Genomic DNA, 55083 nt, shown 5'->3' on the forward strand with positions numbered 1-55083 from the left:
AGCATCTTCAAAAATACCTCGATGAATTCTGCTACCGATTCAACCGCCGTTTCTGGCCTGGGCAGGGCTTCGACCGCCTCTTGAGGGCCTGCTCCAGTGCCACCCCTGTCACCTATGCGGAGTTAAGGGGATAGCCACGAGGAAAAATGAATAAAAACCAGAAAACATTTTGAAAAATCAGGGGAGGTATTTCTCTAGTCTCATCAGCCCCTTCTCAATGTTCTCCACTGAATTGGCGTAGCTGAACCGCAGATACCCCTCCGCACCCGGCCCGAAATCGATGCCCGGAGTCACGCCCACAAGGGCCTTTTCCAGGATGTTCCTGGCCAGGGCCAGGCTGTCCTTGCCAAGATGCTTGGCATCCACCAGGGCATAGAAGGCCCCGGTGGGCTCCACGGGAGCCTTGAGTCCCAGTTTAGAAAGCCCGTCCAGGAGGACCAACCGGCGTTTGGCGTACTCAGCCACCATGGCCGCCACATCCTGGTCGCACTCGGTAAGCGCGGCGATGCCAGCCCATTGGGCGACGCTGCCCGCGCTTATGAAGAAGTTCTGCTGCAGGCGCTGCATGGCAGGAACGTATCTTTCGGGCGCGATCACCCAGCCGAGGCGCCATCCGGTCATGGCCCAAAGTTTGGAAAAGCCGTTCAGCACGAAGCAGTCTTCCGTGAATTCCAGGGCGCAGCGTGCACGGCCAGTATAGGTCAGGCCATGGTAGATCTCATCGGACACGATGGTGGTCCCCATGCGGCAGATGGCCTCGAAGTCCTTGTCCGGCATGAGGGTTCCGGCGGGATTGGCCGGGGAATTGACCACCACCGCACGCGGGGAACCCGTCAAGTGCGGAGCCAGGGTCTCGGGAGTGAACTGGAATCCGTCCTGAGCTCTTGTCCTGGCCCGGCGCACCCGCCCTCCGGCGTAGGTGATGAAGTTGGGGTAGCAGGCGTAGTGCGGATCGGTGAGCACCACCTCGTCACCGGGGTGGATGAGCGCCGAAAAGGTGAGGAGCATGGCGGGCGAGGTGCCGGATGTGATGATCACCCGGTCCGGATGGACACTTACCCCGTAGGTGCGGTGGTAGTAGGCGCTGATGGCCTCGCGCAGGGCGGGGAGGCCCAGCGAATGAGTGTAGTGGGTGTGCCCGTCCTTGATGGCCTTGATGGCGGCCTGTTTCACGGGTTCCGGCGTGTCGAAGTCGGGCTCGCCGATCTGCAGATGGACGACGTTTTTGCCTTGGCGTTCCAGAGCACAGGCGCGCTCCAGGATGTCCATGACCAGAAAGGAGGATATCTCTTGGCAAAGGGGGTTTGGCATGGTTTTAAGCTTGCTGAGGTTGAGAAGAAGTGCGGAGATAGGCCTTTAAGCCCAAGTGGGTCAAGTTTCGCAGGATGACGAGCTTGCCCTGTTGAAGCCAGATGGCTAGATTAAATGAGAGGTCAGTGAGGTCAGCATGCATGAAGAATCTTTAGGCAGCGTCATCCGCGACTATCTTACGGGCGAAGAGCTTGAAGAAACCTCCTACGAGGAATTCCGCCAGGCCCTGGCCCGCATGCTCGTGGAGGAGAAGGGGTATCCGAAAGAGAGTCTCGTTCCCAAAACAGGAGTCTGTTTTCCTGTTGATGGCCAGGACTACACCCGGATGATCGATCTGACCGCTCTTGGCCCTGATTGCATGCCGTTTCTCTTGATAATCTTCTGTTCCGGCGAGCCTGGCACCTATGTTCGCGAGGCCCTGGCCGCGGCCAGGCTGTACCAGCCGCCAGTGCCTTTGGTGCTCACCACTGACACAAAATCCGCCGAACTCGTGGCAGCGGGCAGCGGTAAAACCCTCGCATCCGGAATGCGGGCGATTCCTTTTTACCAGGACCTTGCCGAATTGGTCCAAGCCAACCCCATAACTGCTCCATCACCCGATCAGGTGGAACGGGAGCGACGCATCCTCTACGCCTATTCGGAAATGCTCTCCGGGGGCTGCTGCCAGGGGGCTTGCAGGCCCAAAGCCAGGGGATAGTGCCATCTAGGAAGCAAGCTGTAGGAGGTTGCCACCTTCTCGTTCGGGGCACAACATCGAGCCTGCCAACAAAAAAGGGCGCCGTACGAGCGGCGCCCTTCATGTTTTACGGAGCTGAATCTGCTAGATCGCGTCATCCCCGGTCTCACCGGTGCGGATGCGCAGCACTTCCGTCACGGGCAGGACGAAAATCTTTCCGTCCCCAACCTGTCCCGTCTGGGCCGCTGCACGGATGGTGTCCACCACGATGGCTGCCCGGTCGTCGTCAACAACAATCTCGATTTTGACCTTGGGAAGAAAATCAACCCTATACTCGGCCCCGCGGTAGACCTCTGTATGCCCGCGCTGGCGGCCGAATCCCTTCACATCAGAGACGGTCATGCCCATCACACCGATGGCGGTCAGGGCCTGCTTCACATCCTCAAGCATGTGGGGGCGGGTTATGACTTCAATTTTTTTCATGCCCGTCTCCTTGGGTTACTCGCTGTATGCGGCTTCGTTGTGTTCGGCTACGTCCATGCCGACCCCCTCGCTTTCAGGGTCGAGGCGAAGGCCCATGAAGATGTTGACGGCCTTCAGGATGACATAGCTCACGACAAAAGCATACGCGCCCACGATCGCGATGCCAAGAGCCTGGATGCCTAGCTGGGCGGCATTGCCGTAGAAAAGACCGTCGGCGCCGTTGGGGTTGATCTGCTTGGTGGCCAGAAGACCGGCCATAAGGGTGCCAATCAGTCCGCCCAGGCCATGAATGCCGACAACGTCCAGGCTGTCGTCGAAGCGCATTTTTGATTTGAACACCACCGCCCAGTAGCAGCAGAACCCGGCCGTCAGGCCGATGAGCACAGCGGAGTTGGGGGTGACGTATCCGGCTGCCGGGGTGATGGTGGCCAAACCGGCAACGGCTCCGGAGGCCGCGCCCAAGGTGGTGGGTTTGCCCTGGTAGAACCACTCCACAATAGTCCACATGGCCATGCCGGCCATGCCGCCCAAGTGGGTGGCTACAAAGGTGGAACCGGCCAACCCGTCGGCAGCCAGGGCACTGCCGGCGTTGAATCCGAACCAGCCGAACCAGAGGAGACCGGTGCCCAGAAGCGTCATGGGCAGGTTGTGGGGAAAGAACTGGCGCTTTCCGTGGTCCTTGCGCGGACCGATGATCATCACTGAAGCCAGGGCAGCCGCACCGCAGGTCAGATGGACGACGAGGCCTCCTGCAAAGTCGAGCACTCCCATATTCTTCAAGAATCCGCCGTTACCCCAGACCCAGTGGCAGACCGGGTTGTAGACCAGCACGGCCCAGGCCACGCTGAAGATCGCGAACGCGCTGAATTTGACACGTTCGGCAAAAGCGCCGGTGATAAGCGCCGGCGTGATGACCGCGAACATGCATTGGTAGATCATGAAAACAGTGTGCGGGATGGTGGGCGCGTAGTCGGCATTGGGTGTTGCTCCCACTCCGGTCAGGCCGGCCCAGGAAAGGTTGCCGATGAGGCCCGAAACATCCGGCCCGAAACTCATGGAGTAGCCGAGGTAGACCCACTCGATGCTCACCAGGGAGATCATGACGAAGCTCTGCATGATGGTTCCGAGCACGTTTTTGCGCCGGACCATGCCACCGTAAAAGAGGGCCAGCCCGGGGGTCATGAGCAGCACCAGAGCGGAACTGATCAGAATGAATGCGGTGTCGCCCGCCTGAATCATGAGGGACCCTCCTGCTGGTCGGTGGTTTGGAATCACTTGGAGATGGGCGCAAAAAATGCGCCTCTCTCATCCAAACGCAACCATCCTTCCCATGTCTGAGGGTGGGATGCCGCGCCTGGAAAAATGCCAACCCAATTTACGTTTTGTTTCGGTGGGATACTTTGCGACAATTATGTCGATCACGTTTTCGTTGTGCTGGTTCTTAACAAAATTGTATTAAATTCACAAGTCGTGCGGGGAGTAAAAGTTTTCAAAAATGGATATTTCTGCCAGATCTGGGCACAATTCTGGAGATAGTCAGTGGCTTAAGCACGTTAGATTCATTGAGTCAGGCTGGAGGATATCTCCTCCAAATGTCCATGGGCGCTCTGTCCGGAGCTTAAACCTGCGGGTGAATTTGAACGATGTGAGTATGGTTTTTGGAACTTAAGCCCAGGCTGGCCCGGGTCAGGCTTGCTGGGTGTGAATGACTGTGCGGAGATGGATTCATCAAGGGCTCCGCACAGTTCTCGTGTGTTTCGAAACGTCGCATTCCCTGAATGGAGTTGCCCGCGAGCGGCGAGGAAGGCGGCAGGGAGAAGATCGGGACAAGAGGCGAAGCGTTCCTTGTGTTATTCGTCCGTGGTGATGCAGTCGTTGGGGCAATACGCCATTGCTTGGCGGACCATGTCCTCTGGTCCTTCCGGCATTTTCAGAAAGGGGCGTTCGACGTTCTGGTCCATCCCGAAGAGTTCGGGCGCGACTTCAGCGCAGGCTCCGCACCCGTGGCAGGGGACCAAATCCAGGTAGACGGGGATAACAGTGTTGCTGGGTGTCATGGAGTCTCGCTTTCTGGTTGCCCGCTGAGCGCGGTGGCTGTAGGTAGCAGCATCTGCCCGGAGCAATGTTATGGTCCGGGCGTAATTTGTCAACGCGGCACAAAATGATTTGCAACAAATGCGGCCAGGAAAATCCCGACGAAGCAATGAACTGCTTGGTGTGCGGGCATAAGCTTCAGTCAGGCTGGAAACAGTTGAGGAATGGAAACGGGGCGAACGGCTATGCCCCCATCGCAATGCTCAGGGAACCGGGGCCTGCGTCCCGGAAGAAAATTCGTAAACACGTCGAAGCCTGGACCGTGGCGGTGATTGTTCTGGCTGCGGCAAGCGGATTTGCTTATCTGGAGCTCTACTGGCCGCTGTTTCCACTGATCGGTGCGGCAGTGATCTACGCGTTCAGCCGAGGCATCAACTGGAAGGATGAGTGAAGGGGAATCTAGTCCGCGCCGCAGCATTGTACGGTTTTCGGCATCCGGCATTCCGACCAGGGTGAATTCACAGACGCGGAAATACAACCGGGTTGGGACTCATACCGTATTCTGGCTGATCCCATGTTCCCCTGCCACGCCTTGCTGGTGATTACCACGTCCTTGTCGAATACTTGACAGTAGAACTCGGTGAATTTCGCGGCGTAGTAGGAGTTAAAAACATACACTTCGTCTCGTTTTCCCACGAAACGGAATTCGTCTATGGTTTTGCACGTCAGGGTCGCGAGAACCTCACGAAGCAGACAGCGCATCACTGCTTCGTTGTCGATGGCATGGGCTGGGCCGACGGCCAGGAGAAGTGCCAGCAGCAGGGCGGATATGACGGATTTGATCATATTGCCAGATCTATGCACGTTTCGTGCCCGCTAATCCAGCTCGTATTCACTCATCCAGTCGCCGTCATCGGGCAGGGCAGGTTGCTCTGCTTTGGCGAACAGACAGTCCCCCATGACCAGATAGTCCATCTCAGTGCGCATGAAGCAGCGGTAGGCATCGGCAGGGGAACACACGATGGGCTCGCCGCGCACGTTGAAGCTGGTGTTGACGATGACAGCGCACCCCTGGGTCTGGCGGAAGGTGTCGATGAGCTGCCAGTAGCGGGGGTTGACGTCCTTTCCAACGCTCTGGATGCGGGCCGAATAGTCCACGTGAGTGATGGCCGGAATGTCTGAGCGCTGAACGTACAGGCGGTCCCACATACCCAGGGAGTTGTAGCCCTCGGGCAGGGGCATTTGATGGGATTCCCGCACGGGGGCAACCAGCAGCATGTACGGGGAAGGGCGGTCGATATCGAAGTATTCGCTTATGGCTTCTTCCATGACCGAAGGGGCGAAGGGACGGAAGCCTTCCCGGTATTTGATCTTTAAGTTGAGCTTCTTCTGCATCTCCGGGTTTCGTGGATCACCCAGGATGGTGCGGTTGCCGAGAGCACGCGGGCCGTACTCCATGCGCCCCTGGAACCAGCCCACCACGTTGCCCTGGGCCAGAAGATCGCAAACAGTTTTACTGAGGTCGTCGAACTCTTCGAAATGTTTGAAGGGAGCGTGGTGCCTGGCAGCCACGCGCTTGATGTCGGTATAAGAGAACTCGGGGCCTAGGTAGGCGCCCTGCATGGAATCCTTGGGGCCGGGGCTGCGCTCCGCGCCTTTCCAGATGTGCCAGGCAGCCAGGGCCGCGCCCAGCGCACCGCCCGCATCGCCGGCCGCGGGCTGAATCCAGATGTCTTTGAAGAGGCCGCGCCGCAGAAGCTTGCCGTTGGCCACGCAGTTGAGCGACACGCCGCCGGCCATGGTGAGGTACTCGGCGCCAGTGAGTTCTTTGGCCGTCTCGGCTAAGCGCATGACCACGTCCTCCGTGACCTGCTGGATGGCCAGGGCCATGTCCATGTATTCCTGGGAAAGGTCGGACTCAGCCGGGCGCTTGGGAAGATCGAAAAGATGCTCCCAGGCTGCTTCGTTGCACATCCGAAGCCCGGTGGCGTAAGTGAAGTAGCGCATGTTGAGGAGCAGCGACCCGTCCGGGCGCAGGTCCACCAACTCGTCAAGTATCTTTCGCTTATAATCCTCTACTCGCGGAGAATCGGGATTGCCGTAGGGAGCAAGGCCCATGAGCTTGTATTCTCCGGAATTCACCTTGAAGCCGCAATAATAGGTGAATGCGGAATAGAGGAGGCCCAGGGAGTGGGGGAAATCCAGCTCGCGCAGGAAGGTGATGTCCTTTCCCTTGCCGTGCCCGATGGTGGTGGTTGCCCATTCGCCCACGCCGTCGATGGTCAGGATGGCCGCTTCCTCGAAGGGCGAGGGGTAGAAGGCACTGGCAGCGTGGGAGAGGTGGTGTTCGGGGAAGAGCACCTTTGGTTTGCCCGGCCCCAGTTTAACGAACTCGTCGGCCAGCATCTTGCCCATGAAGAGCTTTTCCTTGATCCAAACCGGCATGGCGGAAAGGAAGCTCTTAAGGCCCGAGGGGGCGAAACCGTGGTATGTTTCGAGTAGACGTTCGAACTTCAGAAACGGCTTGTCGTAAAAAGCCACCCCGGCCAAGTCCCGCAGGGAAAGGCCCGCTTCGGCCAAACAGTAGGACGCCGCGTTGGTCGGAAAGGACGGGTCGTGCTTCTTGCGGGTGAAGCGTTCTTCGTGGGCTGCGGCCACGATGCGGCCGTCCATGATCAGGGCGGCCGCTGAATCGTGGTAGTAGGCGGAGATGCCAAGAATGGCCTCGGGCATGTTCCAGTCCTAAAAGAGCGTGTAGATGAAGGGTGCGATGGCCGAACCGCTGGTCAGCACGATGAGCACGCCGAAGAGCAGAAGCACCAGAATGATGGGAAGCAGCCAGAATTTCTTGCGGACTTTGAGAAAGCCCCACAGATCGCCGAGGAAGCTCATAATGGTGTCACCTAATAAGGGGTTTCGATGTCTTTGCTGGAAAACAGATGGTCACGCACTCGGAACACGCTAGCGGCGTTCTTTTTGAATCCCTGCGTCTGCATGGGGTCTTTGCCCAGGAGGCGCCGAAAGAGTCCAACAGGCGTCAGCACGGTAAAAAAGACGACTGAGAGAAGAATCTTGGACATCACCGTGCCGAGGATATGGGAAAAAGCGAACCACAGCTTGGCGGCAGGCTTGAACGCCGAGGACCAGGTCATGTCCAGTACGAGCAGAGCTATGCCGTATCCCAGGGCGTCCTTGCGTCCGGTAAACCAGGCCACCAGGAGGCAGATGAGCACCAGAGCGAGCCCGGTGTCGCGGGCCTGGGCCTTGGTGGCGGAAAGCCAAAAGGAGTTTTTTTTTGTTGGAGAAGGCATGGTGCATCCTTGTCGGATCATAAGACGCGCGCACCATGCCAGAATGAAGCCCGCCTCGCAATGCCCGGTTTTTAGGACGATGTGCGTGCCCTGTGTCGTTGTGGATAAGGACATAAATAGGGGATAATTTTCCGTAAGTTCACAACATAGTGAAGTCTAAAAAAAGAGATGATGGGTATTGTTGATGCGCATCTTCCTGTGTTTACTGATTTTTAGATGTTTGCGGGTACCCCAGCTGCCATTCCTTACCTGTTAATCCGTTCTTCCTGTAGGTGCCATAGGGAACATCGATAGCAGCATCCGCTCGCAATCGTGACAAGCGATTGGATAGAGAGGGCACTCCCGTTGTATAAACAAAAAAATCTCCGGGAGCGATATGGGCAACCTTTTCTACCATCTGGCTCGAACAGGCTTGGCCGTAGCCTTTCTGGTCGCGGGCGCTATCAAGCTCGCCCGGCCTGAGGTATTCGCCGTGACCATCAAGGCATTCGGTGTCCTGCCGGCCTCTGTTGTCGAGCCGCTTTCCCTGGTCCTTCCCTGCTTGGAGATACTTGCCGCGTTATTACTGTTTTTCGAGGTTCGCGGAGGGCTGACTCTCACGGCCGGCCTTCTGGTCATCTTTATATCAGTTCTCGTTTACGCCCTGGGCATGGGGTTGGATATCGACTGCGGTTGTTACGGCCCCTCTGACCCAGAACGCGAGGCGTTCGGTTCCATCCGCCAGGCCTTGTGGCGCGATTCGGCCATGTGCGCGGCGGTTGCTTATTTGTACTGGTGGAACGTGAAGAGCGGGAGGCGCGGACGGTTTGTCGCGAGCGCTAAACTGAGGTCCCATATCTAGGAGGTTTTCAATGGTGTTCCGGTTTTATCTGGCCCTTCTTGTGGGCGTGTCTCTCCTGGCCTCAACCGCCGCGGGAGCTTTTGCCAAGGACATGTTCGAGGAAGAGGTGGACAAGGAAGCCCTCTCGGTGAAGCTCGCCCGGGAAACCACGGCTGGCGGCTACCCACTGGCCACGGTCGAGGAACTTAAGAAAATGCTTGATGAGAAGAAACCTCTGCTGGTGGTGGACACCATGCCTTTTGAGGCCAGTTTCAAGAAAGAGCATGTCCCTGGGGCGGTGTCTTTTGAATTTCCCATCGAACCTATGGAACAGTGGGACACCGCAAAAACGGGTGGCAAAAGCCCTCAGGATTTCGAAATACTCCTCGGACCAGACAAGAATAAGCTCATCGTGTTCTATTGTGGTTTCGTCAAATGCACTCGCAGCCACAACGGGGCTCTCTGGGCCAAAAAACTGGGTTACACCAATGTGGTACGCTTTCCCGGCGGCATCTACGCCTGGAAGGGAGCCAAATATCCGGTTGAAGATGTGAAATAATTCTCGGCACCACCCTAAAGATTACCCGGTTTGCGCCGATAAAAGATTCGACACGGCGCAAACCGTCTTCAGGGGAGGTGGCTATGGCTATCGACAACAGCGGGATGTCGGGTATATCCGGCATATCCGGTATGAGCAGCCTGCAATCAAGCATGGATAAGAAGGCTGCCAAACAGGAATTCGGAGCGGCGGTGGTGAAGACCACCCTTGATTACATGAATTCCGACCCTTTTGGGTCATCGGGCAAGAACTCGGATTACGATTTCCAGACCAAGGTCCTCGAAGGTGGCATGATCGCCAAGGGGATGATGGTCAAAGGAAAGGTTTAACGAGCGGGTGCGCCGTCAAACATGTGAGCCGACCTGGACAGTCTTCAGGCCGGCTCACTGATTTTTAGGAGAGATGGCTCAAAATTCTCCAGCAGGAGATGACAACCGCCTGACTGCCTGGAACGCTCATTCTCCGCGTGACCCTCAGGCCGTTTCCGTCAGGAAATCCGCATTGACCACATTCTGAAACTGGCCTTTCAAAAATCCCCGGATGTTAGCGGCTGACATGCTCATGAGGCGTTTTCTGGCAGTAAGCGATGCCCAGGCCATATGTGGTGTGATGAGGCAGTTCTTGGCCGTAAGCAGCGGATTTGTGCTGTCTGGGGGCTCCACGGCAAGAACGTCCAGGGCGGCTCCGGCCAAATGACCGGAGTTCAGGGCGCCGGCGAGGTCAGCTTCGTTGATAAGCCTGCCACGTGCGGTGTTGATGAGGTAGCTGCCGGGTTTCATGAGCCCAAGAAGACTGGCGTTCACGAATCCGTCGTTGCTTGCTGTCAGGGGGCAATGGAGAGTGACCACGTCGGCTCGCCTGAAAAGCTCTTCGCTGCTCGTAAAGGCGAAGTCAGGGGATGCCAGCGGCTCCTTGGGTCTTGGCGCGAAGGCGACCACCCTCATGCCGAAGGCCAGGGCCAGTTCAGCCACACGCTTTCCTATGCCCCCAAAGCCCACCACGCCCAAGGTCTTGCCGGCCAGTTCCACCTGCGGGGTGTCCCAAAAAGTGAACTCACCGCGTTTGTTCCACTCGCCCGCGCGCACAAGCCTGTCGTGCAGCTCAACACGCCGGACCAGGGCAAGGAGCTGGGCAATGACGAACTGGGCCACGGACTCGTACCCATAGCCCGGCACGTTGGAAACCGGAATGCCGCGTTTGCCAGCAAAGGCCACGTCGACAACGTCGTAGCCGGTGGCCAGAACGGTAATGAATTCACACGATTCAAGCTGGCCAAGAACCTCAGCCGTGAGGCGGGTCTTGTTGGTGACGACGATCCGCGCCCCCTTGGCCCTTTCCACGGTGAGTTCCGCCGGGGTGCGGTCGTACAGGGTGAACCGGCCCAGGGCGGCCACCTCGTCCCAGGGGTTGTCGCCGGGGTTGAGGGTTGCGCCGTCGAGGACAACAATGGAAGTTTTTTCGCTCATGATTATTACGAATTGGGTTTGTAGATTTCAAACGTTTGGGAGAGAATTTCCCCCTTCTGCGTTTCCACCTTGAGTTCCCAGTGGCCAGCAACCATCTCCCACGGTTCGGAGAAGGTGAAGATGACGTCGTATGTCTGGCCGTGCTGAATGGTAACCTCGGTGACGTAGTCCATTTGGGTTTTCGGCTTGGAGGGGTCGAGCAGGCCAGGAGTGGCGGTGACGATCCTGGCTTTCATGGGGCCGGCCTTGGCATCTTTCACCTTGAAGCGGAAGCCGAAGGAAACGCCCATTTCCCTGGGGATTCCGTTGGTCTGCTTTACCAGAGTGCTGTTTTTGAAGATGCCGTACTCAACGATTTCAAGCTGGTTGGGGGTGTCGCCGAAACCCATCATGGAGCATGCCGTCAAGAAAAGCGGGAAAAGAATGACGAGAACCTTGCTCATCGCTACCTCTGCTTAGGGTTTGCCGAAGGCCAAGGCCTGGAGCGGGGTCTTGCCTTCGAAAAGGAAATCCGTCGCGGCCCTGTCGGTTTCTAGGATTTTGAGGCCGGAGACGGGTTGCGGGCTGTCCGTGCCCCCATGCAGCGACAGTGCTCTGTCAATGAAAGAGGCCAGAATGAAGCTGGCGCCCACGCTCACAACTTCATCAGTTCCATCTTCGAAGACATGCAAGGGAAGAGTATACACGGCGTGTGTGGCATCCGAGAGCATGTTGCCTGTCTTCACCAGGGTGGCTACCACATTCTCCGGGAACATGCCCGCCCAACGGCTCAAGTACTTGATGAATCCCGGCTGGATGGCCAAGTAGTAGAAAGGGTCCACCTTGCAGGCCAGCGAGGTGCCAGGGGTGCCGAGTATGAACCCGGACTGCCGGTACTGCTCGCCGAGCGCCTTTTCCAGACGCTCCAGAGACTCGGAGTAGTCGATCATGGGCCGCCTCCGTGGTGCGGTTCGTCCGATACACTCCACAGGTCAACGCTTCGGGATTTCTTACAGGTTTGCGGACGGGACGCAACCCCGGGAAACTTCGCGCCTTAAGCCTCACTGACGGTTGCAGGCTGGTGGCGTTCTCGTTACAAAGGCAGGCATGTGAGTGGAATTATCCGCCCTGAAGGCGGTGGCGTACGGCAGTCCTAGGCTATCGAGGCTCAACCTCTAAAGGATACCACGGGAGACTGGCATGCTTGACGTTCTGAAAAATCAGCGGACCTACGCTCTCATCGGCCACGGCGGTTGCGGCAAAACCACCGTGGCCGAAATGCTTCTTCTAGTTGCCGGGGCCACCCAGCGGCTGGGGAAGATCGAGGACGGCACCACCGCCCTGGATTACGAGCCTGAAGAGATCAAACGCCGTGGCTCAGTGCAGCCCGGCTTCGCCACCTTCCAGTGGAACAAGAATCGCCACTTCCTCATCGACACGCCGGGTGATTTGTCCTTCAACGGAGACCTTGGCTACATCCTGGCTAGCGTGGACGCCGTGATTTTCGTGGTGGACGCGGTGGACGGAGTAAAGCCCCTGACCAGGAAGCTTTGGCAGGAGGTCTCCAAATTCCGCCTGCCCACGATATTTCTCATCACCAAGATGGACCGCGACCGGGCCGACTACGAGACGGCCTTAAATGGCATCAAGAACCAGCTCGGCGTGAAGCCCTTCCTTCAGAATATTCCCATCGGCAAGGCCGAAGACTTCAAGGGCGTGGTGAATATCGTCGAGAACAAGGCCTACGCCTTTGACGCCTCTGGCAAGGTGAGCGAGATCGCCATACCGGCTGACATGAAGGACGAGGTCGAGGGGCTGCGCGAATCCATGATGGAAGAGATCGCAGTGTGTGACGAAACCCTCATGGAGCGCTACCTGGAAGATCCCGCCAGCGTGACCCTGGACGACTTGGTATCTGCCACCAGAAAGGCCGTGGTCTGCGCCGAGTTGTATCCCGTGATGGTGGCTTCGGGGCTCAAATGCATGGGCGGCCAGCGCATTCTGGACGCCGCGCAGCTCTTCTTCCCCTCGCCCCTGGACACCCCGGTGGGCGAAAAGAGCGTGGAAGGCGCTGACGGCTCCCTTCTCAAGGTCTCCCCGGATGGCCCCCCAGCTTGCTTTGTGTTCAAGACTCTTTTCGACCAGTTCGCGGGCCAGCTTTCAATTATGCGCGTGCTCTCCGGCACCGTGACCCCGGACGCCGCGCTCTTAAACCCCCGGTCCGACGCCAAGGAACGTTTCGGTGGCATCCTCTTCATGACGGGCAAGGAGACCCATCCCTGCAAGGAACCCGTGGGCCCAGGAGCCATCATCGCCGTGGCCAAGCTGAAGGAAACGAAAACCGGGGACACCTTGTGCGACGAAAAGAAACCCTTCGTCATGCTCAAACCCAAACTGCCCGAACCCATGATTTCCTACGCCCTGGCTCCGGCCGAGAAGGGCGACGAGGACAAGGTCTTCCAGGGCATGTCCAAGCTGTTGGACGAAGACATCACCTTGCGCCTCACCCGCAACGAGGAAACCGGCGACATGCTGCTCTCCGGCATGGGGCAGTCCCACATTGAGTGCGCGGTGGAAAGGGCCAAGCGCCGTTTCAAGGTCAGCCCGGTTCTCAAGGCTCCAACCATTCCTTATCGTGAAACCGTGCGGGGCAAGGCCGAGGTCCAGGGACGCCACAAGAAGCAGACCGGCGGCCGTGGCCAGTTCGGCGACTGCTGGATCAGGATGGAAGGCAAGGGGCGAGGCGAAGGCTACGAGTTCAAGGACGCAATCGTGGGTGGCTCCATCCCCCGGCAGTACATTCCCGCTGTGGACAAGGGTGTGCAGGAGGCGGCAGCGCGCGGCGTAGTGGCCGGCTACCCCATGGTGGACTTCAAGGTGGAACTGTACGACGGCTCCTTCCACACGGTGGATTCCTCGGAAATGGCCTTCAAGATAGCCGGGTCCCTGGCATTCAAGGCGGCTTGCGAGAAGCTCAAGGTGGTGCTTTTGGAGCCCATCGCCCTGGTGAGCGTCTCCATTCCGGACAATTTCATGGGCGACGTGATCGGCGATCTCTCCAGCCGCCGGGGCAAGGTGCTCGGGTCGGATTCCACTGGAGGCGTCACGGAAGTGCAGGCCCACGTGCCCATGAGCGAAATGCAGGAATACGCAAAGACGCTTGGCTCCATGACCGGCGGCCAGGGGGCATTCACCATGGCCTTCGACCACTATGAGGACGCTCCGCCTCCGGTGGCCGAGAAGGTGATCGCGGAACACAAGAAGGCGAAGGAAGAATAAGTCAAGGCGCAAGCCCAAGGGACACAGTTGCAACAGAAAAACCCCGGGATTTCCCGGGGTTTTTCTATGGTGATATGTCAGGTAGATTGGTGCAGTTCCCTCTCTACTCCCAGCTACTTCTTGACCAACTCTCCCAACTGCCGGCCGAACTTCTCAGCTTTGGCCACAGCATCAGCATCTTTCACCACATCCCCTGGAGGATAGTGGCACAGCGGAAATAAGCAGGACAAAAACGGCGTTCCGATGCGTTTGGCCGGGATGGACCACTGGGTCTCAAGGACTTCCAGGTTCTCCTCCACCGTGCCGCCCCCGGTGGCCAAAAGCGCCAGGGGCTTGCCCTTGAGCGGCGAAAGAATCTCGTGGTTTTCCCCGAACTTTATCATGCTGAACATGCGGTCGATGAACATCTTGGCCTGGGCCGGGTAGCTGAACCAGTAAACCGGCGTGGCCAGCACGATGGCGTCATACTCAGGCAGTGTGGCCATGGCCCGGGCCAGGCCGTCGTCCACGTGGCAGCCGAACCCTTCGCTCGCCTGGCATTTGTAGCAGGCGATGCATCCGGGGTGCTTGAATTCAAGCCTGGCCACGTCAATCTCGCCGGACTCCACTCCCATCTCGGCCAGAACCCCCATGGCCACCCGGGCCAGGGCGCGGGTGTTGCCTTTCTTTCGCGGGCTGCCGTGTATGAAGACGATCCGTTTGGCCATGTATTCTCCGTAAAGTGTCTTTGGGTTAGATGCTTGCGGGTGAGGCCGTGGTGACCTCGAAGTCGCTGAGCAGCCATTTCGTACCCTGGCGAGAAAAAACAAGCCGGAGAACGGAATTGCCGCGCATGGGGGTGGTGACCACGTACCGGTCGAACCCGATCAGTTCGGTCTTGGCCTGCCCGAAAAGCCGCTCGGCCGGTGTACGGGGAGACTTGCCTGGCAGCTCCGGAGCAGTGGCAGCCGCGCCGCGCAACATGGCCAGAATGGTCTCGGGCGTGGCCATACCTTGCGCCAGGGCGCCGACAACCGAGTCGGCCAGTGCCTGGCCGATAAGCCCCAGCAATCCCGGCACACCCTCTTTGGGTATTCCTCCGGACAGCTTTGCCGCCTCGCGGTTCTTGATGTTGGAGCGAAGCGCCGCCAAGTCCAGGCACGGGGCGAGCATGGCCGCATCGTCGCGGTCCATTGCCATCTGCACGGTGTTGAAGGCTTTGCCGGGTTGGGCGTGCAGCCAGGCAGCGAAAACTCCAAGCGCGGCCATGGTCACGCAGAGTATGATGGTGTTGCGCATGGTCGGCATATAGCACGAAGGGCCACGGGGCGCCACCCGAGCTGGTTTGACTTGGTTTCACCAGGGGACTAGGAAGGCCAATGGACGCGGATTCTCCCGTGCTTATAGGGATTGTGGTCGCGATATTGTTCGTGGCCCTGGCGCTTATGGGGAAAAAACCTCCCGGTGGCGGACCGAAGCCTTGACGCAGCGGGCCAAGCGCCGTATCGCCACCAGCTTCGGTAAAGAGGTTCATAACAATGCGATTCGTGGACGAAGCAATAATAACGGTCGAGTCCGGAAAGGGCGGCCGGGGATGCGTGGCCTTTAGGCGCGAGAAGTTCATCCCCTTCGGCGGTCCCAACGGCGGGGACGGCGGCAAGGGAGGCGACGTGATCTTTCGCGTTTCCCCAAGCCTGCTCACCCTGTACGACCTGCGCCTCAAGCGCCGCTATGCGGCCAAGAACGGCCAAATGGGCCTGGGCAGCCAGTGCAACGGCAAGAACGCCGATGATCTGGTGGTGGAAGTGCCCAGGGGAACCCTGGTCTACGAGTTGAGCGAGGACGGTGAGCGTCTGGCCGCGGACCTGACCGACATCGGCCAGGAATGGGTGGCGGCCGAGGGCGGCAGGGGGGGCAAGGGCAACATGCACTTCAAGACCTCCACCAACCGGGCTCCGCGCTTCGCGCAGCCAGGCGAGCCGGGCGAGGAAAAGCGCCTGCGCCTGGAACTTCGCCTGCTGGCCGAGATCGGCATCATCGGGTTGCCCAACGCTGGCAAGTCCACGCTCATATCAGCCGTGTCCGCGGCAAAGCCGAAAATCGCTCCCTATCCCTTCACCACCCTGACCCCGAACCTGGGCGTCATCATGGGCGAGGACGGCCTGCAGCTGGTTGCCGCCGACATCCCGGGCCTGATCGAGGGAGCGCACGAGGGCCAGGGCCTGGGGCACGACTTCTTGAAACACGTCTCCCGCACCCGGGCGCTCGTGCATCTGCTGGCAGCCGAGGAAACAAGCGGGGATGACCCCTTCGCTGGGTTTAGCCTGGTGGACGACGAACTCGTCCTCTACGATCCCGAGTTGGCCAAACGGCCGCAATTGCGCGCCGTGAACAAGATAGACACCCTCTCCCCGGAGCGGCTTGAGGAACTCAAATCCGCGGCCAGGGAGCGGGGCCTGGACATCCGGTTCATTTCCGCCAAACACGGCAATGGGCTGGAGGAATTGGTGGAAGCCATGTGGGCTCTTACCGCCAAGATGAAGGAGGAAGAGTGATGAAGCGTTTTCTTGCCACCTTCGCGGTGCTTGTTTCGTTTGCTATTCTTGCAGGCTGTTCCGCTGTGCCTCCGCAGAGCGTGAGCCTGGTTCCCCAAGTGAAGGCCCCCACAGGCAACGTGGGCAAGGGAAAAACAGTGGCCCTGAAGGTGGTCGACGCCCGCGGCGACAAGATCATAGGCTACCGCAACACGGACGGTTCCAGAACCGCGCCCATCACCGTGGAAGGAGACCTGACCAAGAGCCTGGGACAGGCCACCGAACGCACCCTCTCGGAACTGGGCTTCAAGCCCGCCCCCTACAAGGACGGCGCTCCGCTTTCCCTGGTGATCACCCTGCGTGAATTGCAGTACTCGGCCCAGAGTCTGACGGTCACCCGCAAGATTTCCGCCAAGTGCGTCCTGTCCGCGCGCGTGGTCAACGGGCCTGGCACCTGGGAAGGCTCGTTCCCGGTGAGCCAGGAGAAGGAGCTGGTCACCGCCCCGGACGAGAACGCCAACGCCAAGTTCATAAACGACGTGTTGTCCGAGTCCTTGAGCATGCTGCTTTCAGACCCCGAGATGGTGCAGTATCTTGGCAAGGACTACCTGCAGGGCAAGCCGATCAAGGGGGAGTAGGCCGTCTGGAGGGCACTGCTCAGGCGTCTATTCTTACATGGCGGGCAGGATCAGGGTAACAGTCGTCCCTTGGGCCGGCACGCTCTGGACTTCCATTGTCCCGCCATGTTCCTGCACGGCCCGGTGGGCTTTGGTTAGTCCCATGCCCACACCCACAGCCTTGGTGGTGAAAAAAGGGTCCAGCACGTACTGAAGTTCAGCTTCGGGGATACCATGGCCGTCATCGGTCACGGCGATCTCACAGCCGGTATCGCTTTTCTTGGCTTCAAGGCGCACGGTGCCTCCTGTGTCCGGCAAGGCTTCCACCGCGTTGACCACGACTTCCCGAAGGGCCATGGCTAATAGGCTCTTGTCCGCGAAAACGGGAAGGTCCCCGCCTTCGACCTCCCAGGTCACCTTCCTGCCGAGGCTGCGGGCCGCTTCTTCACCGGCCATGTGCGCTTCGGACAGAATCTCTCCGGCCGACGTTTCCGCCAGGTGGGCCAGATGGATTGCGCTGTATTCCTTCACTGCTGCGGTGATGCGCTCGATACGCATGGCGGCGGCTATGATGCCGTCCAGATACTCCAGGTATTGCTGCTTGAGGCTGGGCTTTTTCATGAGAAGCCCGGCCAGTCCGCCGATGATGGTGGTTGGGTTGCGGAGCTGGTGTGCCACAGCGGAGGAGATTTTCTGCAAACTCTCGATGCGCAGCGCCACCTGGGCGACCACTTCGCGGCCGGCTCGCTGGGCTTCTAGAAGCGCTTGCTGGGCCAGTGCGGCCTTTTCCTCCGCTTCCTCCCGGCGAGCCTGGATCTCCTTGATGTTCTGGCGAAGGACATCGGACATGCTGATGAGCGCGGCCTGAAGGCGGCTGGCCTCGTCACTCCCGGTAGCGCTCAGACGGATGTCGAAATCCCCCGCGGCGATGCGTTCAGCAGCATTGGTGGCTTCAAGAAGTGGCCGGGCCACACTGTGCGCGATGGCGAGGCAGAGAGCGCACAGGAGCACCACCATAATAATGAAGAGCACGGCCGACACGGTTGCGGCCTTGCTGAAGAGCCCCCCAATCTCGGACGCAATCTTCGCTTCTTCCCGGGCAACGTTGTCGATGTACACGCCCGTTCCCACCCAGAGGTCCGTTCCGGGGATCATCTCGGAATACGAAAGCTTGCGCTCTTCCGGGCCTGATGGTTTCGGGAATACGTAGTGAACGTATCCGCCGCCGGCTCCTGCCTGACGTGCCAGCTCCCGTACGTAGTATACGCCGTTGGCGTCCACGAAGTCACTGAGATCCTTGCCTTCGAGCTCGGAGCGCGGAGGCAGGGCCACGTTGGTGGTTCCCTGGTAGACGAAAAAATAGCCCGACGAGTCGTCCTCGAAGCGGACCGGGTTGAGGATCTCCCTTACCAGCGCCTTTTTCTCGTAGTCGCTCCGGGCGAATTTCAGGGCTTCCCCGAGGGTCAGAGCCATGGAATGCGCGGCGGCCTTGAGTTTGCTTTTTTCCCCTTGGAGCATGGTGTCCTGGGTGTGGTGCACCACGACCTTCTCCAACCTGACGGAGATGAAAGTGGCGCAGACAAGCGCCGCCACGGCAAAGAAAATCACGAGACCCACCAGTCCGAAGAGCCGGGCGGCGATGGATACTCGCCTGAGCATGCGGTTGCCTCCGTAGAGTGGAAACGGTTCAGGACATTCTATCAGATGCGGACGGAGAAATCACCGCCAGCCGCTCGTGTTTCTTTGAAAAGTAATGGATCAGCTGGAGAGGGCGGCGTTCAGGTCCGCGTTCGCATGAAGGTCCCCCCCTTGGCTGTCGTAGAGCACGACAAGCGGGAAGTCCTCCACCACAAGCATATGAACCGCTTCAGGACCGAGATCAAGGTAGGCGATGGGGGTGGCTTGCCTGATACGCAGTGAGAGCAAGGCTCCTGCGCCACCGGTGGCACCCAGGTAGATGGCCTTATGGTCTATGAGGGCCTGACGCACAGCTGGGGAGCGCCGCCCTTTGCCGATGGTGCCCAGGACCCCGAGGGAATGGAGCCGCTCAGCGAAAGGGTCCATCCGGCTGGCGGAACTGGGTCCTGCGGCCCCAATGGGGCGGTCGGGAGTCATGGGGCTTGGCCCCACGTAGTAGATGACGGCCCCTTGCAGATCAAAAGGCGGAGGCAGGCCTTTATCCAGATCATCCAGCAGCCGCATGTGGGCCTGTTCGCGAGCGGCGTACACCGTTCCGGTCAAGTAGACCACGTCTCCGGCGCGCAAGTTCCGCACATCTGTTCTGGCAAGGGGGGTGATGAGCCGGTGCGGCCGTATCACAGAGTGATTTCCCTGCGTCTGGCGCAATGACACTGGACGTAGACCGCCAAGGGGGTGGAGGCTGGGTGGCAGGGCGCGGTCAGGACCTTGACGCCCAGGCACGTTGTCCGGCCGCCAAGCCCAAGAGGGCCGGTGCCGAGCTTGTTGAGGGCTTCCATGAGCATTTCCTCCATGAGCGCCACATTCGGGACAGGGTGGACGTCGTCGAGTGAGCGGAGCAACGCCTTCTTGGCGTTTAGTGCGGCTAACTCGAAACTGCCGCCAACTCCGATTCCAACCAGCACCGGGGCGCAAACATCGTGGCAGGCCCTGGACACGCACCCGACCACGAAGTCACGGATGTGTTCCCAGCTCATATCCGGGGGCATCATGGCCACCTGCGAGGCATTGTCAGCACTGGCTCCCTCGGCGTTCATCACGATCCGTAAACCGTTACCCGCAACCACGTCGAAATGGATGACCGCAGGAGTGTTGTCGCCCCGGTTCACCCTGCTGAAAGGGTCACAGGTGGATTTGCGCAAAAATCCATCGCGGTATCCGCGGACCATCCCCTCATTTATGGCCTGACGGAGGGACATGCCCGTTACGCTCACATCCTCGCCCTTTTCCACGAAAAAAACAGCCAGGCCGCAATCCTGGCACAGAGGCAGTCCCAGATTGCCCGAGAGCTCGGCATTGTCGATGAGCTGGCGCAGCGCCTCCTTGCCCAAGGGGGTTTCCGTGGCCAGATGACGCAGGAAGGCCCGGTGAATGTCCGGTGGAAGGCAGCGGTTGGCCGCGATGCACATGGCCGCCACCTCCTCGACTATGGTCCGCGCTGGGATGGTCCTCATCAATGCTCCTTGAGGATTGGGCCGGAGACGGCCAGGAGAAGAACCCGGTTTCGGCCTGACCCTGACCCGGTTCGCTCAAACCGGGCCAGGGCGGCGCAAAGAGGATGGGCTTACGCCGTTTACACCCTGGCGAGATTCCAGGGGAAGCCGACCAAGAGGAACACTCCCAGATAGACCATGCCGAACACCAAGCCCAGAACCCAGAACTCCTTGCCCTTGATGTAGCCCGATCCATAATAGATGGGGGAGGGGCCGGTTCCATAAGGGGTGATGATGCCCATGATGCCAAGCGTAGAGCACAGCAGCATTGAAACCAGCGGGATGTTGAGCCCGGGAACGGCCATGGCCGCGGCGAGCATGACCGGCAGCATGGCCGCAACGTGTGCGGTGACACTGGCGAACATGTAGTGGCTGAGGAAGAACAGCACCACCAGGCCGAGCATTGTTGCGGTGGGGGAAAGACCCTGCATGGAGCCGGAAACCGACTTGGCGAACCAATCCAGGAAACCTGTTTTGGAAAGGCCTTCGGCCAGGGTGACAAGTGTGGCGAACCAGGCCAGCACGTTCCAGGCCTGTTTGTTGGCCAAGACGTCATCCCAGCTGACCACATTGCACAGGCACATGACGCAGATGGCGGCCAGGGCCACGGTGGTTCCGTTCACCTGCTTGTCCAGGAATATCCAGGAAAGCAGGGCGCCCACGGCGAGACAAGCCATGAGGATCTCCTTTAGGGAGATAGAACCAAGCTTTGCCAGCTCGGCTCCTGCCCAGATGGGAGCGTCGTCAGAGGATTTCTTGGTAGGCGGGTAGAGTACATAAGCCAGCAGAGGGGTTATCGCGAACAGAATAATACCAACTGGCAAAAAGCTCATGAACCAGTCGTTCCAGGACAGGGCCACCTTGGCGGTTTTTTCCACTAGGGACTGGGCCAGCAGGTTGGGCGCCAGAGCGGTGAGGAACATGGAGGACGTGACGCAGGTGGTGGCCAGGGCGGTCCACATGAGATAGGCGCCTAAACCGCGGGGGTTATTGTCCGGTGTGGAGCCGTAGAGCGGCGGGATGTTTTTGATGATCGGGTAGAGAGTGCCACCGCTACGCGCCGTATTGGAAGGCATGAACGGGGCCAGAATGAGGTCCGCCAGGGCCACGGCATAGCCCAAGCCCAAAGCGCGCTTGCCCATGACCTTGATCAGCGAGAGGGCGATGCGTTTGCCGAGTCCTGTCTTTTCATAGCCCAAAGCGAACATGAACGCGCCGAAGATGAGCCACACTGTGCTGTTGGAAAAACCGGCCAGGGCCCAGTTGATGGCGCTAGCAGCAGTGCCTTCTTTGCCGGGGGCGGCTGGAACAAGTTTGAATACTGCCGCTATGACCACGCCCACCATGCCCGCCAGGGCCGGGGGAATTGGTTCGAGAACCAAGGCGGCGACAACTCCCACGAACACGGCGAAATACGCCCATGCGCCTGAAGACAATCCTGCCGGCGCCGGGATGGCCCACACCACCAACCCGACTATCACCGGTATCAGAGCCTTGATGGTAAGCTTCATTTCTCCTCCTCGTTGCATGTTGACCCGGACCACGCCGCCCCCTTCCTCCCCTGACAGGGGAAGGGGATGCCCACCGAGACGCTCGGGTTTCTCCCGGCAGTGGTTTCGCCCGCATCTGCGAAGCAGGGAGGATGCCAAAAGCGCGATTTCTTTATAATTATATGGAATTATACGGATTGATACGTCTTGGGGAGGGAGAGCGATCTCGAACGGTCATGGCAAATGTTATGGCCGTTCGAACTTGTCGAAGGGGAAGTGTTTTATTTCAATGGATTGCCAGGTATTCCCCGCAGAATGGGTATGCAAGACGTTATTGGGGTTCAGGCAGCCTGAGAGTGATATACTGCATGGATTTTTTTGATCAGAAATATCTGTCCGGGTGTTTGCGGCTCACGAACCCACCGGCACCGCCCGAACCAATCCGCTATCGCGGCAGGTCGTCTAGCATGACGGGCGCGCAGCTTTTGTCGGCGTTGCGCGGGCAATTCTCCATGGCTTTGCTAAGGGCCTCATCCCTGGTGCGTCTGCCTGAGGCCCATCCGAAGCGGCCGTCGGTTCCCATGACGAAGGCTTTGTGGGGTGGGGCGTCCAGATAGTTCATGAAGGCCTCCCGGCCATTTTGGGCGAGCTTCGCGGGGGGCTGGGCCTTGGCCCGTTCAATCGGCATCGGAGAGGGCATGAGCCTCAACCCGTGGGCGGCAAGAAACGCATCAACATAGGGGGTCCACTGCGGAATCCCCTTTCGCGAAAACAGCGTGTGGCCGTCTTCGCCGAAGGGCGGAGCCATGATGAAGTCGGCCTTGCCACCTGCTTTGGTGAAGGCGTCGTATAGTTCGCGCGAAAGCCTGGGGCCGAAGAAGTGGTCGTTTTCGGAGTAAACGAAGAGCATTGGGATGCGCGCGGTCCTGCCGTATTGGGCAAAGGCGCTGACGAGGTTCTCCTCTTTGAGCACCACGTCGGGGGCCGTGGACCCCTTGCCGCCCGCGAAGCTGATGGCGGCCACCACCCCTGTCGGCGGGTCGGCGGCCAGGGCTACGGTCGCGAGGCCTCCGGCGGATTGGCCCACGCAGACGATACGGGCGGAATCCACGTACGGCATGGTCTTCATGAACCGGATAGCCTCGCGTATGTCTTCGGCGGCCTTGCGCCCGGAGGCGGCATAGTCGGGGTTGTTGCCCGAGCCGACACCTTCCACGAAACCTCCCGCCGAGGAGCCGAAGCCGCGGCGTAAAAAGAGCAGAACCACGAATCCCCTGCGGGCGAATTCTTCGGCCTCGCGCAGCTTGGAGATGGCTGTCATGCCTGGCCGGTCGTCCTTGTTTCGGGGAGAGCCGTGGCTGATAACGACCAGCGGGTGGCGTCCGGAAGCGCCGGGCCTGACCACGACGGCCTCAAGCGGTGTGGTCTCTCCACTCGGGCCGAATTGAGCCGGGAGGGACATCTCCTCCACGATAAGTGCAGCACGGGCTGCAGGCGCTGCCCAAAGAAAGAGGCAGGCCAGAATGGCGGCCAGCACCGGGACGGTGCAACACCGCAGTGGCGCGGGGGATTCTGAAGGGGCGGTCATGACGTCCTTTTTTTACGTTGCGTGTGCGGTCTTGATGACCACAGCGGCCAAGCTGGTTTTCAGGCGGTTCCGGGCTGGCGCATGAGCTTTAGGCGCTTGCTCAGCGCGGGCTGCGATATGCCCAGAAGCCTTGCTGCCAATGTCTGGTTGCCACCAGAACGTTTGAGCGCCTCGTCCACCAGAAACTGGGCAGCTTCCGCGAAACTGGGAAGCCGCTCGAAGCTGGAAAAGGGATTCACAGGAAGCGGGACTGCCTCGGATTCGGCTTGTCCGATGGCCTTGTTGAAGGTGTCCATGGAGAGCATGCGATCGCGGTGTACGCTCACGGCGTCGAAAACCATGGCCCGGAGTTCCCGGACGTTGCCCGGAAAGCTGTAGGCGTTCAGTCGTTGAACCAGTTCCCTCGGCGGGGAGGGCTTTCGCTTGCCAAGGGCCTGTGCAGCCTCCTCCAGAAAATGGTTCAGCAGAGGTTCGATGTCCTCCTTGCGTTCGCGAAGAGGGGGCACGTGAACATGGTGGGTGCGCAAACGGTAGTAGAGGTCTCGGCGGAATGATCCGGAGGCCTCTTTGGCGGCCAGATTCTGGTGCGTTGCCACGATGACCCGGGCCGTAAGCCTCTTGGGCTGGTCGGAGCCCAGCGGGAAGAATTCGCCTTCTTGGATGAGGCGTAAAAGCTTAACCTGGGACGGGATGCTTAAATCGCCGATCTCATCCAGCAGGAGCGTTCCACCGTGCGCTTCTTCCACCATACCCTTGCGTGGAGTGTCCGCTCCTGTGAACGCTCCCCGCACATGGCCGAACAGCGTGTCCGCGAACACGGCGTCGTCCAGCCCGGCCACGTTCACCGAAATCAGAGGGCCTTTTCGGGCGCTCAAGCCGTGGGCGGCTCGGACAAGATTCTCCTTGCCCGTGCCGGATTCTCCTGTAATGAGAAGGGGTTGAGGGCTTTGAGCCACGGCCTCTATATAGGCGAAAATGGCCTGCATGGAGCGGCTGCGGGTGATGATGCCCGAAAAAGCCTCGGGGTTCAGCGGACCGCCGGAAGCCAGGCGACTGAGCGCCTGCCGGTTCTCGTCGCGCAATTCCAGCATTCGTACAGCTCGCTGAACGCCGCTTACAATCCTGTCTTCCTCGTCGGTTTTGACGAAATAGTCGTAGGCCCCGAGCTTCATGCACCGGACCGCGCTCTCCAGTTGATTGAGTCCGCTGACGATGATGCAGGCGATATCCGGGTGGTGTTCTCCAATGAGGGAAAGAAGCTCCTCGCCGGAGAGCTTGGGCATGGTCAAATCCAGCAGCACCAGGCCCACTTTGCGTTCCTCCAGCAGGGGCAACACCTCCGAACTGTTCTGGCAGGTGATGATGTTGGTGAGCCCGGCCGAGGATTCCAGGGTGAGGGTTAGCGAACGAAGCCAAGCGGGTTCGTCATCCACCAAAAGAATCGTGAAGGATGGATAGGAGTCGCCGTTCATGCTGGTTCATCCTCCTTAACCGCGGGAAGGCGAAGGGTAACCGTGGCACCATGCCCTGGGGAGCTTGAGAACTCGAGAGTCCCCCCCAAATCCTTGACGATTCCAGCGGAGACGGAAAGGCCAAGACCCGTGCCGCCGATTTCGCGTTTGGTGGTGAAAAACGGGTCCGTCAGGTGGGGAAGGTGTTCGGGTGTGATGCCGACGCCCTGGTCGCGCACGACCAGAAGAACGGACCCGGATGCGGGTTCGTGCCGGGTGGAGACCTCAATGGCCTTGTCCCGGTCGGGCAGGGCTTGGCAGGCGTTGAGAACCAGATTGATGACCACCTGCTCGATGCGCTGGGAGTTGCCCCACACCTTGGGCAATTCCTGGGCGTAACTGGCGCTGAAGCGATCCGTGGCCTTGCGGATAACCGCATCCACAAGGCGAAGGGCCTTCCGGGCCGCTTCGTTCACATCCACGGGCTCACGGGCAGCGCCCTCTTCGAGCCTTGCGAAATCCTTCAGGTCGTTGACGATACGCTTGATGCGCTGCGCTCCTTCCAGCATCTCGTCGAGCATGACGGGCAACTCGGTGCGCATGCGGTCGTAGGGGATGCCGCCCAGGGTGAATCGGCCATTGGCGTCATGATGTTCGTCGAGGATTCTGGCCGTGTCCGCCTGGACTTTCTTGAGCATGGGCAGGTTGAGAAGAATGAGCCCGTTTGGGTTGTTGATCTCATGGGCCACGCCGGACACCAGAATGCCCAGCGCGGCCATCTTGTCCGCCTGAACCAGCTGTTGCTGGTTCCGGTTGAGCTGTTCCAGGGCGTCGCTCAGAGATTTGGTTCTCTCGGCGACTTTTTTACGCAGGGTATGGGACCAGAAGACCGTGCCTCCAAGCAGGGCAAGCAGTGGCAAAAGAACGGTGGAGATGGACTTGAGTGCCTGGTCCCACTTGAGTGGGCGGTTTTCGAGCACGCCCAGCCACTTGCGCCGAATATCTTCGTATTTTCCAGTTTGGTCCAGAATGGCCAGGCCTTCGCTGAAGCGGCCCAAAAGGACGTCATTGCCTTTTTTGACCGCAAAGCCGTAGCGAACCGTGGCCACGGTTCCGGAAACCACCTCGAGGTTGTCGAGTTTGTTCTCCCGGAGGATGTACATGCCTGGGAGCATGGCTGTTACGGCGTAGTCGCATTTGCCTGAGGCCAGCAGGCGCAGGGCGTCCGCCGGGGTGTCGCTGAAGATCAGGTCTTTCTCGAAGCCCATCAGGCGGATCGTGTCGTGCATGATGCCGCCCTTGTGCAGCGCGATGGAGTACCCTCTGATATCCTCCAAAGAAGTCACTTGGGCAGAGCCGCGCCGGGAGAAGATGGCGTGGTTGACGATGGTGTGGGGTGGGGTGAAATCCACTTCCTGAAGGCGTTCCTCAGAGTAGGACATGCCCTGGAGGATGTCCACGCGGCCCTCGGACAGGGCGGTACGCACTTCGGCCCAGGCGCCGAGCCGGAATTCCACCTGCATCCCCATGACCTCGGCGATGGCCCGGGTGAGGTCCACGTTGTACCCGGCCGGCTGGCCGTTCTTGTCCAGAAACTCGTATGGCGGGTAGTCCCGGTCGCCACCCACGATAATGGGACGGCTCACGCCGGGAACGTCCTGGGCGAGGCTGGTCCCTGCCCCCAAGACAAGGGCCAAAAGGATGGCGAAGAGGGTGAAGAGGTTTTTGCTCATGGTTTTCCGGATGCGACAAGACACGAGCACTATAGCCAAGGCGGGCTGGCAAGCCAAGCAGCGCATGGAGCAGGCGACGCTGGACTCCCGGCCCAAGGCGCGGTAAAGCCCAGCGGCCTTCCGTGGGACGCATGCGTTCGCGGTGCGGCCAGAAATCCCAAACCTTCCCGGAGTGAGCCGGTGGCATGGCGCAAGGCCAGCCGCCAAAGTCCGTGAAGGCGTGCAACCAAGGTGCCCCATGCCTCTTTCCATCGGAATCGTCGGCCTACCGAACGTCGGCAAGTCCACGCTGTTCAATGCCCTCACCCGTGCCCAGAACGCCCAGGCCGCCAACTATCCCTTCTGCACCATCGAGCCCAACAAGGCCATCGTGGCGGTGCCAGACGAACGCCTGGAGAAGCTGACCAACATGGCCAAGCCCCAGAAGACGATTCCGGCCACGGTGGAATTCACCGACATCGCCGGGCTGGTCCGAGGAGCGAGCAAGGGAGAAGGGCTTGGCAACAAGTTTCTGGCCAACATCCGCGAGACCCAGGCCATCCTGCATGTGGTCCGCTGCTTCGACGACGACGACGTGGTGCACGTGCACGGCAAGGTGGACCCGGTGACGGATATCGAGGTCATCGAAACCGAGCTCATTCTGGCGGACGCCCAGGTCCTGGAGAACCGGATGGACCGCCTGCGCAAACAGGCCAGGGCGAGCAAGGAGCATCAGGCCAAACTGGCTGTGGCGGAAAAACTCCTGGCTCATCTCATGGAGGGCAAGCCGGCCGCCACCATGGAAGGGGCAGGCGAAGGCGCCATGGCCGAGCTTTTTGCCGAACTGGGCCCAATAACGGCCAAGCCTGTTATCTATTGCGCCAACGTGGATGAAGCAGGACTCAGCGAGGACGGTTCCCAGGTGCAGGCTGTGCGCGCGTACGCAGCCAAAACGGATGCCCCGGTGGTGAAGGTCTCGGCCAAGATGGAGGAGGAGATGGCCTCTCTCTCCGACGAGGAGCGCCTGGAGTTCCTGGAATCCTACGGGGTTGAGAGCTCGGGCCTGGATCAGGTCATCCGCACCGGATATTCGGTCTTGGGCCTCATAAGCTATTTTACGGTCGGCCCCAAGGAAGTCCGCGCCTGGACCATTGAGCAGGGCTGGAAGGCGCCCAAGGCGGCGTCCGTGATCCACACGGATTTCGAACGCGGCTTCATCAGGGCCGAGGTGATCTCCTACCAGGACTATGTGTCCCACGCCAACGAAGCGGCCTGCCGGGCCGCTGGCGTGCTCAGGCAGGAAGGCAAGGAATACGTGTTCAAGGACGGGGACGTGGTGCACTTCCTCTTCAACGTCTAGGGAAACGCTGGATCAAGCCTCTCGCAAGCCTTATTTCAGCAGGATGCCACTGAGTTTGATCCTTGCGGCTCAGTACGCAGTGGCGTGCAGGGCCATCTCGGCCAGGGCGTTCACGCAGGCCGCGGCCAGGGCCGAGCCGCCCTTGCGGCCCACGATGCTTATGTAGGCGGTGTCGTCTCGCTCCATGAGCAGGTCTTTCGATTCAGCCGCGTTGACGAACCCCACGGGCATGCCGACCACCAGCTCCGGTTTTACCTTGCCTTGGTCCATGAGTTCCAGGAGCCTTAAGAGCGCTGTGGGTGCGTTGCCGATGGCGAAAACCAGAGGCCCCGGCAGGAGCACGGCCTCGTCCATGGCCAACCTGGCCCGGGTGACTCCCAGTTCCTTGGCCTTTGCGGCCAAGCCCGGATCGTCCATCCAGCACATGGTGCGGCTGCCCAGGGCGTCCAGCCGTCGGGACGGAATGCCGACCTGGCACATGCGCGTGTCAGTGACGATGACCGCGCCGGACCGCAGGGCCGACACTCCGGCATGGACGGCATCGGGCGAAAAACGCAGAAGTTTCAGGAGTTCAAAGTCCGCGGAGGTGTGGATGAGCCTCCGGGCCACCTCCCACTCTCCATCCTGGAAAGGGCGGGGCTCAGGCACTTCGGAATCGATTATCGCGAAACTCTTTCTTTCTATCCCAGCGGGATCGAGAGGGCTTTGCATGTCTTTGTCGTTCATGAGAATATCCTAGCGCGTATCGTGCTTCTCGCCAAGTGCGGCTGCTTGACAAAAGGGCCGGGAATGGTCTTGAACGGCTGGCGAGAGTGATGGAATCTGAACCGGCGCCTGGGCGCAAGATGTTTCGGAGTGGTGCATGCGGGTATGCGATCTCAGGCCCGGCTTACTGCTGGCCAGCCCCGTTCGGGACGTGAACGGGCGTTTGCTCATGAGCGTCGGGACCTGCCTGAACGACCGCTACATCGGCGTGCTCAAAGCCTGGGGTATCGGTGATGTGGAAATCCAGGGTGAAGGAGAGAGCGGGGTTGACGTGCCGGGCGAAGACTTGTCCGAGGAACTGGTGGCCAAGGCCAGGGGCATTGTAACCGCCAGGCTCGCCCGGAACGATCTTAACAATCACTTCATCCATGAGGTGTTTCAGCTCGCAGTGGCGAGAACCGCCTCCCTGCTTGACAGCGGAGTGCCGATTCAGCTCCCTCCATCCGGAGCGCCTGGTCCAGCCCGGTCCGAAGAATCCCTCCCCCCCATCGACTTGACAGCCTTGACTGCTTCCAATCCCGCCCTGGGCGCCATGCCCGAGGTGCTGGGCCGCTTGGCCCAGGCCATGGACAACCCCAGTGCCTCTCCCCTGGAGGTGGCGGATATCATCCAGAACGACCCGGGACTTGCGGCCAAGCTGCTCAAGGTGGTCAACAGCGCCCTCTACGGTTTCCCCCAGCGGATCGAAACCATTTCCCGGGCCGTGACAGTCATCGGCGTGCAGCAACTCTCCGCCCTTGCCCTGGGCCTTACGGTCATGGGTCTTTTCAAGAGCATTCCCAAGGACCTCCTGGATATCAAGGATTTTTGGCGTCACTGCCTGGCCTGCGCCTGCGGAGCCCGCGCCCTGGCCTCGGCTCTTGGGCTGCCCAACACGGAACGCTACTTCGTGGCCGGACTGCTGCACGATGTCGGCCTCCTGCTCTTTATTCTCCATGCTCCCGAGCATGTCCGGCAGGTTCTGTCCGCGGTACGCGTGGACGGGGATTACCTCACCTCGGCCGAACGCCGCATCCTGGGTGTGGATCACGGCGCGGCCGGGGCGGCCTTGCTTGCCAGCTGGAAGCTCCCCGCAAGCCTTGTGCAGGCGGCCGGGCATCACCACGAGCCGCTCACCGCCCAGGAACCCAAGGACGTGACCATCGTGCATGCAGCGGATTTCATGGCCGAAACGCTTCTTTTCGGCTCCGGAGGCCAGTCAATCATCATGCCCCTTGATCAGACCGCGTTCAGCATGCTCCTTGCTCCTCACGGTGTTGCTGACACGGTGTACGAACGCGTCGAGGAACAGTTTTCACATCTTGAGTCCATCTTTGTAAGCAATGTCCCGAACTGACATCTTAAAACCCTCCGCGCCCATGGAAGGGGCACGTGCCAGTCGCAAGCATCTGGAAGAGACGACACTGCTTGCCTTGGGTGCCCTAGATCAGGCCGCCGCACTCTCCGATTTCTCAATGAGTTTCGCCAGGCTCGAAGGGCCGCAGCCTATTCTCGATCTCTGCCTGGAGCGGGTGGGTGGGCTACTCCCCTTCGCTTCCATGGGGATCATGCTTGTGGATGAGAGCGACTCTTCTTTCCAGATGACACATTGCGTGCCTTCTTCAGCCGCGGCCAAGCTCGATGAATTCGCGAAGGAGTGCATAGAAAACGGCGCCTTCGCCTTCGCGCTCAGAGAAAAACGAGCTGTTCTCACTCCGGCGGTTGCGGACGAGCCCAGGCGACTTCTGCACGTGGTCACCACGGTTTCGCGCACCAGGGGCATGTTCGTGGCCGAGTTCAGGGAGCCTACGCCAGGGCTTTCCGAGGTCACCCTCTCCATCCTGTCCATCATCCTCAACAATACCGCCCAGGCCCTGGAAAGCCACTTCCTGCACCAGCGCATTCAGGACATGAACGCGAACCTGGAAGAGAAGGTGAGCAGGCTGGTCAGTTCCGAATTCGAATTGAAACGAATCCGGGCCACCCAGCACCGCCTCATTGAGGAAAAGACCTCGGAGCTTAAGACAGCGCTGACCAGGCTTGAGACAGAAGTCCGGCAGCGCAAGAAGGCCGAGATTCTCATGGAGGCGCTGAACCAACGCCTGGAGACCAAGGTGGAAGTGCGCACCAAGGCCCTTTTCCGCAAGGTCGCCGAGATGGAGGAGGCCAACAAGCAGCTCAGGGAACTGGAACGGCTCAAGTCGTCCTTCTTGTCCTCGGTTTCTCACGAGTTGAGGACCCCTTTGACCTCCATACGGGGGTTCGCCAAACTCATCGCCAAGGATTTTGAAAAGTATTTCAACCAGGACCCCTCGAGCATCTTGTTCCCCAAGGCGGAGCGGCTTTTACGCAACCTGGCCATCGTGGAGAAAGAATCCGAGCGCCTGACCAGGCTCATAAACGACGTGCTCGACCTTTCGCGCATCGAATCCGGGAAGATGCCCTGGAGAGACGAGCCCATATCCTTGTCCGAAATAGTTGGCGACGCTGTCCTGGCTGTCCAGGGGAGGCTTGAATACCGCCCGATGGTGTCTCTGCGTGTGGATATACCGGGCGTATTACCGGTGGTCTGCGCCGACAGGGACCGAATTCTCCAGGTGCTCATCAACCTGTTGGACAACGCCCTCAAGTTCACCGAAGCGGGCTTTGTTTCGGTGACTGCCTGCCCCACGGACGAAGGGCGCATGGTGGCTGTCTGTGTGGAAGACACCGGAATTGGCATTGCCCCTGAGGAATCCGAGAAAATATTCGACAAGTTCCATCAGCACGGACGCAAGGACACCCTGAGGGACAAACCCAGAGGTACCGGCCTTGGCTTGGCCATCTGCCGCCATATAGTCACCCGTCACGGCGGGCAGATCTGGATGGAGCCCGGGGCAGAGAAGGGAAGCGTCTTCTGTTTCACGCTGCCAGCCACATGCGAGGGTGACGCCTCATCCACGGGCTAGCCCGCTCCGTTCTCGGATCGCTCTTGATCCCGGCAGTTCCCATCATGGGGTCTGATCCACCACCAGCCTTCTTGCTTGCCTCATCTCCAAACGCCAGATCGCTGCGGTTTTGATTGATCGGTGGGCGCCAAGAGAACCCGAAAGGGAGTTGACACCCTGTGGGAATCTCGCTAGTTCTTTATATCAATATATGTTGATATAAAGATAGAGAGATTCGTAGTGGACCAATTGCTCAAGAACCGCTCCTTGTTTGGGGATTTCTCGCTCAGCGCCGTTGTGGCTGGGATGATAGCCGTGGCTGTTTCCTTTGGCGGCCCCGCGGCCATAATCTTTCAGGCAGCCAGCGTGGCCGGGCTCTCTCCGGCTCAGCTCGGAAGTTGGATCTGGGCGATCTGTATAGGCAGCGGACTCACCGGAGTCTACCTGTCGCTTCGCTTTCGCGAACCGGTGGTCACGGCCTGGTCCACTCCTGGGGTGGCGTTGCTGGCCGCTGGCTGGGCCGCCTATCCCTATCCGGAGGCGATCGGGGCGTTCATTGTGGCCGGAGCGCTCATCACCGTGTTCGGGGTCAGTGGGATGTTCCAGGCCATGATGGATAAAATACCCGGCCCCGTGGTGTCGGCCATGCTGGCGGGCATTCTCTTTCGCTTCGGGGTGGACGTGTTCGGATATTTGAAAAGCGCGCCGATTCTTGCCGGTGCCATGATCGCCGCCTACCTCGCGGCCAAGCGACTGACTCCCCGCTACGCCATGGTCTGCACGCTCGCGGCCGGGTTCGTGACGGCGTGGATCACAGGCGGGCTTGATTTTTCGTCCGTGGACGCCTCCCTGGCCGTTCCCGTGCTGACCATGCCGTCCTTTACGCTTGGGGCGATAATGGGGCTCGGGCTTCCGCTCTTTCTGGTGACCATGACCGGGCAGAACGCCACTGGCCTGGGCGTCATGCGCGCCAGCGGCTACCATGCTCCGGCCACGCCAATCGTGGCCCTGACCGGTCTTTTCTCCACACTCTTGGCGCCCTTCGGCTGCCACGGCGTGAACCTGGCGGCCATCACCGCCGCTATCTGTACGGGGACCGAGGCCCATGTTGATCCGTCCAGGCGCTATGTGGCCGCCGTGGTCTGCGGGGCGTGTTACTTGGCTGTGGGCGTATTCGGCGCTGCCCTGGTGGGGGTGTTCACAGCCCTGCCCGGGGCTCTGATCGCAGTGGTATCCGGCCTGGCCCTGTTCGGGGCCATCGCCTCGGGGCTCACCCAGGCCATGGAGGACGCCAGCAGGCGCGAGGCCGCCCTGGTCACGCTTCTCATCACGGTGTCGGGCTTAAGCTTTTTCGGCATCGGCTCGGCTTTCTGGGGTTTGGCCGGGGGGCTTTTGGCTGACCGTGTCCTCACCGGGAGGCTTGGATGAGCGGTTGTCCGTCCCTGTCCGCTTTCAAGGCTTTGGCTGACGAAACCCGGCTCAGGCTCATTCGTCTTCTGGTTCGCTTTGAGCTGAACGTGGGCGAAATAGTGGGTGTTCTGGGCATGGGCCAATCGAGGATTTCGCGCCATTTGCGAATCCTGGTGGAGTCGGGGCTGCTCAAGGCCAGGCGCGACGGTCTGTGGGTATTTTATTCAGCCGAGAAATCCGGGTTGCTGTCAGCCATCGAGCCATACATCGAAAATTGCGGCCCCGAGAAGGATATGGCTCTGGCTCGGGAAGCCCTGGACGCCCGCAACAGCGAAACCCGCCGCTTCTTCAACTCCATCGCCCCGGACTGGCAGGCCATGCGCCGAGAGGTATTGGGCGATCTGGACCTGGACAGCCTGATCCTTGAGCGCCTGCCCCGCTGCGGCACCATGGCCGACCTTGGCTGCGGGCCGGGGGAACTCCTCTTGGCTCTGGCCTCCAAGGCGGACCGGCTCATAGGGGTGGACGCCTCCCCGGCCATGCTGGATCTGGCCCGGCGCAAGGTGGCTCTTCACGACGCGAGCCTTCGGGTGGGTGAGTTGGAGCACCTGCCCCTGGCCGACGCCGAGGCCCAGGCCGCAGTGCTGAGCCTGACTCTGCACCACCTGTCCGACCCGGTGGCTGCCCTCAAGGAAGCCCGCCGGGTGGTGGCTCCGGGCGGAACTCTGGTGGTGGTGGACTACCTCAAGCACGCAAGCGAGCTCATGCGCGAACGCTTCGGGGACCGCTGGCTCGGCTTCGACCCGGACGAAATTTCCGCCTGGCTTGACCAGACCGGTCTGATCCTGGATACGTTGGAAACAAAACCCGTCAAACTGGGCCTGAAGGTAGGCATATACGTCGCCCGCAGGCCCTTAATGGAGGATTCGAAATGAAAGTGAAGCCGCTCGATCTGTCGCTCAAGTACAAAGTCGCCGACATGTCCCAGGCCGAATGGGGCCGCAAGGAGATGATCATCTCCGAGAACGAGATGCCAGGCCTCATGGCGGTGCGCGCCAAGTACGGCCCCAAAAAGCCCCTCAAGGGCCTGAAGGTGGCCGGCAGCCTGCACATGACCATCCAGACCGCCATGCTCATCGAGACCCTCTACGAGCTGGGCGCCGACCTGCGCTGGGCCAGCTGCAACATCTACTCCACCCAGGACCACGCCGCCGCGGCCATCGCCAAGGCCGGCACCGCCGCCGTGTTCGCCTGGAAGGGCGAGACCCTGGAGGACTACTGGTGGTGCACCGAGATGGCGCTCACCTGGCCTGACGGGTCCGGCCCGGACCTCATCGTGGATGACGGCGGCGACGCCACCCTGTTCATCCACCACGGCGTCAAGGCTGAGAAGGACCCGAGCATCCTGAAAAAGCCCACGGACAACAAGGAATTCGCCATCATCATCGAGCGCCTGGCCGCTTCCGTGAAGGCCGACAAGACCCGCTTCACCAACTGGGCCAAGAAGATCAAGGGCGTTTCCGAGGAAACCACCACCGGCGTGCACCGTCTCTACCAGATGATGAAGGACGGCGACCTCCTGTTCCCGGCCATCAACGTCAACGACTCCGTGACCAAGTCCAAGTTCGACAACCTCTACGGATGCCGCGAGTCCCTGGCCGACGGCATCAAGCGCGCCACCGACGTGATGATGGCCGGCAAGGTGGTGGTCGTGGCCGGGTACGGCGACGTGGGCAAGGGTTGCGCCAGCTCCATGCGGGGCTACGGTGCGCGCGTGCTCGTCACCGAGATCGACCCCATCTGCGCCCTGCAGGCGGCAATGGAAGGCTTCGAAGTGACCACCATGGCTGACGCGTGCAAGCAGGGCGACATCTTCGTCACCGCCACTGGCTGCGCGGACGTCATCACCGGCGCGCATATGGAAAAGATGCGCGAAGGGGCCATCATCTGCAACATCGGCCACTTCGACTCCGAGATCGCCATGCATTACCTGGAGAACACCAAGGAGTGCAAAAAAGAGGAGATCAAGCCCCTGGTGGACAAGTGGACCTTGAAGTCCGGGCGCTCCATCCTGGTGCTGGCCGAGGGCCGGCTGGTGAACCTGGGCTGCGCCACCGGCCACCCCAGCTTCGTGATGTCCAACAGCTTCACCAACCAGGCACTGGCCCAGATCGACCTGGCCCAGAAGAAGTACAAGGTCGGCGTGTACACGCTGCCCAAGCTCCTGGACGAGGAGGTCGCCCGCCTGCATCTGGAGCGCCTGGAAGTGAAGCTCGAAAAGCTGACCCCGGCCCAGGCCAAGTACATGGGCATCAGCCCCAAGGGCCCCTTCAAGCCGGACCACTACCGCTACTAGGCCCGTTTGCCGCATAACCCGGCCGGGGAGGTGAAAGCCTCCTCGGCTGTTGCGGCGGTTCACCGGTCCATCACATGGCTGGGCACCCGTGGCGGATTATTGTGCTCGAACCATTACGGAGCCAGCCCGGAACCACGCCAAATGAAAAGAGAGTAGTGCCATGGCGCATCTCATAGAGTCCCCTGCGATAATTCAAGCGGCGGGTGCCCCTCCTAAGATCATCGAGGAGTTCGTCGGACAGGCCAACTCCGGTACATCACACGTCAGCATCGCCCGCATGAAGAGCCCCGAGGGATGGTCCGAACCGGGGCAGACCCCGGAGTTCGACGAGTACTCCGTGGTTCTGCGCGGCGCGCTGCATGTGCGGACCCGTTCAGGTGAAAGAGTGGTCAAGCCAGGCCAAGCCGTGATCGCAGCCAAAGGAGAATGGGTCCAGTACAGCACGCCCGAACCCGGGGGCGCGGAGTATGTGGCCGTCTGCCTGCCCGCCTTCACCCCCGGATTGGTTCATCGGGACGAGTAATGGCGAGGTTTTCGCGAAGTAACCAGACGTGTTCGATTTCAATGGGACCAGTGTTGCCATGTCGTTGAAAAACAAGGATTCCGTCACCGTCTACTCCACCGAGCACGGCAAGACCTGCCCAACGTGCGGCAAGCCAGTGGCAGGCTGCATCTGTGACAGCCAGAGGATCGCTCTGAAAAGCGACGGCATTGTCAGAATCATGCGCCAGACCAAGGGACGCAAGGGCAAGGGAGTCAGTCTGATCACCGGACTCTCTCTGTCAGCGGTGGAGCTCGAAAAGCTGGCCAAGCAGCTCAAACAGCGCTGCGGGGCTGGCGGAGCCGTAAAGGACGGAGTGATCGAGATCCAGGGTGACCATCGCGACACCTTGCTCCAGGAACTCACGAAGCTAGGCTTCAAGGTCAAGCTCGCGGGTGGATGAAAGCCCGGCCTAAGCGACCGGGCTTTCCAGATTCTTGTTTTTCTCTTTAGCGCCAGTATCCGCTGACCCAGTACCAGCCGCCCCGGTGGTGTTCCCAGTGCCCGGGCACCCAGGTGGCGTGGGGGTGGGGTTTCACGGACCAGTGGCCCGGTTCCCATACCCATTCACCATGCCAGACCCAGTGCCCCGGAACCCAGGTATGACGTGGGCTGGGAGCCATCACGATGACCTCTTCGCGGGGCGGTGGCGGTGGCGGGGCCTGGATGATCACCCGCTGAGAGGGCGGTGGGCCGGGTTGGACGTTGACAGCGCAGCCAGTGAGGGAACCAGCCAGGACGAGAACAGCTAGCAGTGAGAGTGCAGCCCTTTTTGCCATGTTCGCGGATGTCTCCTTTGCTTTGCAGCAGTAGCATACCGCTCTAGGGCCAGCAGGATGTATTGTCCAGCAGGACAGGGTTACTCTTTTGAAAGCATGCTTTTGGCCCCAGCGTTGTTTTCAACATCTTGGACCAAGCCAACATATGGCTCTCGGCTTTCGCTCCAGAATACAACCAAGAAAGCGACGGTGCTACGAGCGGAGCAAAGTGATCTCTCTTTCAAGGCGAAGGGTTTTCTTCCCAATATTGTCTGTGATCATTACGGTAAACTTGTACGTTCCAGGAATGTCGTTGTTGTTAAAAGATAAGGAGATGTATCCTGGGGGATTGTACAGCATGAATCGAGATGCAAGTTTACCTTTCGCCGCGATTCTTCCTGCTGTGTCCGGAAAGTTCACTTTCCCATTTGGGTCTTCGATCTTTAAGGTATACGTGACATCGGCGCTTAGATCGTCTGCTAAGCTCATCCCGGAAAATAGAATATGAACGGAGAATCTTTCTTCTGGTTTCACATTGCTTTTGTGCGCGAAGTTCATTTGTTTTGTGCTTGGTTTGTTGAACTCTTCATCCTGTTGTTGGTCCGTCATGAAGACTTCAGCAGAGAATTCACCATCTGATGCTTGCAGCCGTTTATATTGAGTCGCGCACCTGGAGATCATTGCATCAAGGCGTTCTTTCGTTTCCCCTGTTCTTGTGCGTGCTTCCCTGACTACCGTACGATATACCATCTCGTGCCGCATCATGCAGTTCTCCAGGGACCACATTGCCGCTGCACGGGTAGCGTAATCCTGTTTCTCGTCTCCAGAGAGGTTACGTTCTCTGTCGAGTACATCGATGATCTTGCTCACAAAATAGCTGTTTCCAGACGCGTTGAACGCTCCCCAGAAGAGGTCCAGCCCCCCAGGTTTTTTAGGTGTGAGGCTTTCGAACCTAGGAGGCTTTTCTTTTGCGAATTCGGGGGATTCTTTGAAAACATCCGAGATGACCTTTGTATTCCCTGAAAACCATAGCGCCCGCTGGACAACGTCCTTGGCCTTTCCGGAGAAAGCTGCGCAAGAGGCCCAGGATGACGCCAGAGAGGGTTTTTCGGAGAAGATGGCGGAAAGAAATCCAAGAATGTTGGGGGCGACGGCCGGTTTTTGTTCGAGTACTTGTGCGGATTGGAGATATTTCAAATACTCGACGACGCCGGAATTGTCCTTGAAGAGATAATAGTACGTCAGGCTGTCAGGATACACGCCATAGGGTAGCGGTTTGTTTTGCTCGGCGGCATTGCTGGAAGTAGCTGCAAGGAGCAGTGGAAAAAGCAGGCAGCAAAGGATTCTGGCGAGCATAACGATCCTGTATTAGCAATGGTCTATAATATTTGTGAATTGAGCATAGGCCAATACTTTTGCAGTGTTGTTCACGAATGTCAAATTCTCGTGTCGGATGTGGCTTGATGAATCCAGACTTGAATGGCTGGCATGGCCGTTGCTCATAAGCTCCAATGCTTCCGTCAAGAGCAGATGAGCCCGTAAAACCTGATACGGCGGGGATGACGAATCCTTAGGGTCTTCAAATATGTGAGGGAAGCTTACATATATGAAGTGTCCAGCGTTCGAAGCGCGTTAACACTGAGCCGCAAAGGAAGACCATGAAAGCTCTCGACGACCTGATGCTCTCCATCCGCCGTATGGGCGAAGAGGACGAGGTTCCGGCGCTTCCCGAAAAGCCGGTTGATTTGCTCCTCTACGCGCCGTGCCCGGTGAAGCTTGTGGTGAAGGATGCCATCGACGCCATCATAGCCGGCTACGCCGCAAGCGGCCAATCCGTTACCGCCCACATCCCCATGGGCTGCACCTCCATCGACCCGTACGACCCCATCTACCGTCAGACAGACCCGGATAAACTTCCAGGCATGATAGGCTCCATCGGCTTCGGGGACTTCTGGCGCAAGGAGTTCGTGGAGAATCACGTCCTATCTGGTGTGTTCGAATCTGTTCTCCCGGCCGTGGTCAACCCGCTGCATCACAGGGCCGGGCTCATCGACCCGCGCGGGGCCTACACCGTCTACGGGGTTACCCCCTACGTGTTCATGGTGGACACCAGGCGCCTTGGCGGACTGCCCGAGCCGCGCGCCTGGGAGGACATCCTCCATCCACGCTACAAGGGCGAGGTGGTCATGTGCGGGGACGGGGACGACATGGCCGACGCCGTGGTGCTGAACCTCTACAAGGATTTCGGCATGGCGGGCCTGGAGGCGCTGGCCGCCAACAGCAAGGGGCTCATGCATTCGTCCTCCATGGTCAAGTCCGCCGGATCGAGCGACCAGGACGCCGGCGCGGTCTACGTGATCCCGGCCTTTTTCGCCGAGAGCACGAGACAGCCCGAGCACATCAAGGTGATCTGGCCCAGGGACGGGGCAGCGGCCAGCCCGCTCTATCTGCTGGCCAAAAAAAATCAGCGTGAGCGCCTGGCCGCACTGGCCGGATTCTTCGGGAGCGGCTTCGCTGCGATAGAGAGCGCCGGGTGGTTCTCTCCCATGGACGGTTCAATTGCCTCCAAACTGCCGCCTGAGGCATCGCTCAAGTGGGTGGGCTGGGACTTCATAGAGCAGAACGACGTGAGCGAGCTGCGCGACAAGCTGAACGTGCTGTTCCGGTCCATGGTGAGGAAGGGTTTGTGAGGCTGGTCACAGTGGCCGGGCCGCCCTCCTGCGGCAAGACCTCCGTGGTGGCCAAGGCCTGCGGAGTGCTCATGGAACAGGGGCAGTCCTGCGCCGTGGTCAAGTTCGACTGCTTGCAGAGCCGGGACGGAGAGCTCTATCGCGAGGCCGGAGTGCCGGTTTCCGTGGCCTTTTCCGGGGGGCTCTGTCCGGACCACTTTTTCGCCACCAATCTGGAAGAAGCTTTTGCCTGGGCATCGGAAACCGGGGCCGGGGTCGGGGTCATCGAAACGGCTGGGCTATGCAACCGCTGCTCCCCGCATATCCGAGGGGCGCTGGCCGTGTGCGTCATCGACAATCTCATGGGCATAGACGCCCCGGAAAAGATCGGGCCCATGCTGCGCATGGCGGACATGGTGGTGGTCACCAAGGGGGACTTGGTGTCCCAGGCCGAGCGTGAGGTGTACCGCTACCGCATCCGCCAGATGAACAAGCGGGCGGTGATACGCCACGTGAACGGGCTCACCGGCCAGGGCTGTGCGGAACTGGCGGCCATCGTGGCCAGGGCTCCGGACATCGCCACGGTGACGGACATGAAGCTCAGGTTTTCCATGCCCGCCGCTGTCTGTTCCTACTGCCTGAGCGAGACGCGCATCGGCTCACGCTACCAGAAGGGCAACGTGAAGAAGGCCAGATTCGGAGGAGTGCATGCGGGCTGAGGAAATCATCGCGACCTTGCCTGAGGGATCGGCAGCCGACCCAGGAGTGTCGGGCGCGGCCTGGGTGCGGAACATGTCGGCCAAGCGCGGCCTGGCTGGCGCGGAAACAGGGGATGAGGCGGAAACAGGAAAGGTTGAAGCTCGAACCTGCGCGCCCACCAGCTTGACCCTCACCGCCGGGCGGGACAAGTCCGGCAGGCCGGAGATCCAGGACATAGCCTTCAGGCCCGGTGAGATCACGGCGCTTCTTGGCCCGACCGGATCGGGCAAGAGCCGCTTTCTGTCCGACATCGAGTCCCTGGCCTGCGGAGACACGCCCACGGGCCGGACGCTCAAGCTTGACGGGCGCGTGCCGGACTCGGACGAGCGCTTCGCCTTGCAGGGCAGGCTGGTGGCCCAGCTGACCCAGAACATGAATTTCGTGCTGGATGTCGGGGTGTTGGATTTCGTGCTCCTGCACGCCAGGAGCCGCGAAGTGGCCGATCCCGAGGACGCGGCCGAGCGGGTGCTTCTGGCGGCCAACAAGCTGGCCGGAGAGCCCTTCGGCCCAAAGGTTCAGCTCACGCAACTCTCGGGAGGGCAGTCCCGGGCCCTCATGATAGCGGACACGGCGCTCCTCAGCTGGTCGCCTGTGCTGTTGATCGACGAGATAGAGAACGCGGGGGTGGACAAGCGCCGGGCACTGGACCTTCTGCTGGCCAGCGACAAGATAATCGTCATCGCCACCCACGACCCGGTGCTGGCCCTGTCCGCGGACAGGCGGCTGGTGTTCGAGCACGGGGCGGTGAAGATGGTTCAGACCCGCACAGGCGAGGAAGAAACGCTGCTTGCACGGCTGGCGGACATGGAAGGGGAGTTCTCCCGGGTGCGGGCCATGTTGCGGGTTGGGGAAAACCTCGACTTTCTGGGAGAATGATTGAGCTCAGGGCCGTGCGATCAGAGAAAGAAGCTCCTCGGGCCTGTCGATAAACACCTTCCCGCCGACCTCCTCAAGGGTGTCCTTGGCCCGAAACCCCCAGGTGGCTCCCACCGGGTTCATGCCCGCGCTGAGCGCGCACTTCACGTCCATGGGCGAATCGCCCAAAAATAGAAATTCTCCGGGCGCGATCCCCAGGCGCTCAGCAATGGCCAGCGCCCCCGTCGGGTCGGGCTTTCGCGGGAACTCGTCGGTTTCGCCCATCACCACGGCCCAGGGCCAGCGCCCGAAAAAGTGTTCCATGGTAAGCTGGCAGAATCGGTCGGGCTTGTTGGAGAGCACGCACAGTGGAATCTTTTTCTCAACCAGGCCGTCCAGCATCTCAGGAATCCCAGGGTAGGGGCGGCTCTTGATCTTCCAGTGGATGGCGTATTGTTCGCGCATGAGCGTGAGCGCCCGCTCGAAGTCGTGCTGTGCGTTCCCCGGCAGGGCGCGCCGCACCAGGTTGGCCACGCCGTCCCCCACGAACTGCCTGTAGCTGGCCACCGGGTGCGTTGGGTAGCCAAGCGCGGCCAGGACTGTGTTCCCAGCGTCGGCCAGATCGTCCAGGGTGTCGAGCAGGGTCCCGTCCAGATCGAAAATCACGGCGCGGCCAGACATCACAAATCCTCCGGATGAAAGAGACAAAGCAAAATGCGTCCGTGCATCATGGGCATCAGTCTTTCCAGGTGAAGCGGAACCGGCAGCAATCCGCGCCGGAACCTATGGTTTCGGGCCTCTCCATGAAGATGCGGTTGCTGTAGGCCTGGGCGAAAGGTTCGTCGCGGCAGCAGGAAATGAGCCCGGCCAGTTCCTCCGGCAGCCCCATCTCACGGTACTTCTCCACATAGCCGCACCGCGTGACCGTGAAGGTGAGTTCGTCCTTGCCGGAGCGGACGTCCTCTATGTCCAGGGCGCCGCTGCCGCGCCACATGTCCAAGACTGTCTTGAAGTGCTCGAAGCTCGGGCCGTCCGGAGCCTTGGCCGCGAAGCTGAGTCCGGCCTGCACGGCCATGGACCTGGCGGCGGTCTCCACGGTCTCCAGGGCGGCCTTGCGGCCGTTCTTCTCCTTCAGGGCCTGGTACAGGGCCTTGAAGATGCTGGCCTCGATGGCCCGCTGCTCAAGAAGGGGGATATCCATTTTTTCATGGGAGGAGGTGGGAGAAGTCAGCAACCGGGATTGCCGGATGATGCACCGGGAAGGCTCAAAATCCTTTGGTTCGGGCAAAACACCCGAACCATGCCTGATCCAGCCAAATAAGGCGCATCAGCGCGCCCAAAGCGCCTGGCGACTGTCTCCGACGATCCTCATTTGTAATAGAGTTTGATCTGGTTGGTGAAGCGTTCCTTCTGTCCGGGAGTGGGCTGCCCGGCAGTGATGACCACGGATTCACCGGGCGAAAAATCCGGGCATTCGGCCACGAACTTCTCGGCGCGCTTCATGTGGCTTTCGTTGGTGGCGGCGATTTGCCTGGGGTGAGCGCCCCACACGAAGTTCATGTGGTGAACCACCCGTTCGTCCGGGGTGAGCGCATAGATGGGCTGTTTCGGGCGGCGCGAGGACAAGAGCCTGGCCGTGGCGCCGGAGAGAGAATGGCTCACCAAAGCCTTGGACTCGGCGTTGTCCGCCAGGATGCAGGCGGCGTAGGCCAGGTATTTGGCCGGGTTCACTTCCTTCTTCGGAGCGTACGGCCCCTGGATGCGCTCCAGGTAGTAGTTCACGGCGTTGTCGGAGATTTCGCGCATGTACTCCACGGCCTGCACCGGGAAGTCTCCCACGGCGGATTCCTCGGAAAGCATGACGCAGTCCGCCCCGTCCAGGATGGCGTTGGCCACGTCCGTGGCTTCGGCCCGGGTGGGGATGGGGTTCTTGACCATGGAGAGAAGCATCTGGGTGGCCACGATGGCCGGCTTCTGGGCGTGGCGGCAGGCCCTTATGATCCTCTTCTGGATGATGGGCAGCATGGCGATGGGGCATTCCGTGCCCAGGTCGCCTCGGGCCACCATGACCACGTCGGTGAGGGCCACGATCTCTTCCAGGCGGTCCACGGCGTTCTGGCGTTCCAGCTTGGCTATCACCGGCACCCAGACGTCGTGTTTTTTTATCTCGCCCTTGATGTGGCGGATGTCGTCCGCATTCTGCACAAAGGAGATGGCCACGGAGTTGAGCCCGATCTCCAGGCCTTCGTGCAGGTCCTTGATGTCCTTGTCCGTGAGGGCGGGCAGGGCGTGATGCTTTCCGGGAAAGGCGATTCCCTTGCGCGAGGAGAGCACCCCGGCGTTCAGGGCCTCCATCTCGAAGAGCCGGTCGCTTTTAATCGTACGGGTAACCGTGAACTGGAGCATGCCGTCCGAAAGATTCACGGGCATGCCGGGCTGAAGCCCGGCCAGAAGCCCTGGCACGTCCAAAGGAACGAAGCATTCCTCGTCGCCCGAGCCAGGGTTTTCCTCTGGCAGGCCAAGGCGGAGGATTTCGCCCTTGTGGATCTGCCGGGGCGCGTTGGCGATCTCGCCGATGCGGGTTTTGGGGCCGCACAGGTCGCCCAAGGCGGTGAGAGGCCTGCCTATTTCAGACTCGACGTCGCGGATGCTCTTGATCACCGGTTCGAAGTCAGCGGCCACCGAGTGCGAGAAGTTCAGCCGGAAAATGCTGGCCCCTGCCAGGGCGAGCGCCTTGATGGAGTCCCGGGACATGGAGGCCGGGCCCAGCGTGGCGATGATTTTCGTTGTCATGTCTCCTCCGGGAGAGGGTTTCAGTGGTGTCTATACAGGAACCGGTCCCGGTTGTGTATAAAAAAAGCCTTTTTCAGACCACTTGCATAAAGCGGATGCGCTCCGGAGGGCTTTTGTGTAAAACCGGCCCAGCGAGGACCCAAGTCATGTTGAACAAGATGAGGCTTCTTACCCCCGGCCCCACGCCGCTTCCCGAGGAAGTGCGCCTGGCCATGGCCAGGGACATGATCCATCACCGCAAGCCGGCGTTCCTGCCCATTGTGCAGGAGGTGCGGGCCGGGCTCAGATATCTCTTCCAGACCACGCAGGAAGTCATGCCCCTGTCCTGCTCCGGCACCGGCGCCATGACCGCCGCCATTTCGAACCTGTTCGCCCCTGGCGAAAAAGTGCTCTACATTGACGGCGGGAAGTTCGGCGAACGCTGGGGCGAAATCTGCGACATGCACGGCCAGAAAGCCGTCCGCCTGCCGGTGGAGTGGGGCCAGGCCGTGGACCCGCAGGCCGTGAAAGCCGCCCTGGACGCTGATCCTTCCATCGTCGGTGTCTGCGTGCAGGCTTCGGAAACGTCTACTGGCGTGCTCCATCCCGTGAAGGAGCTTGGCCAGGTTACCAAAGACCGTGACGTGCTGCTGGTAGTGGACGGAATCTCCGCCGTGGGCATCTCGCCCTGCCCAATGGACGACTGGGGCCTGGACTGCCTGCTCACCGGTTCGCAAAAGGGACTCATGCTGCCTCCGGGCCTGGCCTTCATCGCCTGCTCGGACAAAGCCTGGGCCAAGTGCGCCAAGGTGAAGCCCTCCAACTTTTATTTCCAGCTGCTGGGCGAGCGCGAGAAGATCTCCAAGAACCAGACCATGTTCACCTCTTCTGTGGGCCTTCTGGTCGGGCTTAGCGAGAGCGTGAAACTCTTTCAGCAGTTCGGCCTGGACAACGTGTTCCGCAAGCAGTGGGCCATGACCATGATGGCCCGAGCCGGGGCATCGGCCATGGGGCTCGACCTTTTGGCCAAGGACCATTTCACCTGGGGGCTTACGTCCATCCGGATGCCGCTTGGAGTGGACGGTTCGGCCGTGGTCAAAGCCGCTGCCAATGATTATGGTGTGGTATTGGCTGCGGGCCAAGGCCACATGAAGGACCAGGTGGTCCGCCTGGGTCACATGGGCCATGTGGATTTTGGTGATGTTCTGGCCGGGCTGGCAGCCTTCAAGGCGGCCTTTACGGCATCGGGCGGGTACGTGGGATGCCCGGACGTCCTGGATAAAGCCATGAACGCTTACGCCCAGGCCATGCAGTCCGGTCCCCCGGCCATCTAGAGTATTTGGAGGAGAGTTCCCATGAACCAGGATACAAAGTGCGGTTCTTGCCCGGACGGACAGGACGACTACGCCGGCAGGTGCCTGCCCAAGGTGGAGTTCATCACGTTCATTTACTCCCTGGCCTCGGCGGCCATGGTGCACATGGGCGAAATGCCCGAGCCGGAATCCGGGCAGGTCGTGTCCAACTTGCCCCTGGCCAAGCATACTATCGACACTTTGGCCATGCTGCAGGAGAAGACCACGGGCAATCTGGCTGACGATGAGGCCAAGCAGTTGTCTGATATCCTCGGGCATTTGCGCATGCTTTTTGTCCGCCGGAACGGTTAATCTCACGGCGAAAACAGGTTTGGTCACGCTCAAAGAGTACGACCTGGGCGGACCTCTTATTGGCTATCGGGAGGTACGGGCTTAGCCGTACGTTTATTTCGTTTCGAGGAGGGTTCGATGTCCAGGATCCCCGTAGGGCTGGTGGGTGTAACCGGCTATACCGGCATGGAACTGGCCAGGCTTCTGGCCATGCATCCGTCCTTCGATCTGGTGCGGGCGACCTCGCGCACGGACGCGGGCAAATCCCTGGCCGATATTTATCCTTTCGTGCAGGGAACGCGCCTGGGCAAGCTCACACTCACCGAGCCCGACCCCAAGGATCTGGCCTCGGCCTGCCAGCTCGTTTTTCTGGCCGTTCCCCACGGCGCGGCCATGGATACCGCAGCTGAACTTTTGGCAGCGGGACTCAAAGTGGTGGACCTTTCGGCTGACTTTCGCCTGCACGATCCCAGCGTGTACGCCCAGTGGTACGGCCTGGAGCATCGTCATCCGGCGCTTATCGAAGAGGCGGTCTACGGCCTGCCGGAACGCTACGCCGACAAGATCGCCGGGGCGCGGCTCATCGCCAACCCGGGCTGCTACCCCACCTCCGTCATCCTGGGGCTTTGGCCCGCGCTTGCGGCCGGGCTCATCGATCCCGAGGATATCGTCTGCGACTCCAAGTCCGGCGCTTCCGGTGCCGGGCGCAAGCCTGGCGTGGCCACGCTGTTCTGCGAGATCCACGACACCTTCCGGGCATACGGCCTGGGAACGCACCGCCACACCCCGGAGATAGAGCAGGAGCTGGGCTTCGTGGCCGGCCGGGAAATGACGGTGTCGTTTAATCCGCACATCCTGCCCATCGACCGTGGCATCCTCTCCACCATCTACGCCAAGCTCAAAGGCGCCGTTACCCAGGAAGGGGTCCGGGCCATCTATGAGCAGCACTACCGCGAACATCGCTGGGTGCGGGTGCTGCCCTCAGGCAAGCTGCCGGAGACGCGCTTCGTGAGGGGCTCCATGTTCTGCGACATAGGCCTGGTGGTGGACCCGCGCACCGACAGGCTGGTGGTGTGTTCGGCCATAGACAACCTCTGCCGGGGAGCCTCTGGCCAGGCGTTGGCTTGCGCCAACCTGATGCTGGGTCTGGATATGGATGAGGGGCTTGCCCTTGCCCCGCTTATGCCCTGAAAGTCGATTTGACATTTCTCCCTAATTAGGGCTGATTTCTGGTCAAGTGTTCCACAAAAATGGTAACGGAGACCGGATGGAATCCCCTGACGAGGCCAAAGGCGAAGAGCTCCTGGAAAAGGTGTTCGTGGCGCGCCAACCCATCTTCGACCTGAAGATGAAGGTGTGGGGCTACGAACTGCTCTATCGCCATGCCGCGGGCGCGGGTGACGCCTCGTTCTCCGACGGCGCCATCGCCACAGCCAAGGTCATCGCGGACGGGGTGGTTCTTGGCCGCTCCGGTCTTTCTCCCACGGAAAAAACGCTGGTCAACTTCCCCATGGATCTTCTCCTGGGCGGGTACGGCTTCGCCTTGCCGTCTGAAAGCTGCATCATCGAGATACTGGAAACGGTCGACCCCACCCCAGAGATTCTGCAAGCGCTTAATAAGCTCAAATCCGCAGGCTACACATTGGCCCTGGACGACTTCGTCGGCCAGCCGGAGCATGCTCCATTCCTTGAATTGGCCGACATCATCAAGGTGGATGTGCTGGGCACTCCTCCTGGGGAACTGCCCGGTCTTGTCGCAAGGCTCCGTGGAGCCAAGCGAATGCTTTTGGCCGAGAAGGTCGAGAACGAGGCCATGCACCAGAAGACCCAGGCCCTGGGGTTCGATCTGTTTCAGGGCTTTTTCTTCCAGCGCCCCGAGGTGGTCACAGGAAGGAAGATGTCCAGCTCGGAAATGTCCAAGTTGAAGCTTCTCAAGGAGCTTGCCGACGAAGACTTCGATCCTGGCGTGGTATCCAAGATCATTGAGTCGGATCTGTCGCTCTCGTACAGACTCCTGCGCTACATAAACTCCGCGTCCTTTGGCAGGCTCGACGCAATAGATTCCATTCGCCAGGCCATGATGGTTCTTGGCCAGCGCAATCTGGCCAAATGGCTTCAGGCGGTTCTCATGTCGGACTTGAACCCTTCGCCCAAGGGCAAGGAACTTGTGTTCATGTCCGTCAGGCGTGCGAAGTTCCTGGAACTTTTGGGCAGGCTCCTGCTCCATCCCCCAGCCAAGCCCGACTCCCTGTTTGTTTTGGGGCTTTTTTCCCTGCTGGATTCGCTCCTGGGCCAGCCCATGGAGGAAGTGTTGAAAGGGCTGCCCTTGACCCCTGAACTGGCCGAGGCCCTCAAGGGCGGACAGGGCCAGGCCGGCGAGCTTTTGAACCTCGCCCAGGATATGGAGCATGCCGACTGGAGGGCTGTGGAAGACATCCTGGACGAGCTGAAGCTTCCGGCCAACACCGCATCCGCACTTAACGCCGACGCCTTGCGCTTTGCCGGGGAACTGGTGAAAGACGTCTCCCCACCTCAGCCTGCTTCAAAATAGAACATCCCGCCTGGCTTGCCTGGCGCCCAGGTGCAAAACTCCGTCCCGGTTTGCCTGTGAACCGCCCTGCCGGAATGCGGCAGCAGACGCTTCACTGTGAAGGTGCGCAACACCTCTTCCCATGATGGTTCGCCCGTCAGCTGTCTCGATCCTCAAGAATAAATCCCTGTAGAGCACGCCGGTACCGCGACGTCCATGGTGCTGGCGCGCTTCCAAATCCATTCCCTTTCTCGACGGTTGTTTCCTGCAGGTGGGCAATTTCCCTACTGTTAAGGCATTTGGCTGGTGCTAACAGACGTTAGCGGAGTGGATGTGCAGAGAAACACCAAATGCAGTGCTTGTTGATAAAAAGTATTTAATTTCAGCGAGTTAGTCGTAAACTAGGGTTGGCATCATACTTGATTGGTTGGAGTAGGAGAGAACGCATTTCAAATGCATTGTTCGAAACGTGCTCTGGTGAATTGTTGGAAAGGAAGATTGGAATCCAGAAGTCTTATGTAAAACATTTAATTATTTTCAGTAACGCGAGGAAACAGATGCGCATAAAGGAGGTAGTATGAGCCAAAAAGCTGGTTTTTCTGAGGACAAAGTAGCGCTCCTGTTGGGGGCAACTATTTTTATTCTCTCAATGATGAACGTGTTTGGACTGGATTTGCTAGGATGGGTTCTCAAAACCAACGTTTGGATTGCGCCTGGAAAAATATTCAGCGCATCTTCAAAGGCCTATGCCACGCTTCTTCCAGGATTGGCTTCACTATTCGTAACATACGTAGTGATTACAGCCGGTTTATGCGTGGGGATAAAGCTGCTCGGGGCCGACGTAAAAGAATTCGCCAAGGCGTTCACAGTGGTCTTCTTCGTGGCTTATGCGTGCTACGCGGTCGGGAACTACGCCCAGATCGCGGCCACGCCGGACGCCTTGAAGAAATTCAATATCCCCTGGTCACTCGGTCTGACGGGTGAAGCCGGATACATCATCGCCCTGCTGGCTGGTATATTCGTGGGTAACTTCACTCCCGGGTTCGCGGACAAGCTCAAAGCCTCGCTGCGTCCGGAAATGTTCGTCAAGATCGCCATCGTGATCATGGGATCGGAACTGGGTGTCAAAGCCGCGGACGCGATGGGCCTGGCCTCCTCGATCATCTTCCGGGGGCTGTGCGCCATCGTCGAGGCCTATCTGATCTATTGGGCCGTGGTCTACTACGTGTCCCGCAAATACTTCAAATTCAGCCGTGAATGGGCCGCTCCCCTGGCTTCGGGCATCTCGATCTGCGGCGTGTCCGCGGCCATCGCCACCGGCGGCGCCATTCGTGCCCGGCCCGTGGTTCCCATAATGGTCTCTTCGCTGGTGGTTGTGTTCACCTGCGTGGAGATGGTCATCCTCCCCTTTATCGCCCAGTGGTGGCTGACCAGCGAACCCATGGTGGCCGGCGGTTGGATGGGGCTTGCCGTCAAGTCCGACGGCGGGGCCATTGCCAGCGGAGCCATCACCGACGCCCTCATCAGGGCCAAGGCGCTCAATGAGTACGGCATCAAGTATCAGGAAGGCTGGGTGGTGATGGTTACCACCACAGTGAAGATATTCATCGACGTGTTCATCGGGGTCTGGTCTTTCCTCTTGGCCTACATCTGGTGCACCAAGTTCGAATGCACCCCTGGCAAAAGAATGCAGTTCAGCGAGGTGTGGGCCCGTTTCCCGCGTTTCGTGCTGGGCTACATCCTGACCTTTGCGATTCTTTTGATCATGTGCACAACCTCTCCCGAAGGCATGAAGATCGGCAAGAGCATGACGGGCCCCCTGAACTCCTTCCGAGTGATGTTCTTTTTGCTCACCTTCTTCTCCATCGGTTGCGTGTCCAACTTCAAGAAGCTGATGGAGGAGGGCATCGGCAGGCTGGCGACGGTGTACGTGGTCTGCCTGTTCGGGTTCATCATCTGGGTCGGGCTGTTCATTTCCTGGCTCTTCTTCCACGGCGTGAAGCCGCCTCTGGCCTAAACAGCAAGGAGTTTCGTTATGGAACAGATAAAGGATCTCAAGTTCGCGGAAGAAATCAAGAAGATGGAGTACGAGCCCCTAAACGACACCGAGATAAGCCTCGTGAAGTGGAGCCTGGGCATAGGTGTCACGCTGCTGGTGGTGCTGTACTTCGTGAGCGACGTCCTCTTCCCGGGCGCTCACGGTTAGGAGAAACGAAGACTCGCCCTCTTCGTCTCATGCACGGCGGGCGGCGGTCCATGAGGGCCGCCGCCCAAACAGGGCGATAGGAAGGGGCTGGAGGCTAAGTCTAAATGGCCGACAAAGGCTGCCTCCGTGACAACACCGCGAAATTTGGATTTGGGAATGGCAGGCGCCAATCTGCTGGCGCGGATGAACAGCCAAGAAGTGGGTAAAGCGATGAACACCTATTCGATACGGTATCTATGCGGACCAAACATGAATCTGTCGTATTCCCAGGAGGACCTGGTGCAGGCGGACTCCATAGACGAAGCCCTGGCGCTCAAGAGCAGCTGGCCGGTGGAGAGGCGATGGGACGACACCAGCGCCTGGTCCAAGAATCCGGGCACCAGCATGTATTACGTGGAAGCGTGGGAGGCGACGCAGCTCAAAGAGGAGAGTTAACCTTTCTCTCCCTGCTCTCCGGCCTCCCGGTCGTCCACCACCCGCTTGGTCTTGGCGAAGCTGCGGGGCAGTTCGCCCTGGCCCATCACCTCAACCCAGGCCCGAACCATCACCTGCTTTCTGAGCTCCTCGCTGACCGCTTCCGAAAGGTTCTGGTCGTAGGCCGGGTCCGTCTCCGGGCGGCGCTCCACCTGCAAAAGCATCTGGTCCTTGCCCGCCTTTCTGAACAGGTGGATGCGGAACTCGCTGCCCAGCTCCCTGAAGTGTTCGATCACCGAGGCGATCTGGCCGGGATAGATGTTCACGCCCCTGAAGATGAACATGTCGTCTGAGCGGCCGAGAATCTTGTCGTGCCGTGGCAGGCTGACCCCGCAGGAACATTCCCCGGGAATGAGCCGGGTGAGGTCGCGGGTGCGGTAGCGTATGAGCGGGGCGGCCTCTTTGCACAAGGTGGTGACCACCATTTCGCCAATCTCGCCCGGGGCCACAGGCTTTAGCGTCTCCGGATCGAGAATCTCCAGGATGTACAGGTCCGCCCAGTAGTGGACCCCCTCGTGCGCTTGGCATTCCAGGCCGGTACCCGGCCCGTAGAGCTCGGTCATGCCCACGATGTCGAAGCTTTCGGTAAGCCCCAGCATGTCCTGGAAGCGGGCACGCATCTTCGGGGAGTGGGATTCGGCGCCGAAGATGGCCTTCTTGAGCGCGATCTTTCCCTTCAAGTGGCGCTTCTGCACCTCCTCGGCCATGAGCAGGGCCATTGAGGCGGTGGAGCAGAGCACCGTGGATTTGACGTCTTCCAGAAGCTGCAGGTGGATTTCCATGTTGCCGGGCCCCACGGGCACGGCCATGGCCCCGAAGTGTTCGCAGCCCAGCTGGAATCCGGCCCCGGCGGTCCAGAGGCCGTAGCCCACGGCGATCTGCACCCGATCCAGGGTGGTAAGCCCGGCCAGTTCGTAGCAGCGGGAGAACATGTGCTTCCAGGTGTCGATGTCGGCCTGGGTGTAGGCCAGCACCTTGCGCTTGCCGGTTGTGCCGCTTGAGGCGTGGACGCGCACCACCTGGTCCTCGGGAACGCTTAGGAGCGGTAGGGGATAGCCTTCGCGCAGGTCGTCCACGGTGGTGAAGGGCAGGTTGGCCAGGTCCTGAAGGTCCAGCGTCATGCCGGGCTCGTATCCGGCGCCTGTAAGCTTGCGGCGGTAGGCCGGGTTGCCGTTGAAGGCGTGTTTCAGGGTCCAGTTGAGGCCTGCGATTTGCTTGGCCTCCAGCTGTTCGCCGGAATACCGTGGAAGAAAGCGGTGGGGAGTGGGCATTGGTGGTATGGGCTATGGTTACGGGTATGGGCCGGGCGACTGTTCGTAATCGCTTGACCGGGCGGAGACTATCCCAAAAGCGCGATGAGAAAAACCCCCAGCACCATCAGCGCCGCCCCGGCCAGGCGTTCGCGCACCTGTCCCTCGCGCAGTATCAGCCAGCCCAGGAGCACCGCGAACACCGCACTCATGCGCTTGACCGCCACCACATAGGGCACGATGGCCACGGTAAGGGCGTACATCTGGCACACGCAGGTGACAGCCTCCAGAAATCCCGTGGCCGCCAGATCAAAGGGTTTGATCCGCACCTGGGAAAAGCCGCGCTTGGAGAGCTTCCAGACCATAGGGGTGAGAAACACCGTGGTGATGCCAAAGGCGCACATGATCCAGAACATGGGCGCGGAGTGGCGAAGGCCGATCTTGTCGATATTGGCCGAAATAGACCACAGAAAGGCCACCATGAGCATGAGCCGCGCCCCCTTATCTCGCATGAGGGCCTTGAACGGTTCCAGAGGGCCGCGCCGCATGCGGCCTAAGTTCAGCACGTAGGAGCCGGCCACGATGCTCACGATGCCCAGGATGCCCATGGGATCGGGAAATTCTCCCAGCATGATAGGCGAGGTGACCAACAGAAAAAGCGGGGTGGCCGTGAGCATGGGCGCGGCCAGGGACAGATCCGAGGATTCCAAGGCCTTGACGTAGCAGTAAAGCGTGAACGCGGCCAATGGCCCGGTGACGGCGAGTGCCACCCAGAACCCGGCCGTAAGCTCCGGAATGCCTTCGCGCATCACAGGCAGGCAGAGAAAAAGCGTGGTGGTGAGGCAATAGGCCCAGGTAACCACCAAGGGCTCCACGCCGAGAACACTGCGCTTCAGGCACAGGTCCTTCACGGCCTGGCTGAAGGCCGCTACGAGCATCAGCACAATCCACATGTCTTTGTCCGCGCGTTACTGCCGGACGCCGGCCGATGCTAGAGCAAGGGCGGCGCAGGCGTATTAGGAGCATAGTCCGCGCCGGGCGGAATCCCTAGCCCTATTTGCCGCCCGCTCGCCAGCCCTCCATGAAGCTCGCCGCGCTCTTGTGCGCATCGATGTGTCTAATAAGCGCCGATCCGATGACCACCGCGTCGATCAAATCCCCGAAAGGCGCTACCTGCTCGGGTCGGGCGATGCCGAATCCCAGGGCAATGGGTACGGTAAAGTAAGGGCGCACCTCGGCCAGCTTGGCCAGTACTTCCTCGGGCAGGCTCTCGCGCACGCCCGTGGTGCCGAGCACCGACACGAAGTATACGAATCCCTTGGCCACCTTGGCGTATTGCTCCAGGCGCTCCTTTGGAGTGTTTAATCCCACCAGGCAGATGAGGTTCGTGCCCGTGCCCTCAAGGGCCTTGGCTGCCGGGCCGGTTTCCTCGAGCGGCAGATCCGGGATGATGAGCCCGGACACTCCGGCCGCGGCGCAGTCGCGTCCCAGTTTCTCAAGGCCGTACTGCAGGAAGGGGTTGTAGTAGCCCATGAGCACGAGTCCGGCCTTGAAGGAACCCTTGCGCTTGGCAAGCTCGGAGAGAATCCAGGCCAGGCACACGCCGCGCTCCAGGCAGTCGAGGCTGGCCTGCTCCACCACCGGGCCGTCGGCCACCGGGTCGGAGAAGGGCACGCCTATTTCGATGATGTCCGCTCCTCCGGCGTCCAGCGCGGCCAGTTCGTCCCAGAAACGGTCGCTGTCCGGAAATCCGCCGGGCAGGTAGGGGATGACGGCCTTGCGGCCGGACGCGTTCGCGGTGCGTATTCTCTCGGTCAGAATGGACATGTATTTCAGCCTCCGGCGGCCAGGGAGGAAACTTTTTGAAAAAGTTTTCTCCCTGGACCCTCTTTCAAAAACTTTTACGCTGCTTCGCGGGATTCGCTTGTGAACAACGCGACGCCAATTGCCGGGGTCCGGGGGCAGGCTCTGCCCCCGGCGGGTCCAGGGCGGAGCCCTGGTCCTACTTCCTAAACTTCTTTTCGTATTCCTCGATGATGTCCATGTCCTTGTCGCCGCGTCCGGACAGGCAGACCATCACATGGCTGTCCTTGGGGATGCTCGCGGCGTTCTCCAGCACCCAGGCCACGGCGTGCGAGCTCTCCATGGCCGGAAGGATGCCTTCTGAGCGGCAGAGGGTCATGAAGGCGTTGTAGGCCTGGGCATCGTTGATTGTACCGTAGTGGGCACGCCCGCTGTCCTGCAGTCCCGCATGCTCGGGGCCCACACCCGGGTAATCCAGGCCAGGGGCGATGGAATGCGAAGGCTCGATCTGGCCCTCCGTGGTCTGCAGGAGCATGCTCATGGCCCCGTGCAGAACGCCGGGCGTGCCGAGATTCAGCGGTGCGGAATGGTGGCAGCCAGGCTCGCCCGTGCCTGCAGCCTCCACGCCCACGAGCTTCACTTCCGAATGCGGCACGAATTCGTGGAAAGCCCCGATGGCGTTGGACCCGCCGCCCACGCAGGCCACCACGTAGTCGGGCAGGCGACCGATCTTCTTCATGAACTGGGCCTTGGCCTCGCGGCTGATGACGGACTGGAACTCGCGCACCAAGGTGGGGAAGGGGTGCGGCCCGGCAGCGGTGCCGAAGCAGTAGTGAGTGGTGCGCTGGTCCGCTATCCAGCGGCGCAAGGCCGCGTTGATGGCGTCCTTCAGGGTTTTGGTGCCGGACTCGATGGGCACCACCGTTGCGCCCAGAAGCCCCATGCGCCGCACGTTGTGGGACTGGCGAACCACGTCCGTGGCCCCCATGTACACCACGCATTCAAGGCCCAGCATGGCAGCGGCGGTGGCCGTGGCCACGCCGTGCATGCCCGCGCCCGTTTCGGCCAGCAGCACGGACTTGCCCATGTGCTTGCACAAAAGCCCCTGCCCCAGGGCGTTATTGATCTTGTGCGCGCCTGTGTGGTTCAAGTCCTCGCGCTTGAGCCACAGGTTGAAGCCCAGGCGTTCGGAGAGGTTGGGGCAGCGGTACAGGGCTGAGGGCCTGCCCACGTAATCCATTAGGATCGAGTTGAACTCGGCCTGGAAGGACTCGCTTGGAACGATGGTGTTCATGGCCTCCTCGATCTCGAGAAGAGGCGGCATGAGGAGCTCGGGAACGAACATCCCGCCGAATTTTCCGAAATAGCCTTTCTGCATGGGAAGATGCCTCCGGCGGCCCGGGGGACACTTTTTGAAAAAGTGTCCCCCGGAACCCCCCTCAAAAACTTTTAGTTATGTGAAACGTTTGTTCGACTCTGGAAATGTCTTTTATGCCTGGGGAAATTTCGACTCCGGAGTTCAGGTCCAAGCCCGAGGGTTTGGCTT

57 protein-coding genes (1 of these 57 only partly in view) are annotated in these 55083 nt (G+C 60.2%); 26 read left to right on the plus strand and 31 right to left on the minus strand.

From position 1 onward, the window contains the following. Positions 1–177: 177 nt before the first annotated feature. Positions 178–1311 carry a pyridoxal phosphate-dependent aminotransferase gene (locus HY795_00005; GenBank protein ID MBI4803599.1) on the minus strand — a complete coding sequence of 378 codons (1134 nt, stop codon included), beginning with the start codon at positions 1309–1311 and terminating at the stop codon, positions 178–180. A 136-nt stretch (positions 1312–1447) separates the two neighbouring features. Between HY795_00005 and HY795_00010 the strand changes: the two genes are divergently transcribed. After that, positions 1448–2008 (plus strand): type I restriction endonuclease subunit R, encoded by a 561-nt coding sequence (locus HY795_00010; GenBank protein ID MBI4803600.1) that lies wholly within the window; start codon positions 1448–1450, stop codon positions 2006–2008. Positions 2009–2131: 123 nt separating this feature from the next. Here HY795_00010 and HY795_00015 read toward each other — a convergent pair whose 3' ends face one another. The 3 genes from HY795_00015 to HY795_00025 all read right to left on the minus strand — a co-directional run bounded on the left by HY795_00015 (position 2132) and on the right by HY795_00025 (position 4527). Next, the gene (locus tag HY795_00015; GenBank protein ID MBI4803601.1) at positions 2132–2470 is read right to left on the minus strand and encodes a P-II family nitrogen regulator; all 339 of its coding nucleotides are present in this window, start codon (positions 2468–2470) and stop codon (positions 2132–2134) included. A 15-nt stretch (positions 2471–2485) separates the two neighbouring features. Continuing rightward, positions 2486–3709, minus strand: a complete 1224-nt coding sequence (locus HY795_00020) for an ammonium transporter (protein MBI4803602.1) — start codon at positions 3707–3709, stop codon at positions 2486–2488. Between the two features lie 611 nt (positions 3710–4320). Continuing rightward, positions 4321–4527 (minus strand): ferredoxin, encoded by a 207-nt coding sequence (locus HY795_00025; protein MBI4803603.1) that lies wholly within the window; start codon positions 4525–4527, stop codon positions 4321–4323. A gap of 104 nt (positions 4528–4631) precedes the next feature. Between HY795_00025 and HY795_00030 the strand changes: the two genes are divergently transcribed. Beyond that, positions 4632–4955 carry a zinc ribbon domain-containing protein gene (locus HY795_00030; GenBank protein ID MBI4803604.1) on the plus strand — a complete coding sequence of 108 codons (324 nt, stop codon included), beginning with the start codon at positions 4632–4634 and terminating at the stop codon, positions 4953–4955. An 8-nt stretch (positions 4956–4963) separates the two neighbouring features. On the opposite strand, the gene HY795_00035 is transcribed toward HY795_00030, so the two are convergent. From HY795_00035 to HY795_00050, 4 genes are read right to left on the minus strand one after another with little or no spacing between them, the layout of a single operon-like run. Next, complete coding sequence (locus HY795_00035; protein MBI4803605.1) at positions 4964–5350, minus strand: hypothetical protein; 387 nt, start codon at positions 5348–5350, stop codon at positions 4964–4966. A 30-nt stretch (positions 5351–5380) separates the two neighbouring features. Then, the gene (locus HY795_00040; GenBank protein MBI4803606.1) at positions 5381–7237 is read right to left on the minus strand and encodes a carbamoyltransferase; all 1857 of its coding nucleotides are present in this window, start codon (positions 7235–7237) and stop codon (positions 5381–5383) included. A gap of 9 nt (positions 7238–7246) precedes the next feature. Then, positions 7247–7396, minus strand: coding sequence for a hypothetical protein (locus HY795_00045; protein ID MBI4803607.1), 150 nt, complete (start codon positions 7394–7396; stop codon positions 7247–7249). 11 nt (positions 7397–7407) lie between these two features. Continuing rightward, positions 7408–7815, minus strand: coding sequence for a hypothetical protein (locus HY795_00050; GenBank protein ID MBI4803608.1), 408 nt, complete (start codon positions 7813–7815; stop codon positions 7408–7410). Between the two features lie 376 nt (positions 7816–8191). Here HY795_00050 and HY795_00055 point away from each other — a divergent pair, with 376 nt between their 5' ends. The 3 genes from HY795_00055 to HY795_00065 all read left to right on the plus strand — a co-directional run bounded on the left by HY795_00055 (position 8192) and on the right by HY795_00065 (position 9523). Then, positions 8192–8656 (plus strand): methylamine utilization protein MauE, encoded by a 465-nt coding sequence (locus HY795_00055; protein ID MBI4803609.1) that lies wholly within the window; start codon positions 8192–8194, stop codon positions 8654–8656. 10 nt (positions 8657–8666) lie between these two features. Continuing rightward, positions 8667–9194 carry a rhodanese-like domain-containing protein gene (locus HY795_00060; protein ID MBI4803610.1) on the plus strand — a complete coding sequence of 176 codons (528 nt, stop codon included), beginning with the start codon at positions 8667–8669 and terminating at the stop codon, positions 9192–9194. 104 nt (positions 9195–9298) lie between these two features. Beyond that, a complete protein-coding gene (locus HY795_00065) occupies positions 9299–9523 on the plus strand; it encodes a hypothetical protein (GenBank protein ID MBI4803611.1) in 225 nt (74 codons plus the stop codon). Between the two features lie 144 nt (positions 9524–9667). Here HY795_00065 and HY795_00070 read toward each other — a convergent pair whose 3' ends face one another. Genes HY795_00070 through HY795_00080 form a run of 3 tightly spaced genes read right to left on the minus strand, consistent with a single transcriptional unit; the run spans position 9668 to position 11589 of the window. Next, complete coding sequence (locus HY795_00070) at positions 9668–10660, minus strand: D-2-hydroxyacid dehydrogenase (GenBank protein MBI4803612.1); 993 nt, start codon at positions 10658–10660, stop codon at positions 9668–9670. 5 nt (positions 10661–10665) lie between these two features. Continuing rightward, positions 10666–11103: a DUF3859 domain-containing protein gene (locus tag HY795_00075; GenBank protein ID MBI4803613.1), complete on the minus strand. Its 438-nt coding sequence runs from the start codon at positions 11101–11103 to the stop codon at positions 10666–10668. A 12-nt stretch (positions 11104–11115) separates the two neighbouring features. Then, a complete protein-coding gene (locus tag HY795_00080; protein MBI4803614.1) occupies positions 11116–11589 on the minus strand; it encodes a hypothetical protein in 474 nt (157 codons plus the stop codon). 250 nt (positions 11590–11839) lie between these two features. Here HY795_00080 and HY795_00085 point away from each other — a divergent pair, with 250 nt between their 5' ends. After that, positions 11840–13918 (plus strand): elongation factor G, encoded by a 2079-nt coding sequence (locus HY795_00085; GenBank protein ID MBI4803615.1) that lies wholly within the window; start codon positions 11840–11842, stop codon positions 13916–13918. Between the two features lie 113 nt (positions 13919–14031). Here the strand turns inward: HY795_00085 and HY795_00090 are convergent, their stop codons facing one another. Both HY795_00090 and HY795_00095 read right to left on the minus strand, forming a co-directional pair. After that, positions 14032–14625 (minus strand): NAD(P)H-dependent oxidoreductase, encoded by a 594-nt coding sequence (locus HY795_00090; GenBank protein ID MBI4803616.1) that lies wholly within the window; start codon positions 14623–14625, stop codon positions 14032–14034. Between the two features lie 25 nt (positions 14626–14650). After that, positions 14651–15196 carry a DUF2939 domain-containing protein gene (locus tag HY795_00095; GenBank protein MBI4803617.1) on the minus strand — a complete coding sequence of 182 codons (546 nt, stop codon included), beginning with the start codon at positions 15194–15196 and terminating at the stop codon, positions 14651–14653. Between the two features lie 239 nt (positions 15197–15435). Here HY795_00095 and obgE point away from each other — a divergent pair, with 239 nt between their 5' ends. Then, positions 15436–16452 (plus strand): GTPase ObgE, encoded by a 1017-nt coding sequence (gene obgE, locus HY795_00100; protein ID MBI4803618.1) that lies wholly within the window; start codon positions 15436–15438, stop codon positions 16450–16452. Further along, positions 16452–17069 (plus strand): hypothetical protein, encoded by a 618-nt coding sequence (locus HY795_00105; GenBank protein MBI4803619.1) that lies wholly within the window; start codon positions 16452–16454, stop codon positions 17067–17069. The genes obgE and HY795_00105 overlap by 1 nt, the downstream gene beginning before the upstream one ends. Before the next feature lie 33 nt (positions 17070–17102). On the opposite strand, the gene HY795_00110 is transcribed toward HY795_00105, so the two are convergent. The 7 genes from HY795_00110 to HY795_00140 all read right to left on the minus strand — a co-directional run bounded on the left by HY795_00110 (position 17103) and on the right by HY795_00140 (position 26501). Continuing rightward, positions 17103–18707 (minus strand): cache domain-containing protein, encoded by a 1605-nt coding sequence (locus HY795_00110; GenBank protein MBI4803620.1) that lies wholly within the window; start codon positions 18705–18707, stop codon positions 17103–17105. Positions 18708–18806: 99 nt separating this feature from the next. Next, positions 18807–19364, minus strand: a complete 558-nt coding sequence (locus HY795_00115) for a fumarate hydratase C-terminal domain-containing protein (GenBank protein ID MBI4803621.1) — start codon at positions 19362–19364, stop codon at positions 18807–18809. Further along, a complete protein-coding gene (locus HY795_00120; protein ID MBI4803622.1) occupies positions 19364–20200 on the minus strand; it encodes a fumarate hydratase in 837 nt (278 codons plus the stop codon). The genes HY795_00115 and HY795_00120 overlap by 1 nt, the downstream gene beginning before the upstream one ends. 119 nt (positions 20201–20319) lie before the next feature. Next, on the minus strand, positions 20320–21750 hold the full coding sequence (locus tag HY795_00125) for an anion permease (GenBank protein ID MBI4803623.1): 1431 nt from the start codon (positions 21748–21750) through the stop codon (positions 20320–20322). A gap of 424 nt (positions 21751–22174) precedes the next feature. Then, positions 22175–23317, minus strand: coding sequence for an alpha/beta hydrolase (locus tag HY795_00130; protein ID MBI4803624.1), 1143 nt, complete (start codon positions 23315–23317; stop codon positions 22175–22177). A gap of 59 nt (positions 23318–23376) precedes the next feature. Further along, positions 23377–24789: a sigma-54-dependent Fis family transcriptional regulator gene (locus HY795_00135; protein ID MBI4803625.1), complete on the minus strand. Its 1413-nt coding sequence runs from the start codon at positions 24787–24789 to the stop codon at positions 23377–23379. After that, positions 24786–26501 carry a transporter substrate-binding domain-containing protein gene (locus tag HY795_00140; protein MBI4803626.1) on the minus strand — a complete coding sequence of 572 codons (1716 nt, stop codon included), beginning with the start codon at positions 26499–26501 and terminating at the stop codon, positions 24786–24788. Before HY795_00140 ends, HY795_00135 begins: the two co-directional genes overlap by 4 nt. A gap of 238 nt (positions 26502–26739) precedes the next feature. On the opposite strand from HY795_00140, the gene ychF reads away from it, so the two are divergent. Further along, complete coding sequence (ychF, locus tag HY795_00145; GenBank protein ID MBI4803627.1) at positions 26740–27840, plus strand: redox-regulated ATPase YchF; 1101 nt, start codon at positions 26740–26742, stop codon at positions 27838–27840. Positions 27841–27909: 69 nt separating this feature from the next. Here the strand turns inward: ychF and HY795_00150 are convergent, their stop codons facing one another. After that, a complete protein-coding gene (locus HY795_00150) occupies positions 27910–28566 on the minus strand; it encodes a precorrin-8X methylmutase (GenBank protein ID MBI4803628.1) in 657 nt (218 codons plus the stop codon). A gap of 136 nt (positions 28567–28702) precedes the next feature. Between HY795_00150 and HY795_00155 the strand changes: the two genes are divergently transcribed. From HY795_00155 to HY795_00185, 7 genes are all read left to right on the plus strand, one after another. After that, positions 28703–29941: an HDOD domain-containing protein gene (locus tag HY795_00155; protein ID MBI4803629.1), complete on the plus strand. Its 1239-nt coding sequence runs from the start codon at positions 28703–28705 to the stop codon at positions 29939–29941. After that, positions 29928–31532 carry a hypothetical protein gene (locus tag HY795_00160; GenBank protein MBI4803630.1) on the plus strand — a complete coding sequence of 535 codons (1605 nt, stop codon included), beginning with the start codon at positions 29928–29930 and terminating at the stop codon, positions 31530–31532. The genes HY795_00155 and HY795_00160 overlap by 14 nt, the downstream gene beginning before the upstream one ends. A gap of 246 nt (positions 31533–31778) precedes the next feature. Then, positions 31779–32939: a benzoate/H(+) symporter BenE family transporter gene (gene benE / locus HY795_00165; GenBank protein ID MBI4803631.1), complete on the plus strand. Its 1161-nt coding sequence runs from the start codon at positions 31779–31781 to the stop codon at positions 32937–32939. Continuing rightward, the gene (locus HY795_00170; protein ID MBI4803632.1) at positions 32936–33856 is read left to right on the plus strand and encodes a metalloregulator ArsR/SmtB family transcription factor; all 921 of its coding nucleotides are present in this window, start codon (positions 32936–32938) and stop codon (positions 33854–33856) included. The genes benE and HY795_00170 overlap by 4 nt, the downstream gene beginning before the upstream one ends. Further along, complete coding sequence (locus HY795_00175) at positions 33853–35277, plus strand: adenosylhomocysteinase (GenBank protein ID MBI4803633.1); 1425 nt, start codon at positions 33853–33855, stop codon at positions 35275–35277. Before HY795_00170 ends, HY795_00175 begins: the two co-directional genes overlap by 4 nt. Before the next feature lie 160 nt (positions 35278–35437). Continuing rightward, positions 35438–35800, plus strand: coding sequence for a cupin (locus HY795_00180; GenBank protein MBI4803634.1), 363 nt, complete (start codon positions 35438–35440; stop codon positions 35798–35800). 58 nt (positions 35801–35858) lie between these two features. Continuing rightward, a complete protein-coding gene (locus HY795_00185; protein ID MBI4803635.1) occupies positions 35859–36221 on the plus strand; it encodes a translation initiation factor Sui1 in 363 nt (120 codons plus the stop codon). A 46-nt stretch (positions 36222–36267) separates the two neighbouring features. Here the strand turns inward: HY795_00185 and HY795_00190 are convergent, their stop codons facing one another. Next, positions 36268–36597: a YXWGXW repeat-containing protein gene (locus HY795_00190; protein MBI4803636.1), complete on the minus strand. Its 330-nt coding sequence runs from the start codon at positions 36595–36597 to the stop codon at positions 36268–36270. A 192-nt stretch (positions 36598–36789) separates the two neighbouring features. Next, positions 36790–37932 (minus strand): hypothetical protein, encoded by a 1143-nt coding sequence (locus HY795_00195; protein MBI4803637.1) that lies wholly within the window; start codon positions 37930–37932, stop codon positions 36790–36792. Positions 37933–38234: 302 nt separating this feature from the next. Here HY795_00195 and HY795_00200 point away from each other — a divergent pair, with 302 nt between their 5' ends. From HY795_00200 to HY795_00210, 3 genes are all read left to right on the plus strand, one after another. After that, positions 38235–39266 carry an ABC transporter substrate-binding protein gene (locus HY795_00200; protein ID MBI4803638.1) on the plus strand — a complete coding sequence of 344 codons (1032 nt, stop codon included), beginning with the start codon at positions 38235–38237 and terminating at the stop codon, positions 39264–39266. Then, a complete protein-coding gene (locus HY795_00205) occupies positions 39263–39964 on the plus strand; it encodes a hypothetical protein (protein MBI4803639.1) in 702 nt (233 codons plus the stop codon). The genes HY795_00200 and HY795_00205 overlap by 4 nt, the downstream gene beginning before the upstream one ends. Positions 39965–40037: 73 nt before the next feature. Further along, a complete protein-coding gene (locus tag HY795_00210) occupies positions 40038–40880 on the plus strand; it encodes an ATP-binding cassette domain-containing protein (GenBank protein ID MBI4803640.1) in 843 nt (280 codons plus the stop codon). 6 nt (positions 40881–40886) lie between these two features. On the opposite strand, the gene HY795_00215 is transcribed toward HY795_00210, so the two are convergent. The 3 genes from HY795_00215 to pyk form a co-directional block, all read right to left on the minus strand. After that, positions 40887–41540, minus strand: coding sequence for an HAD family hydrolase (locus HY795_00215; GenBank protein MBI4803641.1), 654 nt, complete (start codon positions 41538–41540; stop codon positions 40887–40889). A 55-nt stretch (positions 41541–41595) separates the two neighbouring features. Then, a complete protein-coding gene (locus HY795_00220) occupies positions 41596–42060 on the minus strand; it encodes an L-2-amino-thiazoline-4-carboxylic acid hydrolase (protein ID MBI4803642.1) in 465 nt (154 codons plus the stop codon). A 167-nt stretch (positions 42061–42227) separates the two neighbouring features. Further along, positions 42228–43652 carry a pyruvate kinase gene (gene pyk, locus HY795_00225; protein ID MBI4803643.1) on the minus strand — a complete coding sequence of 475 codons (1425 nt, stop codon included), beginning with the start codon at positions 43650–43652 and terminating at the stop codon, positions 42228–42230. A gap of 146 nt (positions 43653–43798) precedes the next feature. Here pyk and HY795_00230 point away from each other — a divergent pair, with 146 nt between their 5' ends. The 7 genes from HY795_00230 (at position 43799) to HY795_00260 (ending at position 50445) form a co-directional block, all read left to right on the plus strand. Beyond that, a complete protein-coding gene (locus tag HY795_00230; protein ID MBI4803644.1) occupies positions 43799–44965 on the plus strand; it encodes an alanine--glyoxylate aminotransferase family protein in 1167 nt (388 codons plus the stop codon). A gap of 21 nt (positions 44966–44986) precedes the next feature. Further along, entirely contained in the window at positions 44987–45295 is a 309-nt protein-coding gene (locus HY795_00235) for a DUF1844 domain-containing protein (GenBank protein MBI4803645.1), read from the plus strand. Positions 45296–45412: 117 nt separating this feature from the next. Beyond that, positions 45413–46465 carry an N-acetyl-gamma-glutamyl-phosphate reductase gene (locus tag HY795_00240; protein ID MBI4803646.1) on the plus strand — a complete coding sequence of 351 codons (1053 nt, stop codon included), beginning with the start codon at positions 45413–45415 and terminating at the stop codon, positions 46463–46465. A gap of 76 nt (positions 46466–46541) precedes the next feature. Continuing rightward, the gene (locus HY795_00245; protein ID MBI4803647.1) at positions 46542–47825 is read left to right on the plus strand and encodes an HDOD domain-containing protein; all 1284 of its coding nucleotides are present in this window, start codon (positions 46542–46544) and stop codon (positions 47823–47825) included. 556 nt (positions 47826–48381) lie between these two features. Further along, positions 48382–49821, plus strand: a complete 1440-nt coding sequence (locus HY795_00250) for a putative sulfate exporter family transporter (GenBank protein ID MBI4803648.1) — start codon at positions 48382–48384, stop codon at positions 49819–49821. An 18-nt stretch (positions 49822–49839) separates the two neighbouring features. Next, on the plus strand, positions 49840–50010 hold the full coding sequence (locus tag HY795_00255) for a hypothetical protein (GenBank protein ID MBI4803649.1): 171 nt from the start codon (positions 49840–49842) through the stop codon (positions 50008–50010). 210 nt (positions 50011–50220) lie between these two features. After that, the gene (locus HY795_00260; protein ID MBI4803650.1) at positions 50221–50445 is read left to right on the plus strand and encodes a hypothetical protein; all 225 of its coding nucleotides are present in this window, start codon (positions 50221–50223) and stop codon (positions 50443–50445) included. Here the strand turns inward: HY795_00260 and HY795_00265 are convergent. The 5 genes from HY795_00265 to HY795_00285 form a co-directional block, all read right to left on the minus strand. Then, on the minus strand, positions 50442–51755 hold the full coding sequence (locus tag HY795_00265) for a phenylacetate--CoA ligase (GenBank protein MBI4803651.1): 1314 nt from the start codon (positions 51753–51755) through the stop codon (positions 50442–50444). The genes HY795_00260 and HY795_00265 overlap by 4 nt on opposite strands. A gap of 68 nt (positions 51756–51823) precedes the next feature. After that, the gene (locus tag HY795_00270) at positions 51824–52687 is read right to left on the minus strand and encodes an EamA family transporter (GenBank protein ID MBI4803652.1); all 864 of its coding nucleotides are present in this window, start codon (positions 52685–52687) and stop codon (positions 51824–51826) included. A gap of 100 nt (positions 52688–52787) precedes the next feature. After that, complete coding sequence (locus tag HY795_00275; GenBank protein ID MBI4803653.1) at positions 52788–53561, minus strand: tryptophan synthase subunit alpha; 774 nt, start codon at positions 53559–53561, stop codon at positions 52788–52790. 175 nt (positions 53562–53736) lie between these two features. Beyond that, positions 53737–54915 (minus strand): tryptophan synthase subunit beta, encoded by a 1179-nt coding sequence (gene trpB, locus HY795_00280; protein MBI4803654.1) that lies wholly within the window; start codon positions 54913–54915, stop codon positions 53737–53739. A 61-nt stretch (positions 54916–54976) separates the two neighbouring features. Beyond that, positions 54977–55083, minus strand: partial view of a phosphoribosylanthranilate isomerase gene (locus HY795_00285; protein MBI4803655.1) — the final stretch only. Its footprint extends 541 nt past the window's final position; the window shows 107 of its 648 coding nt (coding positions 542–648); the start codon falls outside the window, past its right edge; it ends in the stop codon at positions 54977–54979.

It is taken from the genome of Desulfovibrio sp. (assembly GCA_016208105.1).
In the GTDB taxonomy this organism is placed as follows: Bacteria; Desulfobacterota; Desulfovibrionia; order Desulfovibrionales; family Desulfovibrionaceae; genus Fundidesulfovibrio.

What these genes read in the sequence shown, in the direction of transcription:
- HY795_00005 (MBI4803599.1), bottom strand. Translation starts at nt 1,311, where the DNA reads ATGCCAAACCCCCTTTGCCAAGAGATATCCTCCTTTCTGGTCATGGAC.
- HY795_00010 (MBI4803600.1), top strand. Translation starts at nt 1,448, where the DNA reads ATGCATGAAGAATCTTTAGGCAGCGTCATCCGCGACTATCTTACGGGC.
- HY795_00015 (MBI4803601.1), bottom strand. Translation starts at nt 2,470, where the DNA reads ATGAAAAAAATTGAAGTCATAACCCGCCCCCACATGCTTGAGGATGTG.
- HY795_00020 (MBI4803602.1), bottom strand. Translation starts at nt 3,709, where the DNA reads ATGATTCAGGCGGGCGACACCGCATTCATTCTGATCAGTTCCGCTCTG.
- HY795_00025 (MBI4803603.1), bottom strand. Translation starts at nt 4,527, where the DNA reads ATGACACCCAGCAACACTGTTATCCCCGTCTACCTGGATTTGGTCCCC.
- HY795_00030 (MBI4803604.1), top strand. Translation starts at nt 4,632, where the DNA reads ATGATTTGCAACAAATGCGGCCAGGAAAATCCCGACGAAGCAATGAAC.
- HY795_00035 (MBI4803605.1), bottom strand. Translation starts at nt 5,350, where the DNA reads ATGATCAAATCCGTCATATCCGCCCTGCTGCTGGCACTTCTCCTGGCC.
- HY795_00040 (MBI4803606.1), bottom strand. Translation starts at nt 7,237, where the DNA reads ATGCCCGAGGCCATTCTTGGCATCTCCGCCTACTACCACGATTCAGCG.
- HY795_00045 (MBI4803607.1), bottom strand. Translation starts at nt 7,396, where the DNA reads ATGAGCTTCCTCGGCGATCTGTGGGGCTTTCTCAAAGTCCGCAAGAAA.
- HY795_00050 (MBI4803608.1), bottom strand. Translation starts at nt 7,815, where the DNA reads ATGCCTTCTCCAACAAAAAAAAACTCCTTTTGGCTTTCCGCCACCAAG.
- HY795_00055 (MBI4803609.1), top strand. Translation starts at nt 8,192, where the DNA reads ATGGGCAACCTTTTCTACCATCTGGCTCGAACAGGCTTGGCCGTAGCC.
- HY795_00060 (MBI4803610.1), top strand. Translation starts at nt 8,667, where the DNA reads ATGGTGTTCCGGTTTTATCTGGCCCTTCTTGTGGGCGTGTCTCTCCTG.
- HY795_00065 (MBI4803611.1), top strand. Translation starts at nt 9,299, where the DNA reads ATGTCGGGTATATCCGGCATATCCGGTATGAGCAGCCTGCAATCAAGC.
- HY795_00070 (MBI4803612.1), bottom strand. Translation starts at nt 10,660, where the DNA reads ATGAGCGAAAAAACTTCCATTGTTGTCCTCGACGGCGCAACCCTCAAC.
- HY795_00075 (MBI4803613.1), bottom strand. Translation starts at nt 11,103, where the DNA reads ATGAGCAAGGTTCTCGTCATTCTTTTCCCGCTTTTCTTGACGGCATGC.
- HY795_00080 (MBI4803614.1), bottom strand. Translation starts at nt 11,589, where the DNA reads ATGATCGACTACTCCGAGTCTCTGGAGCGTCTGGAAAAGGCGCTCGGC.
- HY795_00085 (MBI4803615.1), top strand. Translation starts at nt 11,840, where the DNA reads ATGCTTGACGTTCTGAAAAATCAGCGGACCTACGCTCTCATCGGCCAC.
- HY795_00090 (MBI4803616.1), bottom strand. Translation starts at nt 14,625, where the DNA reads ATGGCCAAACGGATCGTCTTCATACACGGCAGCCCGCGAAAGAAAGGC.
- HY795_00095 (MBI4803617.1), bottom strand. Translation starts at nt 15,196, where the DNA reads ATGCGCAACACCATCATACTCTGCGTGACCATGGCCGCGCTTGGAGTT.
- obgE (MBI4803618.1), top strand. Translation starts at nt 15,436, where the DNA reads ATGCGATTCGTGGACGAAGCAATAATAACGGTCGAGTCCGGAAAGGGC.
- HY795_00105 (MBI4803619.1), top strand. Translation starts at nt 16,452, where the DNA reads ATGAAGCGTTTTCTTGCCACCTTCGCGGTGCTTGTTTCGTTTGCTATT.
- HY795_00110 (MBI4803620.1), bottom strand. Translation starts at nt 18,707, where the DNA reads ATGCTCAGGCGAGTATCCATCGCCGCCCGGCTCTTCGGACTGGTGGGT.
- HY795_00120 (MBI4803622.1), bottom strand. Translation starts at nt 20,200, where the DNA reads ATGAGGACCATCCCAGCGCGGACCATAGTCGAGGAGGTGGCGGCCATG.
- HY795_00125 (MBI4803623.1), bottom strand. Translation starts at nt 21,750, where the DNA reads ATGAAGCTTACCATCAAGGCTCTGATACCGGTGATAGTCGGGTTGGTG.
- HY795_00130 (MBI4803624.1), bottom strand. Translation starts at nt 23,317, where the DNA reads ATGACCGCCCCTTCAGAATCCCCCGCGCCACTGCGGTGTTGCACCGTC.
- HY795_00135 (MBI4803625.1), bottom strand. Translation starts at nt 24,789, where the DNA reads ATGAACGGCGACTCCTATCCATCCTTCACGATTCTTTTGGTGGATGAC.
- HY795_00140 (MBI4803626.1), bottom strand. Translation starts at nt 26,501, where the DNA reads ATGAGCAAAAACCTCTTCACCCTCTTCGCCATCCTTTTGGCCCTTGTC.
- ychF (MBI4803627.1), top strand. Translation starts at nt 26,740, where the DNA reads ATGCCTCTTTCCATCGGAATCGTCGGCCTACCGAACGTCGGCAAGTCC.
- HY795_00150 (MBI4803628.1), bottom strand. Translation starts at nt 28,566, where the DNA reads ATGAACGACAAAGACATGCAAAGCCCTCTCGATCCCGCTGGGATAGAA.
- HY795_00155 (MBI4803629.1), top strand. Translation starts at nt 28,703, where the DNA reads ATGCGGGTATGCGATCTCAGGCCCGGCTTACTGCTGGCCAGCCCCGTT.
- HY795_00160 (MBI4803630.1), top strand. Translation starts at nt 29,928, where the DNA reads ATGTCCCGAACTGACATCTTAAAACCCTCCGCGCCCATGGAAGGGGCA.
- HY795_00170 (MBI4803632.1), top strand. Translation starts at nt 32,936, where the DNA reads ATGAGCGGTTGTCCGTCCCTGTCCGCTTTCAAGGCTTTGGCTGACGAA.
- HY795_00175 (MBI4803633.1), top strand. Translation starts at nt 33,853, where the DNA reads ATGAAAGTGAAGCCGCTCGATCTGTCGCTCAAGTACAAAGTCGCCGAC.
- HY795_00180 (MBI4803634.1), top strand. Translation starts at nt 35,438, where the DNA reads ATGGCGCATCTCATAGAGTCCCCTGCGATAATTCAAGCGGCGGGTGCC.
- HY795_00185 (MBI4803635.1), top strand. Translation starts at nt 35,859, where the DNA reads ATGTCGTTGAAAAACAAGGATTCCGTCACCGTCTACTCCACCGAGCAC.
- HY795_00190 (MBI4803636.1), bottom strand. Translation starts at nt 36,597, where the DNA reads ATGGCAAAAAGGGCTGCACTCTCACTGCTAGCTGTTCTCGTCCTGGCT.
- HY795_00195 (MBI4803637.1), bottom strand. Translation starts at nt 37,932, where the DNA reads ATGCTCGCCAGAATCCTTTGCTGCCTGCTTTTTCCACTGCTCCTTGCA.
- HY795_00200 (MBI4803638.1), top strand. Translation starts at nt 38,235, where the DNA reads ATGAAAGCTCTCGACGACCTGATGCTCTCCATCCGCCGTATGGGCGAA.
- HY795_00210 (MBI4803640.1), top strand. Translation starts at nt 40,038, where the DNA reads ATGTCGGCCAAGCGCGGCCTGGCTGGCGCGGAAACAGGGGATGAGGCG.
- HY795_00215 (MBI4803641.1), bottom strand. Translation starts at nt 41,540, where the DNA reads ATGTCTGGCCGCGCCGTGATTTTCGATCTGGACGGGACCCTGCTCGAC.
- HY795_00220 (MBI4803642.1), bottom strand. Translation starts at nt 42,060, where the DNA reads ATGGATATCCCCCTTCTTGAGCAGCGGGCCATCGAGGCCAGCATCTTC.
- pyk (MBI4803643.1), bottom strand. Translation starts at nt 43,652, where the DNA reads ATGACAACGAAAATCATCGCCACGCTGGGCCCGGCCTCCATGTCCCGG.
- HY795_00230 (MBI4803644.1), top strand. Translation starts at nt 43,799, where the DNA reads ATGTTGAACAAGATGAGGCTTCTTACCCCCGGCCCCACGCCGCTTCCC.
- HY795_00235 (MBI4803645.1), top strand. Translation starts at nt 44,987, where the DNA reads ATGAACCAGGATACAAAGTGCGGTTCTTGCCCGGACGGACAGGACGAC.
- HY795_00240 (MBI4803646.1), top strand. Translation starts at nt 45,413, where the DNA reads ATGTCCAGGATCCCCGTAGGGCTGGTGGGTGTAACCGGCTATACCGGC.
- HY795_00245 (MBI4803647.1), top strand. Translation starts at nt 46,542, where the DNA reads ATGGAATCCCCTGACGAGGCCAAAGGCGAAGAGCTCCTGGAAAAGGTG.
- HY795_00250 (MBI4803648.1), top strand. Translation starts at nt 48,382, where the DNA reads ATGAGCCAAAAAGCTGGTTTTTCTGAGGACAAAGTAGCGCTCCTGTTG.
- HY795_00255 (MBI4803649.1), top strand. Translation starts at nt 49,840, where the DNA reads ATGGAACAGATAAAGGATCTCAAGTTCGCGGAAGAAATCAAGAAGATG.
- HY795_00260 (MBI4803650.1), top strand. Translation starts at nt 50,221, where the DNA reads ATGAACACCTATTCGATACGGTATCTATGCGGACCAAACATGAATCTG.
- HY795_00265 (MBI4803651.1), bottom strand. Translation starts at nt 51,755, where the DNA reads ATGCCCACTCCCCACCGCTTTCTTCCACGGTATTCCGGCGAACAGCTG.
- HY795_00270 (MBI4803652.1), bottom strand. Translation starts at nt 52,687, where the DNA reads ATGTGGATTGTGCTGATGCTCGTAGCGGCCTTCAGCCAGGCCGTGAAG.
- HY795_00275 (MBI4803653.1), bottom strand. Translation starts at nt 53,561, where the DNA reads ATGTCCATTCTGACCGAGAGAATACGCACCGCGAACGCGTCCGGCCGC.
- trpB (MBI4803654.1), bottom strand. Translation starts at nt 54,915, where the DNA reads ATGCAGAAAGGCTATTTCGGAAAATTCGGCGGGATGTTCGTTCCCGAG.